We start from the raw sequence: 57,350 nt of genomic DNA, 5'->3' as shown, positions 1-57,350 counted from the left end.
CTACAATGCTGGCATCGCCGGCACCGGCACCTTCCAGAAGACCGGCAGTGGCACCGTGAGACGCACCGTCCCTGCTGACTTCTCCAGACCCGGAAGCACTGTCGGCACCGTGAGTGCTGGAACACTGCTGCTGAACAATGCCAGCGGCCAAGGGCTCGGCGAGGGCTCTGTCTCCGTGAGTGCCAGCGCCACGCTGGGTGGCACCGGTTCGGTGGCTGGCGTGGTATTCCTTGGCACCGGAAGCGTGGCGGCCGCCCGTGCCGTTGTTGCTCCTGGCGACGGAGCACTCACTACCGGCACCTTCACCACCGGCGGTTTGCACATTCCCTCTGCTGCGAGTGGCTCGATTCAATTGGAAGTCGATGGTACCAGCGCCGACAAGCTCGTCGTCAACGGCGACATCGTTCTCAGTCCGGCGAAGATCGCGGAGATCGCAGTCGCCCCTTTTGGTAGTGGCGCGACCCAAAGTTCCTACACGCTGCTCGAATACATCGGCACCTTGTCCGGCACGTTCAACTCGATCACAGGTGTGCCCGCTGGCTATCGGGTGCGGCACGATGTTCCTAACAAGCGCATCGTGCTTGAGCAGAGTGCAGAGTCGACTGCCTTCCCCCAAGTGATGTACTTCGACGGCACCGCCGCCGACATCCTCACCAATGGCGATGGAGCCGCTGCCGTCGCGGCAGGCACGTGGAATACCACCTTGCTCAACTGGGACCAAGGGGCGGTCGCCCATTTGCCATGGGTCAATAATGGTTCCGCGACCGGCATCCTGGCCGTGGGTGCTTACACGGTGACGGTCGATTCCCCCGCCCCCCTCTCGGTGGCAGGCATCAAGCGCATGGGGGCGGCGACGGCCTCTGCGACGCTGGTCACCGGCGGCACGCTCTCCCTGCAGCCCGCCGCGGTCTTGCATGAAGGACACGTTGGCACCTCTGAGCAAGGTCTCCGCATCGCCTCGAAGCTCACCGGTACGGGTGGTTTCACGGTGAGCGGGCGTGCCATCTCCGGGGCCAATATCAGCCGTGTCACCCTGCTCAATCCGGTCTCCGGCGACAACACCATCACCGGCCCGGTCGCCATCAATGGCGGTCACCTCCGGCTCGCGGCGAGTGAACAGCTTGGCAACAGCACCGTGATCACGGCCAACACCATGATCAGCAACGCCACCGCCACGCTCGAAACTGCCTCCAGCACGAACGAAACCATCGCAGGCCTGAATTTCGGAGCGAACGGCGGCGAACTGAAGCTCGGCGGCTCCGGCGTCTCCATCCTCACCCTCGACGGCGGCGGCCTCTCCATCGCGAATGCCGCAACCTTCACCTACGGCAACAGCGCCAGCGGCATCCGCTTCGCCAATGCCGGCGAATTCGTGAAGTCCGGCGACAGCAGCACCACGGTGACCCGCGTGAATGCGCCAACTTCATCGACCTCGGCGGCAGTGCCCGCACGATCCGGGTGAACGGCTTCGGAAGCTTCAATCTGGGCGTCAACCTGACCAATGGCGCGCTGGTGAAGCAAGGCGAGGGCACGCTCATCCTTTCCTCCGATTCGAATGCCTATCAGGGCAACACCACGGTCGCGGAAGGAGCGCTGCGCCTGACCCACCCGACCCTCTACAGCGGGGCAACGCTGGAAGTGGGCGAAGATGCCTTCCTGGACCTCGGCTTCGCCACGGCGGGCACCGTCAATGTCGTGAAGACCTTCATCGTCGGCGGCCTGTCGAAATCGGCCGGTCGTTACGGTCCGGATGGAACCACCGAGCCCGGCGTCATCGGCCTGCCCGAAATCACGGGCTCCGGCATCATCGAGGTCGATCCCGAATGGACCGGCGCCACGCCCTTCGAGCTGTGGGCCGGACAAATCAGCGATCCCGGCAAGCGCGGCTCGACCGATGACGCCGACAGCGACGGTCTCGACAACCTCGCGGAGTTTGCCTTCGACGGCAATCCCTCCTCGGGCACGGCCAGTGGCAAGGTCCAGGTAAAGCCCTTCACCCTCGGTGGTGAAAACGCGCTCGTGATCACCATTCCCATCCGCACCGGAGCCGGCACCTTCACCGCGGATGCCAATGGCCTGGTTTCCGCCGAGATCGACGATGTGATCTACCGGGTGCAAGGCAGCATCAATCTCTCGGCGTGGACGCTCCCCTTGACCGAAGTCACCGGCGCACCGGGCATCACGCTGCCGGCCGCGGGGCTGAGTTCGGCGGCTTGGGAATACCGCTCGTTCCGGATCAATGGCCCCACCTCGGCTCACACGAAGGCCTTCCTGCGTGCCAGCGCGAGCGAGTGACACCGCGACGAAGACGTTCTAAAACTTGAAATCTGAAGGCCCGGCGGAGCGATCCGCCGGGCCTTCCTTTACAAGATGTGGGAGTTTTCCACCTTGCCGCGAGACTCCACAGGGCGATGCTACCCGTGCATCATGTCCCAAGACTCTTCGGGCAGCCCCGTTGGATGGCTGATCGGCCTCTCCGTGTTGGCCGCCGCGTTTTACTTCTGGCGGATCTCGCTGGCACTCGTCGCGCTCGCCGTAGTCATCGGCTTGCTCGCGTGGCTGGGCTATCGCTTCCTTTCGAAATCCGGCCGGGCCCAGACGGCGATCGAAGATCACGACTACGCCGCCGCGCTGAGGCTGCTGCAGGACGGCGGCGATGCGGACCAGTTGATTAGCGCGCTGCGCTTCAAGGTCCCCTTCCCGGGCGAAACGATCAAAGCCCGCGTCATCGCCGCGGTCAGGGAACTGCTCGCCCTGCAGGATGCCGCCACCGATCCCGCCAACCCGCACTTGCCTGCGGAACTGCGCGAGGAAATCGGTCGGCGCACCCAGGAGTCATTGTCGTCGCTGTGGCCGCTTTGCCAGAAACTCGCGCTGGTAACCCGTGCCAAGGTCAAGCCGGAGGCAGTCCGCGAGCGGATCGAAGGCGTGACGCAGCAGCTTGAGGAACTCGCCGCCAATGCCGAGACCACCCGTCACCAACTCGCCCAACTGACGCTCGGTGCCACACCGCTGGAAATCCACGAGGCTACCGAGCAGGTCGGTGCGATGAAGTGGCAGGTAAGCGAAATGCAGAAGCTGGATGCGATGTTAGAGGGCTGAGGCGCGAGGATCAGAGGGGGTCGCTTGGCCCCCGCTCGCTCCGACCACGCTGCAAAGTGCAGTTGTTAGGATGGACCTTGCATGATCCATGGCCGTGAAAGACGGCGGATTCCTCGAAAGATCAAGGCGCGGTCGCTGGCACGCGCGATGCCATAAGGGGAGCAGACCAGAATCTACACCCTGCATTACCAGCACCCGCCATGAAGCCGAATCTTCTCGTGATCAATCCCTCCGGCAGCGAGCCTTCACCGTGGGTGGAAGCCCTCTGCAACCAGTGGATGAGAGACCGCTACGTCTATCTTCTCTGCCCCGGCTGCGGGTTCCGCGAGGATAACGAACGGGGCGTCCGTTTCCTTCCGCATGACGGTGCGCTGTTCCCTGCATTTGGTCATCTGGAAGCCGTCGTTGCGTTTGGCGAAACGGAATTGGTCCGGCGCTTGAGAGAGACTTATCCGGAGGTGCCGATTCGGGTCATTTCCCAGGTGGACGATGCTCTTTTGCCGCACGAGCATCCCCTGGCAGCTTGAAATCGACGTTCGCAAGAAACGGAGTTTTTCCCCGCCCGTCTCGCGCTAGGGTGTCGGCATGAAATCCGCGCCCGCTGCACCCGATCACGATCACGCTGCGCTCGTCGCGCGGGCCTGCCGCCGCATCGAGGAGGCGGATATCACGCCGAACTTGGAGACCTTGGCTGGCGAGGCCGGCTTGAGCCCCTTCCATTTCCAGCGCGTTTTCAAGAAGGTCACCGGCCTGAGCCCTAAGGCCTGGGCAACCGCGCATAGGGCGCGCCGGGTACAAAAAGAACTCCCGAAAGCGCGCAGCGTGACCGAGGCGATCTACGAGGCTGGCTTCGAATCCAACGGTCGCTTCTACGCGGAGTCGAAGCGCCTGCTAGGCATGAACGCGAAGGCCTACCGCAAGGGCGGCAAAGGTGAGACGATCCGCTTTGCGATTGGCCAATCATCACTCGGGGGCCTGCTTGTCGCCTCCACGGATGCCGGGGTGTGCGCGATCCTTCTCGGCGATGACCCGCAGGATCTGTTAGAAGACCTTCAGCGGCGTTTCCCGAAGGCAGAACTGGTCGGCGGGGACCGCGACTTCGAGCGCATGGTGGCGCAAGTGGCCGGGCACATGGAGCGCCCGGGAGAACCATGGAAGCTGCCCTTGGACATTCGTGGTACCAGCTTCCAACTCCGGGTGTGGAAGGCCTTGCAGGAGATTCCGCCGGGCCACAGGGCGACCTATGCCGAGATCGCGGAAAAGCTCGGCGAGCTCAAGGCCGTGCGCGCGGTCGCCGGTGCCTGCGCCGCCAACAAGATCGCCGTGGCTATTCCCTGCCACCGGGTGGTGCGCACCGATGGCGGGCTCTCCGGCTACCGCTGGGGTGTGGAACGGAAACGCGCGCTGCTGGATCGGGAGGCCAAGCGATGAACCTGCTTCCCCGGGACGGCACCGCCATCTATTTCGGCCGGATCTTCAACGAGTCCACCGCGCGGAACTACTATGAACGTCTGAGTTCCACTTTGCCGTGGCGGCATGACGAGGTGGTGATGTTTGGCAAACGCGTCGTGACCGCACGCGAGGTCGCGTGGTTCGCCGATGCCGGTATCCCGTATCGCTATTCGGGCAGTGTGAAGCAGGCCGCCGCATGGACACCGGAACTGGCTGAGTTGAAGGTCCGGGTCGAGGAGATCACCGGCCTCTCCTTCAACTCCTGCCTCGCGAACCTTTACCACCACGGCGGCGAAGGAATGAGCTGGCACAGCGATGACGAGAAAGCGTTGCTCAAGCACGCTGGCATCGCCTCGCTCAGCTTGGGTGCAGAGCGTGCATTTTCGTTTCGTCACAAGCGTGATGGAGAAACCGTATCGCTGCGACTGGAGAACGGCGGCCTGCTGGTCATGAAAGACGAGACGCAGGACCACTGGAAGCACGCCTTGCCGAAGTCGGCCAAGATCAAGGAACCGCGGATCAACCTGACCTTCCGGACGATGCTTGTTTGAGCTTCACGGAACCGGCACCAATACCATCTGGCGAAGATCCATCACCGCCGCCCCGGGCTTGGAAAGCGCACGGACTTCAAGTTTCTGCGGACCAGCCTTCTCAAAGGACAAGGTGCCGACCTGGCGCTCTTTGAAGTTCTGGAAATGTCCGGTGTCCTCCACCGTGAAGCGGACGCCTTGACCCGCGGCGGAGATTTCCACTTCGCTGCCACCGCTGCCCTTGCCGCAGCCTTGCCACACGTGGACCTCGAAGCGGCCGGGACGAGTCACGTCGAACGACCATGAGGCGTGGTCGGCTGCATCGACCCAAAAGCCCAGCGTGTTCTTCTTCTCCTGCGGCTCGTATTGGAGCTTCTTGCCATGGACCTGCGCCTTGCTGGCATGTAGCACGATCCGGCCCCCGCTGAGCTGCGCGGCGGAGGCATAAATTTTCGAGACGTAATCTCCTTGGACGTAACGTTCGTGACAAGAGGCGCATTGGGCGAGTTTGCCCCGCTCGACGAGCTTCGTCGCCGCACCATCCACCGTGAAGAATTCCCAGTCGCCGCATTCCGGGAAGTAGCCCTTCTCGCGCTTCCACATGCCGGTGAAGAGCTGCGTCTTGCCGTCGGCGGCGCCGAGCTTCTCTTTCACGATCAGGCTGCCTTCGGGAAACTTGCCCCACGGATCGAAGATCGGCAGCGCGGCCGGATCGTTGGCAAACACGTGGGATTTCGCGGCGGCGTGAGGGTTGGATGGCAGCAAGACGGCGTCGATGCTGCAGCGGGCGGCGACCGCCTTGGACATGTCAAAGGCCTGCGGCGTCACCCGCTCCAAAGCCGCGCGCTTTTTGACGAAAGCCAACAACTCCTCATCGGTGGGAGCAGCCCCGACCGGCAAGCCAAGGAAGATAAAACAAACGATCGCGCGCATGAAGCATTCGTGGCAGCCAAGTTCGCCCGGCGGAAGCGGGAAATCCCGGGCAATGGTCAATGAATGCCAAGGATCAGGGAGCTAAGATCGTTTCCTTCATTAGCTTCATGAGAACTTCCCTCGCTTTGGCCCTTCTGTCGCTCGCTTCAGGATTACCGGCCTTCGCCGAAGGTGGAGATCTTGGCCGACAAGCCAAAGCTCCTGAAGTGGGAATAGCTCCAGATCCGAGGGTGGCGGAGATTTCCGGGACCCCCGGGTGCGCGGACACCATGCGCTGGACCCGGCGTCGAGGCTATCCCGAGGGCCGCACCTACGGAAGAACCGCGGTGCTTCGATTGCAGCGGGCCTGGCGGGACAGCAGGTCGCCGAAACCACAGCCCCAAAAGCAGCAAAGTCCCCCCAAGGGAGCCGAACCTTCGAGCCCCTAGCTGCCGCTCTACTGGAAATGTCTCGCGGCGAAAGACAAAGCCCCTTGTCTGGCAACGCTTTCGGGATGGACCCATGAAAACGACCCTCGCATTTCTCGCCCTCCCCTTTCTTTCCGTTGCCCCCCTGTCCGCCCAGGTGGATCCATCAGGTCCGGGACAGGACCTTCATGAACTCTTCGACAAGATGCACCGTGAAGGAGCGACCGAAGAGGAACTGCGCAAATTGCTGGCAGACCGCAGCGACAAGGCCCTGCTGATCGAGCCGGAAGCTCCGCAAGAACGCGAACGCGAACACCAGCACCCACAGCCCGACCGACCGGCACCGGAAGCCCCGGCGTGGCGCGTCGGACTGCTCGTCGAGCCGCTCCTTCCGTTCGTCCGCGACCATTTCGGGCTGGACAGGAACGAGGGCGTGCGAGTCGTCGAAGTGGCGAACGGCAGTCCCGCACACCGCTTGGGCATCAAGGTGAACGACATCGTTCTCTCCGCGGGAGACAAGGCGATCTCCACTCTGGAAGATCTGAGGCAAGTGGTAGAGCGCGCCGGCCGCGCAGGCCAGGCGTTCAAGCTCAGTTGGATTCACCGCGGCGAACGGAAGAGCGCGCAGGTGCGTCCCCAAGGACCGCCACCGGCCGAGGCTGAGAAGGGTGACGAAGGTGCTGCCAAGCGCCCGGCGATCATGCACCGGATGGAGGAAATGGCCCGCCGGATGGAACGCCAGCAGCGGGAGATCGAGGAACTCCGCCGCGAGATCGAGAAGTTGAAGCGCGAATCCCGCGACGACGAAGAGTGATCTTTTTCAGCGCTTCGCCAACCACCACGCCGAAGCGATCAGGACGAGATTCGCCGCCACCATCCCTGCCGGCCACAGCAGCAGGTCGCGGGCGAACACGATTTCGAGCACGTTCATGCTGACCAAGGCCAGCGTCTGCGTCGCGGCGCAGGTGCGCGGCCATTTGGCCGTTAAAACCCACGCGCCCAACAGAATCTCGGCGATGCCGATCATCGGCGTCAGCCATCCGGCGGCATCCTCCCCGAGCACCCGCCCGACAATCGCCTCGTGGCGGGGAATCTGGTGGAGGAGTTTGCTGTAGAGGCCGTGGAAGATCCACACGCTGCCGATAAGATAGCGGAGCCAGGATCGCGCGCGGGGCATTGCCGGAGAGACAAGGAGTTCCTCAGGGTCATGGCCAGCCGGATTTTCTCCCAATGAGGCCCCCTCATGAAGGGGATGATTTCTCCGGGCGGGATAGCAGCGGGTGACACGACAAATGCGCACGGCCTGTGCTTTTCAGGATTAGCTTTCCTGTCTCCCGATGCTTTCCAAGCTCCTCAAGCAACACACCGGCCCGCTGACCGCGGATCTGGTTCTCGAACCCGGCCATTTCGGCTTGGGAAAGGTGCCCAAGCGGCTGATCCCGGCATCCACCGTCACTTCGATCTGCGGCTACTGCGCCACCGGCTGCCAGCTCAAGCTCCACCTCGACGAGCATGGCCGGGCAATCAATCTGACCCCCCAGGCCGGCTATCCGGTGAATCTCGGCATGGCTTGCCCGAAGGGTTGGCAGGCGCTTGATCCGCTCGACTCGCCGGATCGTGCGACGACGCCCCTGCTGAGGAATGAAGCGGGCGAAAAGGTGCCCGTCGGCTGGGCGGAGGCGATGGAAGCCTTCGTCACCCGCTTCAAGGACATCAAGGAGAAGCACGGCCGGGAATCGGTCGCCTTCCTGTCCACCGGCCAGATCCCCTTCGAGGAGATGGCCTTTCTCGGCTGCCTGTTCAAGTTTGGCATGGGCTTCATCCACGGCGACGCCAATACCCGCCAATGCATGGCCACCGCCGCCACCGCCTACAAGCAGTCGTTCGGCTTCGATGCCCCGCCCTACTCGTATGCCGACTTCGAGGAAAGCGATGTGATCGTGCTGGTCGGCTCGAACCTCTGCATCGCCCACCCGATCCTCTGGCAGCGGGTGATGCGGAACCAACGCAACCCGAAGATCATCGTCATCGATCCTCGCGCGACGGAGACCGCGCAGGCCGCGACGCAGCATGTGAATCTCAAGCCGAAGGGCGATCTCGCGCTGCTCTACGCGCTCGCGCACTGCATCGTTCGCGACGGTCGCACCGACGCGGAATCGATCAGGCGGACCGAGGGCTACGATGACTTCGTTGCCTTCCTCCTCGACTATTCGCCCGCCGCGGTCAGCGACCGTACCGGCCTTTCCGTCGAGGAAATCGAGGCCCTTGCCCGCACCGTTTCCGAGCCCGGCAAGCGCGTCTCCTGGTGGTGGACCATGGGCGTGAACCAGTCCTACGAGGGCGTCCGCGCCGCCCAGGCGATGATCAACCTCGCCCTGATCACCGGCAACATCGGCAAGCCCGGCACCGGCGCGAACTCGATCACCGGCCAGTGCAATGCGATGGGCTCGCGGCTATTCTCGAACACCACCTCGATGGTGGGCGGACACGAATTCGCCTACGAGGACCACCGCGAGAAGGTCGCGACCGGGCTTGGGATTCCGCTGGAAAACATCCCGTCCGACAGCTCGCTCGCCTACGACCAAATCCTTGCCGCCGCCGAGGAAGGCAAGATCAAGGGGCTGTGGATCGTTGCCACCAATCCCTTTCACTCGTGGATCGACAGCGGCCGGCTTGCCGCAATGCGAGAGAAGCTCGAGTTCATCGTGGTGCAGGACATGTTCCACACCACCGAGAGTGCGCTCGCGGCCGATCTGGTCCTGCCCTCGGCCGCGTGGGGCGAGAAGGACGGCTGCTTCATCAATTCGGAGCGCCGCATCGGCACGCTCAAAAAAGTACGCGAGGCCCCGGGCGTCGCGCTTTCCGACTTCCGCATCTTCCGCCTGATCGCCCGCGCCTGGGGCTGCGACGAGTTGTTTGGCCAGTGGACCGATCCCGAGGCCGCGTTCCGATTGCTGCGGGATCTGACGAAAGATCGTCCGTGCGACATCACCGGCCTGGAAGGCTATGAGATGATCGATCGCCTCGGCGGTGCCCAGTGGCCCTACCCTGCCGCCAATCCTCCGGTCGATCAGGAGCGCCGCCTGTTCGAGGACGGCAACTACTACACGCCCAGTGGCAAGGCGAAGCTGCTCTTTTCACCGCCGGCCGAGCTTCCGGAAAACACCGACTCCGCCTATCCCTTCATGCTCCTCACCGGCCGCGGCACCAGCAGCCAGTGGCACACCCAGAGCCGCACGGCCAAGTCCGACATCCTGAGGAAGCTCTATCCCCAGGATGCCTACATCGAGATCCACCCTGCCGATGCCGCCCGGCTCCGGCTGAAGGAGAACGATATGGTGACCGTTCGCTCCCGCCGCGGCGAAATGCAGGCGTCGGTCTATATCGCGCCCACCGTCCAGCCCGGCCAGTTGTTCCTGCCCATGCATTACCCGGAGGTGAACCGCCTCACCCACTCCTCGTTCGACCCCCACTCGCGCCAGCCGAATTACAAGGCCTGTGCGGTGGCACTGGCGAAGTCGTGAGCTCCTTGGCACTTGGAACTTTTCACTTGGAACTTACCTTCCCCTCGTGACCCGCGTCGTCATTCACGGCCTCTACACCTCGCCCGGCCACAACTACTTCGGCCACCACGACCGGGCCCCGGGCGAGCATGGAGTGCTGGAGCACGAAGAAGTCGAGTTGGTGGCCGGTCGCGGGATCCCGGGCGACCGCTTTTTCGATTGGAAGGACGACTACAAGGGTCAAGTCACGCTGATCGACCGCTCGGTCATCGATGAAATCCGCCAGCACGCGGAGAATCCGGACCTGCCGCCGTCTGCCTTCCGCCGGAATGTGGTGGTTTCGGGCATCGACCTGAACCGGTTGGTCGGCCGCGTCTTCCGGCTCGGCGATGCCTTGCTGGAGGGTACCCAGAAGTGCGCCCCGTGCTACTGGATGGATGAGGCCTGCGGGAAGGCCGGCACGGAGAAGCTGATGCACAACCGCGGCGGCCTGCGTTGCCGGATTCTGGAAAGCGGCCACATTCACCTCGGCGAGGCGGAATTCGCCACCTGAGCGATGGACATCCGGGACGCGGCTTTTTTCCGCTTTCCCTGCTCAACTGTGAAAAAGAATTGGCCTGTCCCGGCGTAGTCCGTGCTCGGCCAACTCTTTTCCACGCATGAAACCGACCTGCCCCGGCAATCCGCTCGACCGCTACGCGTCCCGCCGCGAATTCCTCCACGTCGGCCTCGTCGGCGGGCTCGGGCTCACGCTTCCGCAATTCCTTCGCCAGCAGGCGAAAGCGGACCAGAAGTTCTATGAGACCCGCGAGGGTGTGGCAAAGGGCATCATCCACATTTTCCTGCCCGGCGGTCTCGCCCATCAGGAGTCCTTCGATCCCAAGCCCTACGCCCCGGCCGAATACCGCGGGCCCTTCGGCGCGATCGATACCAAGATCCCGGGCGTCCAGTTCGGCGAGAAGCTCAAGGAACTCGCCACGCTCGCCGACAAGATGACGGTCATCCGCTCGATGTCGCACGGCGAGGCTGCCCACGAGCGCGGCACGCACAACATGTTCACCGGCTACCGCCCGTCACCGGCGCTGGAGTATCCCTCCTACGGCTCGGTGATTTCCCACGAGATGGGGCCGAAGAACAACCTGCCGCCCTACGTCTGCGTGCCCAGCGTGCCGAACGAGTTCGCGGGCAGCGGCTACCTTTCCTCGGCCTTCGGCCCCTTCGCCCTTGGGTCGGACCCGGCGCAAGGGAACTTCCAGGTCCGTGACCTGAACCTGCCCGGCGGCTGCGATGAATTCCGCTTCAACCGCCGCCGCTCGCTGCTGGAGACCGTCGATTCCCATTTCCGCAGCTTGGAGAAATCCGACGCGATCGACGCGATGGATTCCTTCTATCAGCACGCCTACAAGCTGATCTCCTCCGAGACCGCCCGCGAGGCCTTCAACCTGAAGGCCGAGCCGGATGCGATGAAGGATGAATACGGCCGCAATGATGCGGGTCAGCGGATGCTGCTCGCCCGCCGCTTGATCGAGGCCGGCACGCGCTTCGTTTCTCTCACCGTCGGTGGCTGGGATCACCACGACAACATCAAGGGCAACATCGAAGGCCAGCTCCCGAAGGTGGACAAGGCGATCGCCGCGCTGATCCGCGATCTCGAACGCCGCGGCATGCTGGAATCGACGTTGGTCATGGTCACCACCGAATTCGGCCGCACGCCGAAGATCAACCCAACCGGTGGTCGCGACCACTGGCCGAACGTCTTCTCGGTGATGATGGCCGGCGGTGGCTTCAAGCAGGGCTATGTCCACGGTTCGTCCGATGCCCTCGGCGGCGGCGTGGACACGGACGGCATTACCGTGGAAGACCTTTCCACCACGATCTACAACCAGATCGGCATCACCGCGGACAAGGAACTCATGGCCCCCGGCGGCCGGCCGATTGAGATCGTTGCCGACGGCCACGTGCTGGATGTCCTGCTTGCGAAGAAGGCATGATCGCACGCGCCACGCTTTCGTTGCTGCTCGGCGGGACGGCCTTTGCCGGCTTCACCCCCGTGCTGAATCTCATCGAGCCCCGGGGTGGCCAACGCGGCACGGAGCTGGAGATGCACTTCTACGGCGAGCGCCTCGATGGCCTTCAGGAGTTGCTCGCCTACGACCCCGGCATCGAGGTCCGCTCGATCGCGGTGGAAAACGACAAGCACGCCTCGGCCAAGATCTTCATCAAGCCCGATGCGCCTCTCGGAGAGCACGGGCTGCGCGTCCGCACCGCGGGCGGAGTCAGTTACCTGAGGTCGTTCTTTGTCGGGCAATTCCCCACCGTCAGCGAAGTCGACCCCAACGACAAGCCGGACCAGGCCCAGCGGATCGAGCTGAACACGACCGTCCAAGGCGTGGCGAAGCAGGAGGACGTGGACTACTATGTTTGTAGTTTGAAAAAGGGCCAGCGCTTCACCGCCGAGGTGGAGGCCATGCGGCTGGGCCGCACGATGTTTGACGCCTATGTCGCCATCGTCGATCCCAAGGGCTTCGAGATCGCCTCCTGCGACGATGCACCGTTGTTGCGCACCGACGCTTTTGTTTCCACGATCATCCCGGAAGACGGCGACTATCGGGTGCTGGTGCGGGAAGCAGCATATGAGGGAAACGACAACTGCCAGTATCGCGTCAGCATTGGCACCTTCCCTCGCCCCACCGGCGTGTTCCCGGCAGGAGCGAAGCCCGGTGAAACGATCGAGTTCAAGTTCATCGGCGACCCTGCGGGCGAGTTCGCCGAAAGCATCGCCATCCCCGCCGATGCGCAAGGGCGCTTCCCTCTCTTTCCCAAGCGCGATGGTCTGACCGCCCCCTCGCCCGTTTGGATACGAGTTTCCCCCCTGAACCACGTCGCCGAAGCCGAGCCGAATGGCAGCACGAAGCAGGCAACCAAGCTTCCCGATCCCCCCTGTGCAGCCCACGGCGTCATCGGCGAAAACGGCGACGTGGACTTCCTTTCGTTCAAGGCCAAGAAGGGCGAGAACCTCACGCTGAAGGTGCTCGGCCGCGAACTCCGCTCGCCGCTCGATGCCGTGCTCGCGATCCGCGATGCCAAGGGCAAGAGCCTCGCCAACAACGACGATCAAGGCGGCCCCGATTCGATCCTCCAGTGGGCAGCGCCGGAAGATGGCGACTACACCGCCACGATCCGCGACCAACTCAAGCGCGGCGGCGCCGACTTCACCTACCGGCTCGAGATCACCCGCCGCGAGCCGGTGGTCGCCGCCACGCTACCCGTGGTCGAGCGTGACAATTCGCAGAAGTGGAAGGTGATCAACGTCCCGCGTGGCAACCGCTACGCCGCCGTGATCAATGTCACTCGTGAGAATGTCGGCTGCGATCTCGCTTTCTCCGCCGACAGCTTGCCCGCCGGCGTCTCGCTGAAAGCTCCCGTCTTCCATCGCTCGGTCAATGCCACGCCGGTCGTCTTTGAGGCGGCCGGAGACGCGCCGGTTGCCGGCAGCTTGTATCGCTTCAAGGTGAAATCCACCGGTGATGCCCCACCGGTGGAAGGCCCGCTCCGCGACACGGTACATCACGTGGAGATCAACAACCAGGGTGCCTACCATTCCGCCGAGAGCGATCGCATCGCAGTGGCAGTGATCGAGGAAGCGCCTTTCCGTCTGGAACTGGATCCGCCGGCCGTACCGATCGTGAAGAACGGCTCGATGCAACTCAAGGTCCGCGCGCAGCGCACCGAGGGTTACAAGGAAGCGATCAACCTGCGCTTCCTGTGGAATCCGCCGGGCATCGGCACTCCTGTGAACATCACCATGGCCGGCGACCAGAGCGAGGCGCTCTACGAGGTGAATGCCAATGGCGATGCCGCGCCGGGCGAGTGGCAGATCTGTGTGCTGGGCGAGGCCAATACTCCGAAAGGTCCGGTGCTCGTTTCCACGTCCCTGGTCACCCTGAAGATTGCTGAGCCTTACCTCGGCATGGCCATCGACATGGCCGCCACCGAGCAGGGCAAGCCGACGACCGTCCTGTGCAAGGTCGAGTATCCCGGCAAGTTCACCGTCAATGCCACTGCCGAGCTGTTAGGTCTGCCTCACGGGGCGACGACCCAGCCCGTGAGTTTCCCGCACGGTCAGGCCGAGGTGCATTTCCCCGTGGAGATCGCCGCAGATGCCGCGGTCGGAAAACACACGGCCATGTTCTGCCGTGTCACGGTCCCGGAGAACGGTACCACCATTCTTCATCAGGTCGGCCAAGGTGGCACCCTGCGCATCGACAAGCCGGCCGCGAACACGCCGCCGCCGCAACCGGTCGCCAAGACAGAAGACAAGCCAGCCCCCACGGCCCCAGCGGCGAAGCCCTTGTCCCGGCTCGAGCAGCTCCGGCAGCAGGGTAAATAGGCGGCACGAAAAAAACGTGCCCCTTTATTGCTCTGTCGCTGGCGGAAGAACCCGCAGGCGGGGTGGACGCGGATTGTCCATCGTATGGGCCAAGCCTCGCTCCAAGACGCTGACGCGCTGTTTCCAAGGCTCCGGAACCAGTGACACTCCTTGGACGTCCTTGACCGGTCCCTCGAAAATGACCGTGCCGTCGCTGGAGACGATCTTCACCTCAGCCCGCCCGTTGACCAGAGTCAGGATGACTTTCCCGTCAGCAGCTTCGATTTTCGCGCTGCTTGCGGAAGGTTGAAGAATCTTCATCGGCATGTCGGGCTGGGCCGTCGGCTTCCCGGGAGTTTCTGCGAGCAACCGGTCACCCGGTTGGCGACCGAGCATTACCGCCACCGTGAGCGGCTGCCCGGACCGATAGAGCGCGAGATTCACCTCCTCACCCTCCTTCTTGAGGTTCAGCAAGGTCTTGAGCTGTGCCTTGTTGGCGATCAACTGGTCGCCCAGCTTCCAAAAGATATCGTGAGGTTTCACTCCGGCTTTCTCCGCCGGGCTACCCGGTGCGACCTGGGTCACCACGAACCCGATCCCCGGCGGAAGAGCCGGGATCTGTGCGTGGACCGCCTCGCTCATCGGGTCGAAATCCAAACCCAGCCACGGCGTATTGCTCACGCCACGCAGGACCTGCCCGTTGGCCGGCGCTTCGGGGCGCGCGTCCTCCGCCACGGCGAGGCCGACGAGAGCGATTCCCAGGATAACGGCGAGCTTCACGGATTTCAGAACGAGGTGATGGGCATCAGGCGGACTTCTTCCCGCGGACGGGAGACGAGAACTTCATAGCCGGTTTCGACGTCGCGCAGGCGCTCTTGGTCGATGACCCGGACGCGCCAGGCGCGGTGCGGCACGCCATCGGTTTCAGCCATCCAGTCTTCCGGTACGGCTTCCTCGATGACTTCCGACTGGCCGATCCAAACCAGACCGCTCGATGCTTCTGGCGTTTCCGGCGCGACGGGCTTCTCGACGACCACCGGTGAGCCGCCTTGTGGCAGGCTGAGCGCCACGACCACGGCGGCAGCAGCAGCGCCGATCCCGCCAAACCACGGCAAGCGGTTCGGCTTCTTCACAGGCGGCAGTTCCACCCCCACCGTTTCTCCGGCGGCGAGGCTGTCGATCAGGTCTTCCATCGACCGCTGGCCCTTCTCGCTGATCGCGGAAGGCATTAGCCGGGCGAGTGCCTTCTCGATGTCTTCAGGCGATTCCATGGCGTTCTTCCTTCAGGCGGCGCATGTCCTGCGCCAGTTGTTCGAGCGCGTAGCGGTAGCGCGACGCGGCGGTGTTTTGGGAAATGGCGAGGGCTTCGGAGATCTCAGCAAAGGTCAGGCCACCCCAGATTTTCATGGTGACCACTTCGCGCAGCTTCGGGCTGAGCTTCTGGACGGCGTCACGCAGACGGACGGCGTCCTCATCGTCCTCCACGGACGGGTCCAGCCAGACGTCGGTGAAGTCGTTCAGGTAAATGATCGACTCCTCCCGCTTGCGGCGACGGCTCTCCGAACGGTGGTGGTTGAGTCCGCAGAAGCGGATTGTGGAAAATGCGAGCGGCAGGTCTGGAACGCCGCAGCCCTTGTCCTGCTGGTAGTTCCACAAGCGGACGATAGCTTCCTGGACCAAATCCTGGGCATCTTCCCGGCTCGGGGCCCAGCCGCGTGCAAAAAGCAGGAGCCGGGGGCCGAATTCGGCCACCCAAGCTTTCCACTCCGCGGAGACACACGACTTCATTCGCAGGGAAAATGCCTCTTGCCGGCCGGTTTGTCTCTAAAATCTTGCGGCTCCTGCCACCCCCGCCCGGGGCGATTCCTCCACGCGGAATTCCTTGCACGCCGGGCCGCTTTCGCCCACCCCTTCCCCCACCATCCCCATGAACAAGGTCCTTCTCATCGGAGCCGGCGGAGTCGGCAGCGTCGTCGCCCACAAATGCGCCATGGTTCCCGAGGTTTTCGGCGAAATCACCTTGGCCTCCCGCACGAAGTCGAAGTGCGATGCGATCGCCGCCTCCGTAAAAACACGAACCGGCCGCGACATCGCGACCGCCCAGGTCGACGCCGACGATCCGGCCCAGACCGCCGCCCTGATCCGTGAGACGGGCGCGACCTTGGTCGTCAATGTCGCCCTGCCCTACCAGGACCTCGCGATCATGGACGCCTGCCTCGAGGCCGGCGTGGATTATTTGGACACCGCGAACTACGAGCCGAAGGACGTCGCGAAATTCGAATACTCCTGGCAGTGGGCCTATCAGGAGAAATTTGAAAAGGCTGGCCTGTCCGCCCTGCTCGGCTCGGGCTTCGACCCCGGTGTGACCAATGTTTTCACCGCGTGGGCTCTGAAGCACCACTTCGACGAAATCCACACGCTGGACATCATCGACGTGAATGGCGGCAACCACGGCCACGCCTTCGCCACCAATTTCAATCCCGAGATCAATATCCGCGAGGTCACCGCCGAATGCCGCCACTGGGAAAACGGCACCTTTGTCGAGACCGCTCCGATGTCGAAGCACCAGTCCTTCACCTGCCCTGAGGAAGTCGGCACCTACGAGATCTACCGGATGTATCACGAGGAGCTGGAGTCGCTGGTGAAGCACATCCCGACGATCAAGCGCGCCCAGTTCTGGATGAGCTTCTCGCCGAACTACCTGAAGCACCTCGAAGTGCTTCAGAACGTCGGCATGACCCGCATCGACCCGGTCGTCTACAACGGCGTGGATATCATCCCGCTGCAATTCCTCAAGGCCGTGCTGCCAAACCCCGGCGACCTCGGCGTCACCACCAAGGGCCGGACCTGCATCGGCAACGTCATCACCGGCCTCAAGGACGGCAAGCCGAAGGCGATCTACATCTACAACATCTGCGACCACGAAGAGTGCTTCCGCGAGGTCGGCAGCCAGGCGATCAGCTACACCACCGGCGTGCCCGCCATGATCGGCGCGAAGCAGATGCTGGAAGGCAAGTGGCGCAAGCCCGGCGTCTGGAACATGGAGCAGCACGATCCTGATGCCTTCATGGCGGATCTGAATGTTCACGGCCTGCCGTGGCAGTTCATCGAACTCACGCCCGAACAAGCCGCGGCGTTCCAAGTGGCCTAAACACTTCTGCTTTCCTCGGACCTCATGAAGCTGCCCGGCATCGTTGCGCTTGTCCTGTGCTCCGCTTCGCTCGCGGTGGCGGAGGAGATCAAGGTCGAAGCGGTGGTCATCGAGCTGCCGAACCGGATGGCGGACGCCTTGGCGAGCCAAGGACGCAAGGGCGATGTCGAAGCGTGGAAAAAGGTGGTCTCTCCCGATGGCGAGAGCCTCGACAAACAGAACATCAAGGTCATCGCCCGCTTCGAAGTGGAGCAGTTCAACGATGGCCGGGGCCTTCAGACGGTCACCCATGAGGAAGACGGAGGCATTTCGGTCAATTACTCTTACCGGGTCGAAGTGAAGAACCCGGAGGAGTCCACCCGCTGGATCGGCATCAACACGGTCAAGGGCAAGGCCTACCTGGAGACCTGGTCATTCGACCTGTCCGCGCCGCTTTCCGCGGATTGGAACTTCTCCGCTAGGCACCGCACGAAGGAGAAATCCCGCATCGTGCTGGAGAAGTCTCCCGGGCTGGCGGAGTTGGAAGAAAAAGGCGACGCCAAGTGGACTGCCGCCCGCTTGCTACTGCGCGACAGTGCCGTCAACAAGCGCGAGACCAAGATCGATGCGGCGGCATTCTTGGATGACCCGAGTGAGTTCTACCGAGTCGAGTGGCGTCACCGGCCCGGCGATGGCCGCTTGGCTCATCAGGACAATCGGGACATGAGCACCGGTGGTTCGGTGCTCGAGATCAAGGAAAAGCGCGACTATCCGATGCACGGCGAGAGGACCCATTTCTTCCGCAAGGCCGGCGCACTGTCGGGCATGGTCCGCAGCGAGAAGGACGGCGGTGGCAAGGGTAGCAAGCTCAAGGTTATCTCCATCGATTACGATCGCGCCCCCACCACGGAGGCCGATCCTCTCCCGCTGGCGGTCCAGCGCCCGACGGAACAGACCGAGACGACCTGGAAGGGCAACCTTGGCGAAGGCAAGAAGCAGAGCAGCAAGACCCACGTCCAGATCATCGCGGAGTGAACCAGCGACCACTCAAGTCCCTTCCCCAAGTACCTCCACCAAGAGCTTCACCGGCCGTCCCATGACATTGTCGAAAGCTCCATCACTGCCCTCGACGGTTATCTGCCGCGATCCAAGTTCTCCGCCGACTTACACCAGGACTGATGCCATGTCCGCTGGCTTGCCTTTCCCTACGGTGGCGGTTAATGTTCCCCGGATGATGAATCAAGGCTATCGCCCGAGCATCCGCCGCCTGCAGGAGGACTTTGCCGCCCGCCTTGCACGCAAGCGCCTGCGGGAGCGTATCGCTGCCGGTCGCAAAGGACCGTTGGTGAAGCCTGCCGTCGACCTTTCCAATAGCGAGCCTTGGCTGGCCAATCCCGACTCGTTGGCCGACGACTGGCAAATCGCCCAGCAAGTCGCTAAAGATATCGAACGATGGGGACCCCAAGCGACCGCTTCATCCGCCAGTTGACCGCCAAATTCAGGGTCATTGAGATCGGCGGCTTGGCCGTTGTGGCTCACGGTCTGGACCGGAAAACCAAGGATGCTGATATCTGGCTGGAACCGATGATAAACGCCGGCTCGTGGAGTCGGGCCATCGAGGAAGAATGCGATCGGTTCGGCGACCTTCTTCTCCAGCGTTTGCCGGGCTGGGTTCCTGTGCGAGGCACGGCTCTCGCCGAGGGTGTCGAGGAGACCGGCATGATCCGAATTTCAGGGCTCGATTGTCCGCTCGATGTCTTTCGCAAGCCGAACGAGGTGGAGCTGGAAGCTTTCGATGGCTTTTTCGAGCGTGGTCGGAAGCGTTCTGACGGGTTGATCCTTCCCCATCCGCTCGACCTGATCGAGACCAAGCTCAACACCGGTCGCGATCAGGACCTCCGGGATATTCAGTTTCTCGAGGACAAAGTCCGCGCAGAATATCGGGCTATCCTCCCATCAGCCACCATCACCGAAGCCCGCTATCTGCTCGACCGGTATTCCGAATGGCAGGTGCTTCAAGCCGCCTTGCAAAACCCCTCACCCGAGGTTCGCGAGCTTGCCACAACCCACCTCCGGGAATTCGCCGAGGCCGGAGATCCCTTTTCTCTCGCCATTCTTGAAGGCCGCGAGATCCCCTGATCGGTCAGGCATTCTGAAGCACCTCCAACAGCCGTGCTACCGGCAGGCCCATGACATTGTCGAAAGCTCCCTCGATGCCCTCCACGATCATCTCTCCGCTGTCCTGAATTCCATAAGCGCCTGCTTTGTCGAGCGGGTTGGTCTTTTCGAAGTAGGCGGTGATCGTTTCCTCATCCAGCGGACGGAATCGCACGGTGGTCAGTTCGTGAAAGCGCTTCACCGTCTTTCCGGGGAAGACCACGCAAACACCGGTGCAAACCGTATGCGACCGGCCGCTGAGTTTCCTCAGCATCATGCGCGCTTCGTCCAGATCGCGCGGCTTGCCGAGCGGCTCGCCCTCGATCCACACCAACGTGTCGGCGCCGATCACCGCGGAGTCAGGGTAATCCTCCGCCACCGCCAGCGCCTTCAGTTCGGCATTCTTTTCACAAAGCTCATCGAGCGGGACCGACGCATCGTGGATCTCCTCTGCGGGCGAAGCCACGACTTCGAAGTTCACTCCAGCGGCGGAAAGCAGTTCCCGCCGTCGCGGTGAGGCCGATGCCAAAATCACGTTCACGCGCCGGGTCTAGCCACCGTGCCGCGCTTTGCAACTCCCCTTCTCACCAGCTCTCGTTCTCCTCGGGGAACGTCACCACCGGCTCCAAGCTGAAGGTAAGTTCCAAATTGCCGAGATCCCTGCCGGAGTATTCGACCAGCGAGGGCATGCCACTCGTCCACTCCATCACCGTGAACGTTTCAGCGGGTGGCTCGGCAGGCTGGGAAATAGCCACCACCGCCGGGGAGCCAGCGGCAGATGGAGGTGCATGTTGAAGCGCAAGCCATCCCGCGCCAATCCCGACCAGCACCAAAGGCAGCACCGCCAGCTTCCGTGTGGTGCGACGGCGGCGCGTCCGCCGCACCTCTTGCAGCGTGCGTTCAAGTATCTCCTGTTCCCGTGGATCGGCGGCATTCATTCTCTAACAGACATCGGGGTTCTCCAGCAGGACTCTCAAACGCCTCCGCAGACGGGCCAGTTTCGATTCCACCGCCTTCGGCGTGGTTGCTTGTTCGCGGGCGAGTTCCTCCTGGGACCAGCCTTCGACATAGTGTCTTACCAGCAGCTCGCGCTCGCATTGCTCGAGTTGGTTCATAGCCGATTCGAGGTCGAGACCCTCCGCCACCGAGCCCGGGCGGCGAAGCTCCTGCCATTGCTGGAATCGCTCGCCCATCCAAGTGCGCCGGTTGGCACGGCGGCCCGCATCGATCGACTCACAACGCACCAGGCAGGACAGCCAGGCATCGAAGTCCGTATCGGCTTGGAAGACTTTCACATGACGCAGGATCCGCAGGTAAACACGCTGCACCACCTCGGCAGCATCACTTTCTGCCACACCGCGCGCCATCGCCTGTGCCTTCAGCCGCGAGAAATAGCCGCCGTGGAAGTCTCGCCAGGCGGCTTCCTCGCAGCGGACCAGCCCGCTGGTCAGTTGGGGCACATCGATCATTCAGTATCCGGCTTCACGGCCTCCTTCTTAGCGGCACCGTCATTCAGTTTCGTGAGAAGACGATCCGTGAGGTTGTCGGGCGAGCCGGATGAAATGACAAAGGACGATCCCGAATTGCTGACCGCTGAAGTATCGAACACATAGTCGTAATCTCCCGCCTTCGCTTCTTCCTCCACCAACTTGCGCACCTCCGCGAGCAGCCCCTGCCTCTGCTGCGTCACTCGCTCCTGAAGCATCTGGCCCCGGCGCGTCATGAAGTCCTTTCGCTCTCGCTCCAGCTCGATGCCCTCCTGCCGCAGCTCGCTCCCCTGCTTCTGGAGTTGCTGCTTCTTCGACTCCGCGAGGGTTGGATCCTCGAGCTGCTTAATCAGCTTCTCCAGCGAGTCCTTGATCTCGCGGATCCGCACGAGCCGGTCGTTGCTCTGCTTCAGGATGCGGGCCTGCTCGATGTTGATCTCCTTGATTGCCGTCTCCGTGCGATGGTAACCGTCGAACAGCCGGTTCATGTCCACGGACGCGATCCTCAGCCTGGCCTCCTGCGCCGTCGCGAAAGAGCTGAACAGAAGGACGGCGAGGAAGGCGATCTTGAGCATTTCACCCGGACAACGCCGGGGACCGTCGCAACCCCTCGCGGAAACGAAACTTTTTTCCCCTCTACGCGAGAATCCCCTTCACCACCTTCGCCGGTTTCACGCCGGTGAGCTTCTGGTCCAGCCCTTGGAATGGGAAGGCCAGCCGCTGGTGTTCGAAGCCGAAGAGGTGAAGCATCGTCGCGTGGAAATCCCGCAGGTGCACCGGGTCAGAAGCGACGTGGTAGCCCATTTCATCCGTCTCGCCGAAGGTGAAGCCCGGCTTCACGCCCGCGCCCGCCATCCAGATGGTGAAGGCATTCGGATTGTGGTCACGGCCGGTGAATTGGTTGCCCTCGCCGCCGCCGCGGTTCTCCTGCATCGGCGTGCGGCCAAACTCGCCACCCCACACCACCAAGGTGTCCTCTAACATTCCCCGCTGCTCCAGGTCGGTCAGCAGTGCGCCGATCGCCTTGTCGATGTCGCGGCACTTCTTCACGAAGCCGTCGTTGAGCGACTCGCCGGCATTCGACCCGTGCGAGTCCCAGCCCCAGTCGAATAGCTGGATGAAGCGCACGCCGGACTCTGCGAGACGGCGGGCAAGCAGGCAGTTGTTGGCGAAGGAATCCTTACCCGGCGAGGTGCCATACATCTCGTGGATGTGGGCGGGCTCGTCCGCGATGCTCATCACCTCAGGCACCGAGACCTGCATGCGATAGGCCATTTCATACTGGGCAATGCGGGTGATCGTCTCGGGATCACCGAAGTCCTGGTGTGCCTTGGTATTGAGCTTGGCCAGCGTATCCAGCGCCGCCCGACGGACATCGCGGCTGATGCCCGCGGGATTGGTCGTATTGAGAATGGGATCTCCGGCGGACCGGCACTGCACGCCTTGATAGACAGAAGGCAGGAAACCGCTGCCCCACAGCGAGGCACCGGCTCGTGGGAAGCGACCGCCCGAAATAAGCACCATGAAGCCGGGCAGGTTCTGGTTCTCCGTGCCGAGACCCCAGGTGAGCCACGAACCCATCGCGGGATAGCCGAGGTTCTGGTTGCCGGTGTGAAGGAGGAGCTGCGCCGGACCGTGGTTGAACTGGTCCGTCTGCATCGTTTTGATGAAGCACAGCTTGTCCACGTGCTTCGCCAGCTCCGGCAGCCGGTCGGACACCCACGCGCCGCACTGGCCGTGCTGCTTGAAGGCGAACTGCGGGCCGAGCATCTTCGGCACGCCTTGGATGAAGGCGAAGCGTTGGCCCTCCAGGTATTCCTTCGGGCACTCCTTGCCGTTGTATTTCGCCAGCACCGGCTTGTAGTCGAAGAGTTCGAGCTGGCTGGGCGCGCCATCCATGTGGAGGTAGATGATCCGCTTCGCCTTCGGCGCGAACGACGGCAGCAACGGCGCGAGCGGCGCGGTCGGGTCGTGGGAAATCTTGAGTTTCCCCGCGGCCCCGGCGAGTCCCTGGGCCGCAAGCCACAGCCCGCCAACTCCTCCCGGGCAGTCACGCAGGAATCGACGGCGGGTGATGTGCCGGAGCTTTTCGGTTTGAACGTCGGGAAACATGGTTTCAGCGGATCAAGGCTTCATCGAGATTGAGCAGCACCGACCCGATCACGGTGTAGGCCGCGCCATCGGGTGTGCCCGCCATCCCCTTCATGAGATCGGGATTCGCGGCATAGTCCTTCTCCAGCTTCTGGAAAAGCGCCCGCAGTTCGCCGAGTCGATCCGGCGTAATGGTTCGCGAAGTCGTAGTGCGGTAGCCGAGCGATAGCCGGGCATCCCCATCGCCGCCCACCTGGTATTTCATCTGCCGGGCAAGACCCTGCGCGCACTCGTGGAATGCCGGGTCGTTCAAGACGGCCAGCGCTTGCAGGGGCGTGTTGGAAAGGATCCGCCGCTTCGAGCACAGCTCGCGCGATGGAGCATCGAAAGTGGCCAGCGTCGGATACGGAATACTACGTTTCCAGTAGACATACACCGAGCGCGTGTAGCGGCCCGCATCGCCCTCGGGCGGTGTCATCCACTTGTCGCCGGCATCGAAGGGCCTCCACACGCCCGCTGGCAGCGGCGGATAGGCTGGAGCGCCGCCGTCGCGCTGGGTGATTAGTCCGCTTGCCGCCAGCGCGTGATCGCGGGCCATCTCACCGGTCAGGCGTTGGCGAGGGCCGCGGGCGAGCAGGCGGTTGCCGGCATCGCGCTCCGCCATTTCCGGGGAGGTGGTTCCATCCTGGCGGTAGGCAGCACTGGTCACCAGTTCGCGCAGCAGCGACTTGATGCTCCACTTCATGTCGCTCTGGAAGCGCACCGCCAGCGTGTCCAGTAGCTCGGGATGCGTCGGCTTCTCACCGGCCGAGCCGAAGTCCTCGGGCGTGGGCACGATGCCCGTGCCGAAGAGTTCCAGCCAGAAGCGGTTCACAGCGACGCGCGCGGTCAGAGGATTCCTCGGAGAGGCAATCCACTGGGCCATCGTCAGGCGATCCGCTGGCTTGCCCGCCGGCATCGGTGGAAACACCACGGGCGTGCCGGGCTTGTCGATCAACGCGCCCTTGTCGATCCAGTTGCCGCGGATGAATTGGCGGGTCTCACGCGCCAACTCCGGCGGCAAATCGCGCATCACGGGTGTGGTCGTGGCGGGAATCCCCGCCAGTGCCTTGCGGGCGTCTGCCAGTTCCTTCTTCATCGCTTCGACCTCGGCATCGGGCGTGGTCCACGCGTTATTGTCGGTCAGCGCGATGCGTCCGCGCTTCGCGATCAGCGGATAGGCTCCCCCAGCCGAATCCGTGGCGTGGGCAAGGATCACCCGCATCGTGGCACCGGCCGGAATGTCGAGCGGCTGCTGCAGCGTCACGATGGCGTGCCGTGGCTTGAAGATCTTCGTGTATTGCCCCCAGCCGCGGTTGGAGCCCTTGAGCGAGAGGTTCGGATCAAAGATCGGATGTGCCTCATCCGCGATGACCTCCGCCAGCGGGACCGGCGTCGTCTTGCCGTCCGGGCTCACCAGTTCCAGTTGGATCTTGTTGATCATCGCACCCCACTCAGGCGTGTGGCTCGCCTTGGCTTCTTCGACCGGTCGGATCTCCACGCCGAACGCCGTGAGCTGCCGGAAGCCGGTGGGCTTCGGAATGTCCAGCGTATGCACCGCCCCGGCGGAGACGTTCCCGATCGTGCGGAACTCTTCCACGCCATCATGCTTCACCACCTCCAGCTTCGCCCTTTTGCTGCTGCCGGTCATACCGGAGGATTTCGTCCACGAAGAACGCGAAGCCATCGAGCGACGCCGCTCGTACAACTGCTCTTCGAGCCGGCTGATCTTGTCCTGCAAGCTCCCGGCCTCCGCATGACGGGCTTTATCCAGCGGCACGCGCAGCGTCGGATGGCCCTCCGGCACGTCATTGTCCGTGGCCTGATTGAAGAAGGCCATGAAGCGGTAGTACTCGTCGTGGCGGATCGGGTCGTAGGGATGGCTGTGGCACTGCACGCACCCCATGGTCACACCCTGCCAAACCTCCCAGGTCGTCGAGACCCGGTCCATGGTTGCCACCACGCGGAATTCCTCATCATCGGTTCCGCCCTCGTTGTTCGCCTGCGTGAGCCGGTGAAAGGTGGTGGCGATCCGCTGGTCCAGTGTCGCATTCGGCACGAGGTCTCCAGCGAGTTGGTCGACGGTGAATTGGTCGTAAGGCTGGTCGCGGTTGAAGGCGGAGATCAGCCAGTCGCGGTATTTCCACACGTTGCGCCGCCCGTCGATCCCTAGGCCTTCGGAGTCCGCGTAGCGGGCAAGGTCCATCCACACGCTCGCCCAACGTTCGCCGAAACGCGGCGATCCTAACAGACGCGTCACTTGCTTGTCATAGGCGTCCGCCGACGTGTCAGCGAGAAAGGCGTCGAGTTCAGCGATCGACGGCGGCAGACCTGTTAGGTCCAGCGAAACCCGTCGCAACAGCGCTGCCTTGTCCGCCTCCTTCGACGGCTTCAGGCCCTCGCTCTCCATCCTCGAGAGCAGGAAGCGATCGATGTCATTGCGCGGCCACGCCGTGTCTTTCACCGTTGGCGGCTGATGCTTTTCCGGAGCGACAAAGGACCAGTGCTCACCCCACTTCGCGCCTTCCTGGATCCATTGGCGCAGCGTGGCGATCTCGGCGTCCGCCAGTCGCGGCCCGTGCTCGGGCTTTGGCATCACCTCGTCGGGATCGGTGGAAAGAATGCGCGCCATTACCTCCGATGCCGCCGGATCTCCCGGCACGATGATGGTCTTGCCGGACTCCCCTTTGCCGAGCGCCTTGTCGCGGTAGATGAACGAGACCTCGCCGGCCTCCTTCACCCCGCCGTGGCAGGCCGTGCAATGGGAGTTCAGGATTGGACGCACGTCGCGGGCGAAATCGACCGCTGCGTGAACCGGCAGTGCGAGCGCGATCAGCGCTCCGATGTGGGTTCTCGAAATCATTCGGCAAAAATCCGGATCTCATTCAGTCCGCCTCCATGGTGAGGATCGCTGGCAGGTCGCTTGAGATGGCGATAGTGCCGGCTGACCACCATCTTCATATATCGAGCTTCCACGGGGCTGAAGCTGAAGTCGTGGAACGGAAACTCGCTGCCACGAGGCGAGTTGATACGCGGGAGTTCACCATCGGTCAGCGGGAAGAAGTGCTTGTTGTCCAACGAACCAAACACCTCGAAGGCAGCCGTCCCGCGATCATCGATGCCGCGGTTGTTGGTGTTTTGCAGGGAAACACGCCCGACTTTCTGAGGCTGCAGCAAGTCCACGGTGAACTCCCCGTCATCGCCGTCCGGCGCGAGCCAGAACGACCAATCGCCGGGGACCCCGCTGTCATTCAGGCGTCCGTCGGTTAGATTCTCCGGCGGAAACACCGAGCCGTGCGGACGGGTGCAGTAGCCGGGACTAAAGACCGGCTTTCCGGAGGCGAGATTGTCCGCGGAAGAGATCGCCGCTGGCAGCGCACGGGCATGGTTGACCAGCGTCACCGGCGACTCGTCGAGGGCGGCAAGTAGCTTCGGCTTGCCCTCCTCACGCACGAGAGCCCGGCTTTCTCCCACGGTCAGGCGGGTGCTCGTCGCCTCGATCTCCAATTCGCCCTTGAAGACCTCCGTGAGCACGACGGGTGTCGTGCCATCGCTGCCGACTGCCAGCCCGAACTCGGTGCCGAGATCGACAAAGCGACCGCCGGGCGTGTCGATGCGGAAGCCCTCCGCACCATCCGGGGTGTGGACGGAGGCCCGTCCATGGAGCACGGAAAGCGCTTCCTTTTCGTCCAGACGGAAGCGGCACGGTGCTTCAAGAGTCACGTTCGCCCCGCTGGGAAAGCCAAGTCTCACGAAGCCGCGCGTGAACTCAAGGGGCACCGCCACCGGCAAACGGCCCGCCGAGGGCGTGGCCGATCCCTCGGCCCAGGCGACCCCTTGTGTTTCGAGGACGTTTGCCACCGGCCCACGCGGACGCAATGCGACGAACGAAAGTCCTCCCGCCAGCAGCGCAACTGCCGCCACGGCCGTGAGCCAACGCCTTGGAAAAGCGGTCACTTTCTCAGTGACCGGAGCTTCGAAGAACGACGGCGATGCCGCCTTGCGCACCAAGACCGAGTGAATCGCCACGACCCGGCGGTAGCGAGCCCGCGCCTGTGGATCGGCGGCCAGCATGGCATTCAACTCCGCGCGATCAGCCTCCCCGAGGCTCTCCTCGAAGAGCGCGTGCAACAGGAGATCGAGCCGGTCTTCCTTCATGAGGTGGCGAGTTTGCGTTCGATGCAGACTTCCAGCGCCTTGCGGAGCCGCATCAGCACCAGCGAAAGCGCGGTCGGCGTCTGCTTGCGCTCCGCCGCCAGGTCCTGCACGGAGGCGCCCGGCGTGTAGCGCGCGAGGATCAGGCGGCGGTTGCTTTCGGAAAGCTCGCCGAGACACTTCTCCAACGCGGCTTCCAGATCCGTCTCGCGGGCATCGTGTTCTCGATTCTCCACGGCCAGGAGTTCCACCAGCGAGTCGTCGAAGACATGGCGGTCGCGCCCGGAATCGCGGCGGGCGGCTTTCACCTGATACCACGCGATGGTGAGTGCCCACGGCAGGAAAGGCTGGGCGGCGTCATACTCCGCCGCCTTGCGCCAGAGGACGAGATTGGTCTCCTGCACCACATCGTCCGCCAGCATGCGATCCGGCAGCAGGGAAAGCACATAGCGATGGATCTCCGGCTGATGCCGGGCAATCAGGCCCACGATTCTTTCCTCTGCGCTGTGCGGTTCGGCGGACATCTCCGCAGGAAATTACCCGAACGCCGGGAAATCTTTCGCGCAAAATTTGCGAGCAAAGCACCACTGAAATCGCCTGAAGCACTACCACAGCCCAAGGCCCTGTTTTTCTGCCATCGGCGGCCTTGGCCTCGGCCACGGAGAAGGGTGCCACGTCCTATTGCGCTTCGCAGATCGACTTTTTGCAGGCTGATGCAAATTGCAATTTCGCGGGGTTCCTTACAACCCAGAACACGCCTCAAAATACCTACGGGGACGTAGCATGGGACGTGGGGAAGCGGTTTGGCCTGAGAGTTGCGATCGGGGTCAAGTCAGCAACTCCACCTTCGAAAACCATGCCTCGCAAAGCCTCCTCCTCCTCTTCAGACGATCACCCCGCCATTCCCAAGGCGCCGACAGGCATCAAAGGCCTTGATGAAATCACTGGTGGTGGATTGCCCGCTGGCCGGCCCACCTTGCTTTCCGGAAGTGCGGGTGCCGGAAAGACCCTGTTCGCCACGGAGTTCATTGTCCGTGGTGCCTTAGAGTTTGGCGAACCGGGCGTGTTCATGATGTTCGAGGAGAATGCCGGCGAGTTGACCGCCAACGTGCGCTCCCTCGGCTTCGACCTGAAGAAACTGGCCGCTAGCAAGAAGATCATTCTCGATCACGTCCACATTGAGCGGAGCGAGATCGAAGAAACCGGTGAATACGACCTCGAGGGCCTCTTCATCCGCTTGGGACACGCCATCGATACCATCGGCGCGAAGCGGGTCGTTCTCGACACGATCGAGGCACTCTTCGCGGGTCTGCCGGACCATGCGATTTTACGGGCCGAACTCAGGCGCCTGTTCCGCTGGCTGAAGGACCGCGGGGTCACAGCCCTGATCACCGGCGAAAAGGGCGAAGGGAGCATCACCCGTTTCGGCCTGGAAGAATATGTGGCCGACTGCGTGATCACCTTGGATCACCGCGTCAGTGACCAGATTTCCACGCGACGCCTGCGGGTAGTCAAGTATCGAGGCTCATCCCATGGCACCAATGAATATCCGTTCCTGATCGGCGAACGCGGCATTTCGGTCCTGCCCATCACCTCGCTGAAGCTCGACCATCATGCTCCCACCGAGCAGGTCGCCACCGGGATTGCCGCGCTCGACGAGATGTTCGGAGGCAAAGGAATCTTCCGCGGTTCCAGCATGCTGGTGTCCGGTTCCCCTGGCACCGGCAAGAGCAGCATCGGGGCAAGCTTCGTGGATGCGGCCTGCAAGCGGGGGGAAAAAGCGCTGCTCTTCGCCTACGAGGAATCCGCCCAACAGATCATTCGCAACATGCTTTCGATCGGCATCGATCTGGAGAAATGGATCAAGAAGGGCCTTCTTCAGATTCATTCCTCGCGCCCTACCCTTCAGGGACTGGAGCAGCATCTGGTCATGATGCACGACACGGTGGTCGCCTTTCAACCGTCCGTCGTGGCGGTGGATCCGATCAGCAATCTCACCCTGGAGCGCGACGAGCTGGAAGTGAAGCCCACCTTGATGCGTCTGATCGACTTTCTCAAGCAACAGGATATCACCGCGGTCTTCACCAGCCTGACTCACGGGACGATGGCCATCACTCCAAGTGAGGATTCCCAAGTCGGCGTTTCCTCGCTGATGGACGTCTGGTTGCTCCTGCGAAATCACGAAATGAATGGCGAGCGCAACCGCACGCTCTACGTGCTCAAAGCGCGCGGCATGTCCCACTCCAACCAAGTCCGGGAATTCGTGATGGGAGATTCAGGCATCGATCTCGTCGACGTTTATCTCGGCGCGAATGGCGTATTTACCGGCACTTCGCGGATCACCCAAGAAGCGCGCGAACGCGCAACACGACAGATCGACCGCCAGGACCACGAGCGGAAAATGCGGCGGTTCCTCTCCAACCAGAAGGCCATCGAAGTCCAGATTTCACTACTCAAGTCGCAAGCGGAATCGGAGGCCGCGGAAATGGACTTCGCACTGGCACAGGAAGTGGCCCGGGAGGATACGGAGAAGACGGATTTCGACACCCTTTCCACGCGCCGCGGCGGAAGCCAGGCCGGCAACGGCCGCAACAAACCAAAAGCATGAAGGACTGCAAGAAAACCAAACCCGGCAAACCTGCCACTTCCACGGTTCCGGCGTTCCAACTGCGGCTCTACGTCGCGGGGAAGACGGAGAAATCCCTCACGGCACTGTCGAACCTCAAGCGCATCTGTGAGACCCACATGGCCGGGCAGTATCGGATCGAGCTGATCGACCTGCTGCAAACTCCCCAACTTGCCGCTGGCGACCAGATCCTGGCTGTGCCGACGCTGGTGCGGCGTCTTCCCGAGCCCATCAAGAAAATCATCGGAGACCTCTCCAACGAGGATCGGGTGCTGGTGGGTCTCGATGTCCAACCCGTGCGGGATTGAGTCCCATGAACGATGCTCCAACGCCGGCAGAAGTCCTCGAAGCCTTCGAGGAGGCAGCGCGGGCGCAGGCCGGGGTTCGCTATCTCTTTCGCCTCTACGTGACGGGCCCCACCGTGCAATCGAACCGGGCGATCGTGAACACCCGCCGGATTTGCGAAGAGCATCTCAAGGACCGCTATGATCTCGAGGTGGTCGACATTTGTCAGCATCCCGAATTGGCGCGGAGCGAACAGATCATCGCAGCGCCCACGCTGGTGAAACAACAGCCGCTACCGGTGCGGAGATTCGTCGGCGACATGTCGCGAACCGACCGGCTTCTCGCCGCCATAGGCTTGCCGGGCATCACCCCGGTCCAAACAGCGGTGCCCTAACAAGATTCACTCCGATTGCCCCATGTCGTCCATCCAGCCCGACATCGCCGCCCTGATGACCGAGATTTCGGAGCTGACGGCGCGCCTCGATGAAACCGAGGAAACCCTTCGAGCGATTCGCGCTGGAGAAGTGGACGCCCTAGTCGTGGACGGCTCAGCCGGGCCGAAGGTGTTCATCCTCCAAACCTCCGATTCCGAGTCCAACCGGTTCCGCAGCGATATCCTGTCCAAGGTGACCGACGCGGTGATCGCGATCGACCAGGACGATCAGGTAATCTACCTCAATGCGGCTGCCGAGGAGCAATACGGGGTCAGCGCCTCGGAATCACTGGGCCGGCACCTGCGGGAACTTTTTCACCACGAATGGGTCTCGCCCGACGATGAGCAGGCCGCGAGAGAAGCGCTGCGCCGGACAGGTCATTGGCGCGGCGAGCACATCCACGTCCTCCACAGCGGGGAGACCATCCGCGTCGAGTCGGCGGTGAGCCGGTTATACGATGACGAGGGCAATCCTTCCGGACTCCTGAGCGTCATCCGCAATATCACCGACCGCAAGCTGGCCGAGGTGGCTCTGAGGGATTCCGAGGAACGTTATCGCACCTTGTTCGAAAGCATCGACGAAGGGTTTTGCGTGATCGAAGTGATTTTCGACGAGCGCGGCAAAGCCGTGGACTACCGCTTTCTCCAGGTCAGCCCGTCTTTCGAAAAGCACACCGGCCTCTCCCGCGCCGAGGGCAAGCGGGTCAAGGAACTCGTCCCGAATCACGAGGACTATTGGTTTGAGATCTACGGGCGGGTGGCTCGGACCGGAGAGCCCGCCCGCTTCGAAAGCCAAGCCGCCGGACTCCTGCGTTGGTACGACGTCCATGCCTCTCGTTTCGGTAATCCCGAGCTCAATCGTGTGGCGGTGATCTTCAATGACATCACCGAGAGGAAATTGGCCGATGACGCCCTGCGCGCGAACGAGCGGGCATTGGCCGAGCAAGCGGCCGCGCTCCGTCAGGCGGACCGCAACAAGGACGAGTTCCTCGCCATGCTTGCGCATGAGCTCCGCAATCCCCTGGCCCCCCTCCGCAACGCCTCACAAATTCTCCAAACGCCGGGCATCAACGGGCACGAGCGCACGACGGCCCAAGCCCTGATCAGCCGCCAGATCGACAACATGAGCAGGATGATCGACGACCTGCTCGACGTCTCGCGAATCACCGAAGGGAAGATCGAGCTGAAGAAGGAACCCGTCTTGCTCGATTCGATTCTGATCGCCGCCGGGGAGGGGGCTAAATTCCTTTGCGAGGCCCGCTCTCAGACGCTGGCCGTCTCCTTGCCAACGGAGCCCGTGTATCTCAATGCGGATGCCACGCGCCTCGAACAGGTGCTTGGAAATCTGTTAGGCAATGCCTGCAAATACAGTGGCGAGCACAGCCGTATTTCCCTGAGTGCGGAGCGCGATCTGACCACACCGGAGCCACAGGTCGTCATCCGGGTGAGCGACAACGGCATCGGCATCGACCCGAAGCTGCTGCCGCGCGTCTTCGAGTTGTTCGTCCAAGCGAGCCGGACTTTGGATCGCGCCCACGGAGGTCTCGGTATCGGCCTGACGATTGTTCACCGTCTGGTGAGGCTCCATGGCGGCAGCATTGAAGCCCACAGCGAGGGTCCGGGACGAGGCGCGGAGTTTGTCGTGCGGCTGCCAATCATGAAAGGATCCCCAGCAACCGCGGCGCGCTTCTCGGCCGCACCCGCACCCGAACAGCCCATGAAGCTCTTGATCGTGGACGATAACCACGATGGAGCGGAGAGCATGGCGATGCTACAGGAGCTTCTGGGCCACCAAACGCGACTCGCCCACACCGGCCCTGATGCCGTCACGATCGCTCAGGAGTTTTTGCCGGACGTGATCCTGCTGGATATCGGCCTGCCTGGCATGGATGGCTACGAGGTGGCGCGGAAACTACGGGCGATGCCTTTGCTGGCTCACACCTTGTTGATCGCCCTCACGGGCTACGGCAGTGACGAAGACCGGCAGCTCGCCCGCGAAGCCGGCTTTGACGAGCACTTGGCCAAGCCCGCCGACCAAGAGCGCCTGCGGCGGCTCATGCGCGAGCACGGTCAGCGGGCACCGGCGGTTTGAGCGGGCGCTCCGATGCCTTCCTCTCCGCAGCGCTTCGTGAAACTCGCAGGCATCAAAGACGGTGATGACCAAGATTACCCCTGCATTCGCAAATCAAGCGTGACGGGGAACTCCATGCCCGGATCTTCCGGCGGGGCTTCCACGTAGCTGACCGCCGGTCCACCGGCACGTTCTTCCACGCGGTGATACCCGAAGCCACCGGTCGAGGCCGGCTCGATGACGCCGGGAGTATGCCCGTGTTGCCAAAAGCGGCTGACCCGCCGCGACTCGGCTTCGTAGGCGTTCACCGGAAGTGTTTCGTAGCTCCGTCCGCCGGGATGCACCACGTGATACACACAGCCGCCGAGCGACCGCTTGTTCCAGGTGTCCACCACGTCGAAGGTGAGCGGGGTGTGCACCCCGATCGTCGGGTGCATGGCCGACCACGGGTCCCACGCCTTGTAGCGCACGCCCGCGACATACTCCCCTTTCCTGCCGGTCGCGACCAGCGGGATGCGGCGGCCATTGCAGACCAGCACATGCCGGCCTTCCACTGCCCCGCGGACTTTCACCTGGATGCGCTCCACCGATGAATCGACGTAGCGCGCCGTGCCTTGTGAAGACGTCTCCTCTCCGAGCACGTGCCACGGCTCCAAGGCCGCGCGGATCTCGATTTCAACTCCGCTGTGCACCACCCGGCCATAGACCGGAAAGCGGAACTCGTGGAATGCCTCCAACCACGATGCTTGGAACGCGATGCCCGCGCCCTTCAGTCCCAGCGCCACGTCTTTCATGTCCTCGCGGATGAAATGCGGCAGCATGAAGCGGTCGTGCAGGTCGGTCCCCCAACGGACCAGCTTCTTGTGATAGGGCTCATTCCAGAACCACGCCACCAGCGAGCGCACCAAGAGCATTTGCACCAGGCTCATCCGCGCATGCGGGGGCATTTCGAATGCGCGCAGCTCCAGAATGCCCAGGCGTGCGCTGGCGGCACCGGGTGCGTAGAGCTTGTCGATGCAGAACTCCGCGCGGTGCGTGTTGCCTGTTAGATCGGTCAGCATGTTCCGCAGGACGCGGTCCACCAGCCACGGCGGATCGCCCGTCTCGGGGAGTTGCTCGAAGGCGATGTCCAACTCGAACAAGCGATCGTCGCGCCCTTCATCGACACGCGGCGCCTGGCTGGTAGGGCCGAGGAAAAGGCCGGAGAACAGATACGACAGCGCCGGGTGATGCTGCCAGAAGGTGATCAGGCTACGCAGCACGCCGGGCTTGCGGAGGAAGGGACTGCGGTCCGGAGTCGCTCCGCCGAGCGTCACGTGATTGCCGCCCCCGGTCCCGGTGTGGCGGCCATCGAGCATGAACTTCTCCGTGCCTAGACGGGACACGCGTGCCGCTTCGTAGAGCGTCGTTGTGTTCTCCACCAGATCCCGCCAATTCGCTACCGGGTGCACGTTCACTTCGATTACGCCGGGATCCGGCGTTACCTTGATCCGCTCGACGCGGCGGTCCCATGGCATCTCGTAGCCCTCGATGATCACCGGCAGCTTCAATCGCGTCGCAGCATTCTCCACCGCCTCTAACAACGACAAGTAGTGCTCCAGATGGGTCACCGGGGGGAAAAAGACATGCAGCTTGCCGTTCCGCGGCTCCACGCAAATGGCAGTCGTGGACATTAGCTCACCACCACCCTCCGCCACCGGTGGCGGAGGCGAAGGCCTGAAGCCCACGCTGGACTGCAGCGTGCGTCCAGCCGGCAGGATCTCTCCATGGGCCGGGAGGGTGCCCGCTTCTTCCATCGGCGATGATTCCAGCGCCGCTTGCTGAGAGCGCAGTTCCTCGCTCGCCATCGGCAGCGAATCCAGCGGCAGGCGGAAACCCATCGGCGAACCACCCGGAATCAGTGACATCCGCCCGCGGCGGAAGGTCCACAAATTGCTCTTCCAAGCCTTCGTTTCCGGATCCCACTCCACCGGCAGCACAAAGCCGGTGGGCTTTGAGAGCCCGCGGTCGAGCAAGTTCGCCAGATAACGTCTCTCCAGCGGATCATCCAAATCCGTCGAATACGGGTCAACATTCGCCGGCAGCGTGCTTTCCTTCCACGCATAGTAAAGGGCATCCTCGAAGCCCGCGATCATGTGCGCCTGCTGACACCCGAGTTCGTCGGTGATCGTCGAGACGAAGCGTCGCGCATCCTCGACCCCGTGACCAAGGTCAGCGTTGGGGTCGGCCAAAAGCTTTTCGTCCTTCCACAGAGGCTGGCCGTCCTTGCGCCACACCACCGTGTAGGCCCAGCGCGGCAAGGGTTCGCCGGGATACCATTTCCCCTCGCCATAGTGAAGCAGCCCTCCCGTGCCAAAGGCATCCTTCAACCGCTTCAAAAGCCCCAGCGCCAGCTTCCGCTTCGCCGGGCTGTCGGCGGTGAAATTCCACTCCGCCCCTTCCATGTCATCGACCGAAACGAAGGTCGGCTCGCCACCCATCGTCAGCGCAACATCACCGTCCGCCAGGATCTGATCCACCTGCTCTCCCAGGATATCGATCGCCGCCCATTCGGTGTCCGAATACGGCTTCGTGACCCGCGGGTCCTCGTGGACACGCTTTACCTCGTTCACCCAGGAAAACTCCGTCTCGCAGGGATCCACGCCGCCCACCACGGGTGCCGCACTCGCCGGCTCAGGCGTGCACGAAAGCGGGATGTGACCCTCGCCCGCAAACAGCCCGGACGTCGGGTCAAGCCCGACCCAACCCGCCCCCGGGATGTAGACCTCCGCCCACGCGTGCAGATCCGTGAAATCTTCCTTCGGCCCGCTTGGGCCATCCAGCGACTCTTGGTCGGGCTTGAGCTGCACCAGATAGCCCGACACGAAACGCGCCGCCAACCCCAGATGCCGCAGCGCCTGCACCAAAAGGTAGGCGGAGTCCCGGCACGATCCCGTGCCGCGCTCGAAAGTCTGCTCGCAAGTCTGCACCCCCGGCTCCAGCCGGATCACATAGCCCACCACCTGGTGAACCCGGAAATTCACATCCACCAGGAAATCCACCGTCCGCTTCTTCTCACGCGGGATCGTTTCCAGCCACGTGGAGAACAACGGCCCGTCATCGCCCAGCTTCAAATAGGGCGCCAATTCGTGCTTCAACGCCGCCGAATATTCGAAAGGAGACTCCTCCGCCGACTCCTCCAAGAAGAAGTCGAAGGGATTGATCACCGTCATGTCGGCGACAAGATCGACCTCAATGCGGAAATTCCGGGTCTTTTCCGGGAATACTACCCGCGCCGCCCAGTTCCCGAAAGGATCCTGCTGCCAATTGATGAAGTGATTCGCCGGCTGGATGTTCAGCGAATAGGCCAAAACCGGCGTTCGCGAGTGGACACACGGCCGTAACCGGATGACGTGCGGCGACAATTGGACCTCGCGGTCGTAGCGGTATTCGGTGACGTGATGAAGTCCGACTCGGATGGCCATGGGGTGACACCCATGAAGCGCCCGCCGTGCCAAGCGTTGCAAGGATGAACAGGAGGCGGGGTTGGCACCAACAGCCAATTACCTCCCCAACCCCTATCGGCTATGGAGAATTTGGGCGAACGGCCCGTCCGATTCCCCGCTCTGGCGCTTACTTTCGCTCAGGGCGGAGCGTCTTCCCCGTCTTTCTGCACCTTGTAGCGCAGCTCGGCCATGCCGGCACCCACCTGGTGGACAGAGACCAAGCTCAGCCGGGGGCTTAACACCCGCCTCGGAAAAAGTGGCTTGCCATTGCCAAGGGTGACCGAGCCGATCTGGACGATTAGCTCGTCGAGCAGGCCGGCATCGTGAAATTGACCGGCGAGATCCCCTCCTCCAACGATCCATAAATTCTTCCCGTCGGCTGCTGCACACATTTCAGCGTGAACCAAACGCACGTCGCCACGGGCGAACCGGATGTCAGCGCCGTCGATCCTTGGCAGCTCACGGTTGGAGAAGATCCATGCCGGCTGTTGGTAAGGCCACGCGGAACCCGTCTCGGCTGTGACCCTGTCGGCGTTGCGCACCATCCATTCGTAGGTCGCCGATCCCATGGCCAGTGCCCCCACTTCCGAAATAAAGGCCGGATAACTGGACTCGCCCAGATCACCGAGAGGAAAAAGCCAATCCAGCGAGTCATCTTCGGTCGCGATGAATCCATCAAGGCTCGTGGCGGTGTAATACGGCGTTTTCACAGTCAGAACTTTTGGTTGTCATGCCTCGTCCCCGCGCGTGAAAACGCCCGACGCTTCGATAGGCCCGCACGACCGCGAAAAGGCAAAGCTACCACGGGGCAATGCTGACCGAGAAGGCGAGTCACTCCATGAAAGCGAAGTCGAAGAACACCAGCTCTTCGATCGGATCGGACCAGCTTTCGAACCCGGGAACGCTGGTCTTCAAGGGCAGGATGGTGATCACGTTGTAGGTGGTCTCCCCCTTGTTCCTTGATAGGCAGCGGACCTTCAGGGTCTTCGGGGAGGTTGTCGTGATCGCGGCGATCAAGGGGTCGCCGTCCTTGAACTCCACCTTGAGGTAGGGCCGATCCTCCGGTGCCTCCTTGACCACCCTCGGGCGCGCCAAGCCGTCCGGGGCCTCCGCAAACCGCGCAATCACCGTCTCGCCCTTCTTCACGACCACCTTCTCGGTGATTTCTTCCGGCGACTTCGGATCCTCGGGCACCTTGGCGCGCACGCCCGGCTTCTTGTCTTCTTCCTCCTCCGCCTTCAGGCGCGCGATCTCCGCCTCTTTCTCTGCGAGCACCTTGCGGACCGCAGCAGTTCCCGCGTCGCTGAGCCGGGCGAAGGGCAGATCGAATTCCTTGCCGTCCGCCCGCCGGATCTTCACCGAGTCTTCATCGGCAGACAGCACCTCCGCCTCAATCGACTTTCCGTCCTTGCCTTCGATCGCAATGGGCTTGGCCCCGTCCGCGGCGGGTGCTTTTCCCTCCTGAGCGGCCGCCGTCGCCGACAGCACCGCTGTGAACATCATCGCAAGCATGCTCCTTGCCTTCATGACGACACCCTTGCCACCGGATTTCGCGCCCGACAAGCGGCGACTCTGACCGTCGCGTCAGCAAGATGCTCTAAAGCACTGCTTCCACGCCCTTCAATCCTGGCGCCGCACCGGCACCGTGATGCGGAACACGGCGCTTTCGCCCGGCCGGCTGAGCAGCACGATGGTCCCGCCTTCGCTTTCCAGCAGGGTCTTTACGATCGAAAGACCCAGACCTGAGGAGGCTTCGCCGCCGGTGGGCTTTGCACTCAGGGGCGCATACCGCTGGAAAATCCGGGGGTAGTCCTCGGCTTGAAATCCGGGGCCGTCGTCCTCCACGTCGATGATGGCCGCCTCGCCGATCCGTTTGATCCGGACCCGCACCTCGCCGATGTTGCTGAAGCGGAGTGAGTTCGCGATCAGGTGATCGAGCACCTGCGCCATCACCCGGTCCGGAAGTTCCAGGGGAATCCGGGCTGCGGTCTCATCGACGCGGATCTGGATGCCCTTTTCCTCCGCCCGAGGGCGAAGCAGCTTCGCGGCAGTTTGGGCCGTGCCGTGGAGATCGTCGCATCGCCCCACCTGCCGGTTCTTGCTCAGCAGCGTGCCGACCATTGCGTTCGCTTGGTCCGCGCTTCCCTTCAGGGACCGGGCCAAGGCATCCAGCCCATGCGGCAGTTCGCCGGCCCTAGCCGCGAAAACGTCCGCTGCTGCCTGGATTCGTCCCAAGGGCATCTTCAGATCGTGCAAGATCACGTCTGTCAGGAGCTTCTGATAGACGCGTCCCAGATGTTGTTCGATCAGTGCGGACACGATCGACGTGAACCCACGCATGACCTCGATCTCCTCTTCGCGCCATTGCCGCGGCACGGTGTCGACCGCGCACACCGCACCATAGAAGTGCTGCCCCGCTCCGAGGACCGGGAAGCCCAGGTAAGCGACCACCCCGAATTCCTCGATCGCCGGATTCTTCGCCACCAGCGGATTCTTGCGTGCGTCGGGAATGACCAGCGGCTGGCGCAAGTTCACCGCGTGCTGGCAAAAGGAGTAGTGGATCGGCGTCTGTCTCGAAGTCTTGAGCGGTTCCGAAAGGCCGCAGGCACCCGCGAAAACCTGCCGGTCCTCATCCACCAGGGAAACCAGGGACACCGGGACATTCACGGCGCGCGCGGCAAGCTCGGTTACCCGGTCGAAGTCGATGCCGTGTGCATCGCCCAACAAGCCCGAGGACTTCAAGCTTTCCAATCGCTCGCGGCTGGCATCGACGGACCCGAAACGCATGTCAGCGACCTATATCCTCCCGACTCACCAGACAAGCGTTATCAAGGTCCCTCCTTTCGGTGGGAAGTCGGCAGAATGCAATTGCTGATGCCCGGCCTGCCGTTTCCTCTAGTCCGCCGGGGCGGTAAACACGACCGGCCTTTGCCAAAAAATGCCAGGGGGGATTTTCGGCGGCAACTCTTTCTACGTGAATCCCGTAGTAGGCTGGAAGTCGATTCAGGCGATAAGGTCGGCTTCTCTTCCTTGCTCCGCTCGATTGGCCAGCCCGCCCCATCTCCGTGCGCATGGTTTAATCTAACACGCCTTCCGAATAACTCCGACTTCGTGGGTCGATCCATAACTTTCTGCTGGTAGATCAGACCTCGCAAAAGCGCGATGAAAGATCTCTCTTGGTTCAAGAAACCTGGAGGAAGCCCGTCGCATAGGTCACGGCCCGACCGCCAATTCCGACCCGATCGCCGCGATGCTCGCACCATAGCTCGCCGCCCCGCTGGGAGAGCTGCCGAGCTTGGAGCCTCGTTCGTTCCAGCCGCTCCGCCCAGTATGGGATCAGTGTACAATGGGCGGAGCCCGTCACCGGATCTTCAGGCACCCCGGCGCCGGGAGCGAAGAAACGTGAGACGAAATCGCAGTCCTTCCCGGGAGCGGTCGCAATGATGCCCAGGCAATCGAGGAGGGAAAGCATTGCCATATCCGGCTGGAGGTTCCTCACCTCTTCTTCCGTCTCAAAGACGGCGAGGTAGTCACGCGCCCTGGCTGTCGTGACGGGTTGCGCCCCCAGCCCCGCGATCAATTCCGGCGGCGTCTCGCAGGCAGTGGCGGGCCGGGCCGGAAAGTCGAGCGTCAGGAGATCGCCCTTGTCACGGCTGACCGTCAGCATCCCCGACCGCGTCTGGAAGCGGACGTCTTCTCCGGCATGTCCGAGATGCCTGAACAGCACATGCGCGGCGGCGAGCGTCGCGTGGCCACACAGATCCATCTCGATCGTCGGGGTGAACCAGCGCAGGTCGAAGCCCCCATCGCTGTAGGGCAAGATAAACGCTGTCTCGGCGAGGTTGTTCTCCGCCGCGATGGATTGAAGCAGTTCGTCCGGCAGCCAACCGGCGAGCGGGCACACACCGGCAGGATTACCGGCAAAGAGACGGTCGGTGAAGGCATCGACCTGATAGTAGGGCAGGCTCATGGATGAGATTCACGCCCCGGAGATCGGTTTGATCCGAGACTGTAACAACTTCACATCGGCAAACGGGCTCTGCCAAGCCTAGTGGCTTGAGGCGGGGGCTCTCCCGATGCATGATGGCCGCCGGGCAATGAAGCGTGGGCAAGGCAATCGCGGTGGGCAACAGATCCTCTTCCGTCTTGAGGATCCGCTCACGGCTCGTTTCGGCTCCACCTTCTTCACCGGCCTGCCGACGAATCCCGGCGTCTATTTCTTCACCGGTGAAGCGGACCGGTTGCTCTACATCGGCCAATCAGCAAACCTGCGGGCGCGGATCGGCAGCTACCGGCACGTGGCCCAGGGCCGACATCCGCGGCGGTCGCTGCGGCTCGTAGCAGGCATTCGCCGGATTGAATGGGAACTTTGCGAATCCCCCGTCCATGCCATCGCGCGGGAGCGGGAGCTCTTGTTGGAACGCCGGCCTCCTTTCAATCGGGCAGGCGTGTGGATTGGCCCACCGTGGTGGTTGGCGGGCGAGACCGTCACCGGGGTGCTTCGGCTGCAGTTGACCCGGGAGCCGCAGGGGATCGGGCCGCTGCCCCCGTCCTTCCGCTACCTGCTCGGCCCCCTGCTTCGCGGAGTTCAGCGAGTCTTGGTGCCCGAGTTGCCATTGCACGCCTATCCACACGGGCTGACGCGATCCACGGTGCCGCTTTCCCTGAGTATCCCCTCGCCCGATCCGGAATCGGCGTGGCAGCTCATCACCGGATTTGCCACCGGGGAGACTGAACCCTTACTGGCGCTGTTGGAACAGGTGCCCGCAACCGAGTCTCCGGCGTTGGCTGAGTTCTGGCAGGAGGAACGCGAGCGCCTTGAGGCTTACACGCCCAAGTTCACCCCGCCGAATCGCATGGCAGAGAGGATTGCCGACGCTCCATTGGGAAGGACTACCGCAATTGAGCGCCTGATCTAGGTCGCGGCGGGTTATCCTCACTGGCAATACTCAGCCCGCCCTTGCATCGCCGTCTTGCCGCGGCGACAAGAAAGCCCGACGCTACGCTACCGCTCCGATGATCTCTGCCCGCCTCCTGATTGCCGCTTGTTTGTCCGCGATGCCTGCCATGCAGGCGGCGGAGTTTTCCTTCGACCTGCTCCGTGCCAAGGCCCGCGACTTGGCGGCCAAACCCTACCAATCCAAGGGCACCGATCTGGCGGCCTTCTGGGCGAATCTGAGCTACGACCAGCACCGCGACATCCGTTTCAAGATGGAGTCGGGGCTATGGTGGGACCAAGGGCCATTCTCGATCGACTTCTTCCACCCCGGCTGGACCGCGAAGAAGACGGTCTCGCTCTTCGAGGTTACCGGCGACCAGTCACGCCACCTCGACTTCGACACCAGTCTCTTCGACTACGGGAAGAACAAGATCCCGGCCGGCACACCGCCGCCGCCGGGCTATGCCGGTTGGCGGGCGCGGACCCACCTGAACTCGCCGGACTACATGGACGAGTTCCTCGTCTTCCTGGGAGCGAGTTACTTCCGCTCGATCCCGAAGGAGGCCCCCTATGGCCTCTCGGCGCGCGGACTTTCGATCAACAGCGGCCTGCCGGGCGTGGCGGAGGAATTCCCTGACTTCCGCGAGTTCTATCTGGAGAAGCCGGCGAAGGACGCGAAGACGCTGGTCGCCCATGCCTTGCTGGAAGGCGAAAGCGTGGCTGGTGCCTACAAGTTCACCCTGACCCCCGGCGTCGAGACCGTCATGGACGTCGAGGCGGAGCTCACTCTGCGCCGGCCGGTCCAACAACTCGGCCTGGCACCGTTCTCCAGCATGTTCTGGTTCGGTGAGAACACCCACCCCCGCCCTTACGATTTCCGCCCGGAGGTTCACGACAGCGACGGCTTTCTAATGGAACTCGGCAGCGGCAATCTCCACTACCGGCCGCTGGAGCACACCGAGAATCAGTTCCGCCATTGCGTCTTCACGATGGAAAGCCCGCGCTCGTGGTCGCTGGTTCAGCGCGACCGGTCATTCGCATCCTACCAGGATGTGGAAGCCGCCTATCACAACCGGCCGAGCGTGAGGGTCGAGCCGGTGTCCGGCTTTTCGAACGGCAAGCTCCACCTGATCGAAATGCCGACGATCGATGAGACCAATGACAACGTCATCCTCGTGTGGGAGCCGACGCCGGGGCCGGAAGTCGGCAAGCCCTTCCACTTTCACTATCGTCTGAAATGGCTGCGCGACCCCGCGCCATCGGGGCTCTTCACCGTGCGCGACACCCGGCTCGGCAATCCCGTGCAGAAGCCGGATGAAGTGCTGGTGGCGATCGATTTCGCCAAGCCCTTGGCTCCGGAGAAGAAGGTCGGCGATCCCAAGTGGGAAGACATCTCCAAGCTGAAGCCAGTGGTGACCGTGAACCAGCCAGGCGTGAAAATCATCCACGTGGGCCTGAGCGACATGAGCATGGCCAATGTGGACGCGCTGCCTGCCGGGCTGGGCCGCAGCAAGGACGTCCACATGCCGCAGGTGCTGCGAGCGTTCTTCGTGCTCGATCCGGGCAAGGACGCCCGTGACCTCGACATGACCTGCGAGCTGCAGGATGAGGATGGCAAGGTGGTGTCCGAGCGGTGGCTCTATTACTGGAAGAAGACGCACTGATCGAAGAATGAGCCCGCAGAACTCCGAGCAACGGTTCTCCAACCGGGTGGAAAACTACATCCGCTATCGGCCCAGCTATCCGGCGGAGCTGATCGCGTTGTTAGAGCAGGAGGCGCGACTCTCGCCGCAGAGCATGCTCGCCGATATCGGATCGGGCACCGGCATTTCCGCCGAGCTATTCTTGAAAGCCGGCTATCGTGTCAACGGCGTGGAGCCGAACCAAGCGATGCGGGAAGCGTCGGAACGTTTGCTCGCCGGCTATACCGGGTTTCGCAGCGTGAATGGCAGTGCTCAGGCCACGACGTTGGAAAGTGGAAGCATGGACTTGGTCTTCGCTGCCCAGGCCTTTCACTGGTTCGACACGCCGGAGGCTCGGGCGGAATTCCGCCGCATCCTCAAGCAGAGCGGCAAGATCGCGCTGATCTGGAATGAGCGGCATCTGGATAGCACCCCGTTCCTGCGGGACTACGAGTCGCTGCTCCGGCGCTTCGGTACCGACTACGCCGCGATCCGCCACGAGAACATCGGAGTGGATTCGCTGAAACGTCTTTTTCCTGACGGCTACACCACCCACGCCTTTCCCAACTCACAGTCATTCGACTTCGAAGGGCTCAGAGGTCGGCTGCTGTCATCCTCATACGCTCCTGCGCCGGGGCATCCTGATCACGAGCCGATGCTGGATGAACTACGCCGCCTCTTCGATGAGCACGCGCAAGGCGGCAAGGTCTCGATTGACTACGATGCGCGGGTGCATCTCGGCAGCTGAACTACTAGGCTGGCCGTAGATCGTGCTACAGCGCCGGAAAGCAGCGGAGGAAATCCGCATCGGCCGGTGCCGAAATCTCCATCGGCTCGCCACTGCGATGATGTGGGAGACGCAGCGACTTGGCTTGGAGAAGCATCCTTGTCCCGGTGCCAAGCGACTCCCCGATCTCCATGCTGCGGTCCGCACCGGCATAGCGGAAGTCGCCAACGATGGGATGCCCCGCCTCTAACAAATGCCGCCGGATCTGATGATAGCGCCCGGTATGCGGCAGCACCCTGAGCAGGGAAAGCGATAGCTCCGGAAGTCGTGCGAAGCTACCGGCCGGGACGACGGCAAGACGTTCAAAGGTCGTGCGAGCTGACTGGGTCGGCTCTCCGGGGATGCGCTGCAGCGGCGTTTCACACGTCCATCGCTCTGGCGTAATTCCCTCAACTACGGCCAGGTAGGTCTTCTCCACCTGGCGCTTTTCGAAGAACTGCTGGACCCGGGCGCAGGTCACCAGATCGAGCGCGAACAGCAGCACGCCGGAAGTGGGACGATCAAGCCGGTGAACCGTATGAACCTGACACCCCAGCAAGTCTCGCACGCGCTTCATCGCCACCCACTCCGGCCCTTCGACATCGCGGCCGGGATGGACGATCATCCCGGCAGGCTTGTCGATGGCGACGAGCGCGTCGTCTTGATAGAGAATGGAAAGCGGTAGCACCGCGGCGATTGACCGCTCACGGGGCGGTCGCATCAAGGAGAATGAATCGTTTTCCCCCACCTCCGATGGCCACCGTATCGCGATAGGTCCGGGTGCGCAGCCCACCGGAAACGGTATTCGACGTTTCCATCACGCTGGTGGACGACCATGACTCCAGGTTGGCTCCGGATTTCACCGTATACGTGACGCCTGACGGTGCCGGCTCTGGAGTGATGAAGGTGAGAGTGAGATATCGCTGATTGGAAACAACGGCGATGCCGTTGGACAGACGGCCGCCGTAGCCGCGGGTCGAGACCGGGAGGCCGAAAGCGAACTTCAATTCGTTGACCACGCCATCCTTGTTAGGATCGGCGGTTTTCGCCCCCAAACCGGAGCCATCCGTCGGCAGGCTGTTCTCCGTCAGCCAATCCGTGTAGGTGGGGCCAGTCGTGCCACCGCCGGAAGCAATGAGCTCATAGGCCCCGAGATCATAGGGGGCGACGCGGGTGGCACCGGTGATGTCGATCGATGGAGCACTGGCGGTGCTGCCCGCATCCTTGGCCGGCGATGTGGATTTCAGCGAGAAATCGAACCCGGCGAAATTGGTGAAGAAGGTCGAATAGGAGGTGGTGGTGACGTGATGGTCGACGATGGAACTGCCGCTGACCGCATCGACCGGCTTGGCTGTGATGTTGTTGCGGATCAAGTTGCCTGTGGAGGCCGTCGTGCGGTCCTTGTGAGGAGCGATCTTGATCCACGGGCGATCGGAACTTGGGGCATCGAAGGGATTCTCGACCACAGTGTTATTCACCACCTTGCAGTCGATGGCACCATAGATAGCAATCCCGTGGCCGACATTGGTGGCGATGACGTTATTCTCGATGATCCAGTCTTCGTAGTATCCATCGAACAGGCCGATGCCTTGCGGCTTCGCGGCGTGAGGCTGGTCGCGATTCGTGCGGCTGATGAACCGGTTTCCCCGCACCGTGACACGAGAGATCGTGCCTTCACCCGAGGCGTAGCCGTCCGCGCCGACTGACCAGCTCTGGAAGAAATCGTCGTGGTTGTGGGCGTTGTCGGCCACGTAGGCGTCGGTGATCGTATTGCCTTCGAAGAGGCTGTCGTCTGCCAGAGCTTGGATGCCGTCACAGGTGAAGCCCTTGATGATGTTATTTCTGAAGATGGTGAATGATGCACCCCGCCGTACATTCAGCGCATGGCTGGTGGACTCGATGCGGTTGTTCTCCATCAGGGTGTATCGCGCTTCCGTGCGGACACCCCGGTCAACCCTGCTTTTCCAATTCTCGACCGTCCACCCGGAGGTGCTCAGCGCTCCGCGAACCAAGCAATTGCGCATCGTGATGTAGCTCGCCGACTTGACGATCTCGACCACCGGGTCGTCATCGGCGTAGCTGCCAGCCCCTGCGTGCTCCGGGCAGACGTCCAAGCCGGAGATCTCCCAGCGGGCGGCGGAACTGACGTTCAAATAACTGAGTCGCGGCGTGGCTCCCGATGCCGCGCTGATCTTCACAAAACCCGTGTTGCTCCCTTTTACATTCGGCGCGCCATGGTAGCCGGTGTACAGCAAGATCTCATCGCCAGCGGCGAACTTCTTGCTGGCCGCAAAGACCGCTTCAAGCGTGCTCCATGGTTGGCTCGCGCTTCCGGGATTGGACATGCTGCCGGTCGCGGGATTCACGTGGTACGTCGCTGCACCGGCGGCCGGAGCAGCCAGGCAGCCAGCGGCGGCGACCCGCAGGCTTCGACGGAGCTTGGTGAGGAAAGAGAAAGTATCGTGCAAAACGAACCGGAGTTTATGAATGGGGAAGGTTAAGTTTCATTCGGTCTCACGTCCAAACCCGTTAGATTCGTGGGATTACGGAGATGAAAGAAAGCAGCACTCAGGCCCGTTTTTATCCGATTGGCCCCGACCCTCCGTTTTGCCCGTGAATCGTCGTAACCACCTGAAAAAACTGGCACTTGCACTTCCAGCTTGGGCGCTTGGCAGCGGCCCCGCATCGGCGACCGAGCCGTCCGCGAACCAGTCGGCTGCGATTGAAACAATCGTGCGAAAGTTCATGGCCCAGTTCAAGGTGCCGGGGTTTTCAGTCGCATTTTCCCAGCGGGGACAGGTCGTCTTCCGCTCCGCCTACGGCCTGGCCGAGGAGGCGGGGCAGCGAAAACTGACGGTCGATCACACCTTCCGGATCGCCAGCGTTTCGAAACCGCTCACTGCCGTCGCGATCTTCGGACTGATCGAGCAGGGCAAATTGAAGCCTAGCGACAAGGTCTTCGGCCCGGTCGGACTGCTGGCCTTGGATGGCGTCAAGGACCTGCCGCCCAAAGTGGCCGGGGTCACGGTCCACCACCTGCTCACCCACACCGCCGGCGGCTGGGGCAACGACGGCTCCGATCCCATGTTCCAGCATCCGGAGCTCGGTCATGCCGAGTTGATCGCCCGGACCCTGCGCGATCATCCTTTGCGGAACGACCCCGGCACTTCCTACGCCTACTCGAATTTCGGCTACTGCGTGCTAGGACGCATCGTCGAGAAGCTCACCGGCAAGCGTTATGATGAGCACGTGCAGGAAGCGGTGCTCGACCGCTGCGACGTCCACACGATGAAAATCGCCGGCAACACCTTGGCCGAGCGGGCCAAGGGCGAAGTCGCCTATCATGGTAGCAACGGGGAGGATCCCTACAACATGAACGTCCGCCGCATGGACGCCCACGGCGGCTGGATCGCCCGGCCGGAGGACCTCGTGAAGTTCCTCATCCATGCAGACGGCCTTGCGGAAACGCCTGACCTGCTGCGGGAGTCGACGCTCAAGGAAATGTTCAGCGCGACCAAGGCGAACGCTGGCTACGCCAGCGGCTGGGCGGTGAATGCCGCGCCGAACCGTTGGCACAGTGGCAGCCTCCCCGGCACCGCAACCATTGCCGTCACCACCGCCAGCGGCATGTGCTGGGCGGGCTTCACTAATGCCCGCAGCCCGGGCATCTCCCCTGCCCTCGACCGCGTGATGTGGGACATCGCCAAGGCGGTGCCGGATTGGCGGGCGTGATCTGTCCCTGAGGAATGGAGTCTTGCCGGGCCTACTTTTCTAACAGCGGGGCGCGCACCTTTTGCTTCGTATCGGGAGGGAGCGATGTCATCCACCGTTCCGCCGCCTCAGGATCATACATCGACCACGTGGCGGCGAGGGCCTGCTGAGCCGCCAGCTTCGGACTTCCCGATGGCAGGTTCTGCACCCAGTGACTGGCTGCGACAGGATCCTGCTCCACCCACCGGGCTGCGTGGAAGGCAGCCGCGCGCGATCGCTCTTCCTCGGGGCGTGAACGGTACATTTCGACGGCGGTCGAAAGGTCGTCGATCAGGTAGTGGATCGCCTGTCCTCCCAACTCCGGATCAAGTTTGGCGAATGAAGATCCACTTTGGCGGGCTAGGGCAACGGCCGCGACGCGACGCTTTTCCACCGGCAGGCTCGCGAACTCCCGTGAGACTTCGGCAAGGGTGGCGTCATCCCACGTCATGGCGGCTTCGGTCAACCGGACGTCAAGCGACAGGCCGTATCCCGGACTACCCGCTACCGCCTCCATCCACCCGGAGGGCGTGCTGACCTCGGCGAGTGGCTCCGCGGAGAGTTGCTGATAGCCTTCGAGAAGAGCCTCCGCGTGGTTTCGATCGGCTTCCGACGTTAGCAGGGAAAGGCAAACCGCAGCCCTCTGGGGGTCTATTCGACGGTGAAAGATACTGTCGAGGATGGAGTTCCTTTCCTGTCCCTCGAGTGCCATGTCATTCAGCATGCCAAGGACTTGCTTGGGCTTCCACCTTGCGTGCAGATCCATGGCGGTCGCCCGAATGGTTTTTGCTTGTTCGGGAGTAAAGCCCGCCGCTTCCAGATCGACCTCGAGCCACTTGGGATCGGTGACCAAGTTCCGGCAATTGTCCGCTGCCATCATCTGCTTCCATGCCGGAGGCATTCCGGCCAATTCGGCCAACAGTTTCCCGGACCCATCCTCGACGCTCCCGAACGCGCTTTTGAATCGATCCCAACCTTCAGGATTCTCCTGAAGCCGCCGCAACTCGTCCTCGAAATTCCGCTTGAGTCGCTCGCAGCCGAGCGCCCTATCGGCGAAATGGCGCAGGATCATCGGCAAGTCCGGCATCGAACGTTCCAGAAGCGCGGGATCGGCTTCCGCGACTGCGGCAAGGCATGCATGGAATTGGGAAACATTCCCTTGGCCCCCGGCTGCGCCATGCGTGAGCAACTCGATCGAGCGATCGAGCGCGAGTTTCGGATAAAACTTCGCCATGGTTCTCAAGAACTCGACTTCCACGGCGGGACTCGGGTTTGCCCGGAAGAAGGCCAACATCCTTTCAGGCTCGGACCTTGCCCACTCGACGAGAACCTCCCGTCCCCTGCCGCCGTTGTTGAGGCCCCATCTCACGTAGCCCTCCGGATCTGCCGCCTGCCAGCGGCGAATGGCGAGCAGCGTGAACAGTTCGCGCTCGAAGCCATCGCCGGACTCGAACCAGCGCTGGTCCAGCCACTTCGCGAGATCCTCCAGCGGAAGTGCGGTCACCAAGTCAATGATCGCCCGCATCCGCTCCTGCGAGGAGCTGTAACCGCGGATCAACTCCATCCGCTGCCGCACGGATGCGGGCGTGCCACCATGGATCCGCTCGGGTCGCACGGAAACCTTGGTGGCGGCGAGCGGTGGCCCGTCCTGCCTTGCAGGAATCTCCGTGCGAGCCGCCAGCATCCATCCGAGTGCGGCCATGGCGGAGAAGCCGCCCGCGGCAGCCAAGCGTGCGATGACGACCTGCGAGTTCATGGCGGAGCGAGCTTTTTTCTTAGTTGATCGGCTTCCTCCGGCGGCAGTCCGCTCTGATCGAGCCAACGGGCTGCCGCATCCCCGTCCGCGGCATTCCAGTGAAGAAGGACCGAGCCGAGGTAACTCACCCGTTGCGGGCCTTGAATGCCTGCTGCCCAGCGGATGGCGTCGCTGAAGCGGCCTGCATCCTGATGTCGATGCAGAATACGCACGGAAGCCGCATCACGGATCGAGACATCGCTTTGAAGGGCTACCCAGTCCGAGAAGCCCTCAATATCGGCTGACGACCACTGGTTAGAAAGCTGACTGAAGGTCTGTGAACCAGGGCCATTGCCATTGCCAGCAAGTGCGAGTTCCATGACTCGTGCGGGATCCTTGGCAACGAGTGCCATGGAAAACTCGTTCACTCCATTCGGCTCACCGGCAGTCGTGATGGAGTGGTCGCCGTGCCGCAACTCGATGCCCTGCGTGAAGGAGTCCGGACAGATCGCGAATAGTTTCCCCGCGAGTTCAAAGGCCCGCTCGGGATCCGTCTCTACCAGGGTCTGCCCAGCCCAAGCCAACTGCCGGGCCGCGCTCTTCGGCGCCTTGGCCGCGGTTGCCTCTTGAATGGCGGCCTCCGGATCGCTGCGGAGGAGTTGCTTGAAGAGTTCATCCTCCAGCTTGCGCTTCAACGCACCGGGCGGAGCCGTGGCGGCCAGCCGCCCGATCACCGCGGGATGCTGCTCGCTCGCGGTCCGGATGAAGTGGTCGAGCACATCAAGGCTCTCCCCCGGCAGATCTCCCCGAATGCTGCGGCCATGCTTCTCGATCCATTCATACGCTGCCAGAGGATCCTTCCGGACGAGTGTATCGAAGACCTCCCTGTTGAACTTCCCCTGGTGCTTGCGCAGGAACTCCAGGGTCGCCAGCGGATCAGCGCCGCCTGCGCCCTCCTCGATCCCCGCCAAGGCGGAGCGCCGTGCCGACTCGGGGAGTTCGTCGAAGTGCTTCCTCAACCACTCGCTCTGGAAGCGGCCCAGCCCCGCGACGACTTCGTCCACGGCATACTCTCCCGCGACGAGAGCGGCCGCGAAAGCCTGGTCGGGATCGCACACCGCCCAAGCACGCCAGACACCGGACTCATGCGGCGAGCCCTTGGCAGACTCAAGCGCGCCGTGCGGATTCAGGCGCGTCCAGTGGATGAGAATGAGTTCTCTGATCTCGCTCGCTTGGAGCAACTCGGGTTGGAGCCGCCGGACCCATGAATTGGACAAGCCAATCTCCGGGGTTTTCTTGCGATGGTGATTCCAGAACGCGGCGAGGTCCGTTTCGCTGGCATCGATCAACCACAGTGCAAGCCGTCCATACAGCTCGCCGGGAGGCGCCGCGATGAGGGATTCCACGGTGTCGCAGGACCGCGGAGGAACCGCCGATGACGGGGGTATCGCCATTTCGGATTCCACTCGCGGCACTGGTTGCGTTTTCACGGGCAACCCCTGCTCGCTTGCCTCGTCCACAACGCATCCGGATGCGAACCGTCCGCCGGTGGCCTTTCGGGCGATATAACCCGACGCCAGGCCAATCCCGCAGACTCCGAGGAAGATATAGGCGGATGAGGGCTTCACGCGTCGGTCTCCCGCACACATCAAGGGAGCGATACCAAACTGTGCGCCTCGCAACCGGAGTCAAGCGAGTCGTGTTCCGGCAGGCGCGAGGACTAACCGTCTGAAAGCAGCTTTCCGAACTCCTCCGCCGGCACAACCGGACCACCGGCACCGAGTTCGATGCCTTGGACGCCGGAGTACGAGATCCATCGTAGATCGATGAACATCCGGTCCGGCGTTTCGAGAGGAGCAAAGACCGGCGCATGACCGCTGGCCCCCATCCGCTCGGTCCATGCAGCGGCCGTGTCCGGAGGAACCACCACGCGCAACACGGCGGTCCCCTGCCCGTCGGCGCGGAGTTGGCCGTTGCCGAGAAAGGAGGCGCGCTCGCCCGTGAGCCGGAAATCGGGGCAGTTCATCACGCCTCCTTGCAAGGTGATGGCGGCACGGCCTTCGTCGAATGCGGCCGCTTGCCCGCCAAGTTGCATCGTCACGTTCCGTGCGCCAGCGGCCGCGACGCCTTGCCAGGTGGACGGATGACGCAGCAGGCCGATGGCTTGCAAACGGACCTCAAGCTGGGCGGCCGCCGGTTTCATGTTCTGAAGCCAAGCATCACCGCGGGCCGCTTGCCGCGGGACCGAGATATCGACCGCGAAGGGCGAACCGGGTATCACACCCAAGGCGGCAGAGAGTTTCACCTCTAGATCTGCCAGCCGAAGCTCTGCGGCATTGCACCGCAGTTCAGGAGCCCGCCACGACAATGGGGCCGTGAGGTCGCGCCCGAAGACTTGGCCGAAGATTTCCAGTTCACGAAGCTGGAGCCTTGAAAACGCGGGAGCGCCGGCGAACGGGATCTTCCCTTCACCTCCCTGGAGCGAGGCCAGCTTGGACCCGGCGAGCCACAACTCACAGCCGGCATCAGTGATCTCCATCCATGCAGTGCCGATGGTGGAGGAATCCGAAACCGGCGGCGTGGAGGGGGGCGCTGGCGGGGCGGGCGTTTGCGACGACGGCTTGCGAGCCTCTACTGCCGGTGTCTCCGCGGTCGCGACCACTGGAGGAGGCGTCACGACGGGCGCGGGTGCCGCGGCACTCGCGGAGACCATGGTGGCCGCCATTTCAAGGGAGAGCGTCAGACGTGGCCGGTCAATCCGAACGGACGAAATGGCGAGTTCGCCGCGCAGCAACCGGCTCCATTGCGGATGAGCCTGGATCTCGCGGACCTCAAGCAGCGGAGCCTTGATCGACTCGCGCAAAGGCGGAGGCTGGAGGCAGCGCAGCTCGCCGATGGTGAAGCCACCCCACGGCGTGCATGTCACGTTGCCGACAGCGGTCTCCACCCCTAGCCGTGCAGAGAGCTTGCGGCCGAGATAGCCACGCGCCCAAGGCGTTGCAAGCAGGCCATTGGCGAGAGCCAGCAGCAGGAAGGGACTCAGAAGCAGCACCACCAGGATCCGCCGGATCCGGCGCTTCCACCGGGAGGGCGGGGCTGCGGGCATGTCACTTCTTCTTCGGCGTGACTGGTTTAGGCGCCGGCTTCGATGGTGGGGCTGCCGGAGTCGGCTTCGGCTTCACGACGCCTGCTTCACCCAGCGGGAATCGGACCACCATGCCATCGTCGGCAATCTTGCTGCCTTGCTCGGAAACTTCCTGAAGCCGGTAAACCAGCAGGCCATACTTCTTGTCGCCGGTTTTCCCGATCGCGAAGTTCTCCTTGAGGGTGCCAAGGGTCGACTTCTCCTCGAATTTCCACTCGTGGCCGGTCCATGCACCGAGGGTGCTGTTGGCGTCGGCAGCCACATCCTCGATGCGCTTCAGCTCGCCATTGGGCGATTTGAAAAGATCGGCCTTGGGATCGAACTTGAGAGTGGAAAGTGCGGAGGCACGCCCCCCGACAATGATGCTCCAGCGGCCATCGCTACCTTCGCTGAGGCGGATCGGCACGGCCTCGATGCCCTTGAACTCGCGCTTGCCCCAGAACTTGATGTAGTCGTCGTATTCTTCCTTGGTCAGGCCGAGACGTTCATCAAACGGCAGAGGCACGCCGGGCTTGCCGTTTTTGGCATGCTCGCGGAACCAGTCCGGATTCTTGCGGGCGGCCTCCTCGACCTTGGCGATGTACTTGTCCAGTTCCTTGGGTGGCACCACGACCACTACCTCGCCCTTGATCATCGTGTTCGGGATCAAGAAATCGGCGAGCGCCTTCGGGGCCTCCGCAGCGATGACGGCGGGGGCTACGAGGGCGAAGATGGCTGCGAGGGTGACTTTCATGGCGGCCGGGCGAGCATTCCCGGCCGGGCCGGAAACTCAAGCGGCAATCCGGCGATCTCCGGTGTTACGCCGGAAGATCACCGCCAGCGGGAGCAGAAACCAACTCAGGGCGCGCCGTTCTGGATGATGTCCAGGAAGCTCTGTGGCTCCAGCGAGGCACCGCCGATGAGCGCGCCATCGATGTCCGGGCAGGCCATCAGTTCAGCCGCATTGTTCGGCTTCACCGAGCCACCGTATTGGATCCGGATCTTGGCCGCGGAGTCGTTGCCAAATTGCTCGGCGACCAAGGAGCGGACGAAAGCGTGTGCTTCCTGGGCCTGCTCGGCGGTGGCGGTCACGCCGGTGCCGATCGCCCAGACCGGTTCGTAGGCGATGACGGTGTCGAGCAGATCGCGTTCGCTCAGCCCCTTGAGGCCGATGCTCACCTGGGTGCGCAAGACTTTCTCAAGCTGGCCGCTCTTCCGCTCTTCAAGCGTCTCGCCGATGCAGAAGATCGGGCGGAGGTTCAGCTCGCGGGCCTTGCGGACCTTGGCGTTGATGACCTCGTCGGTCTCGCCATAGATCGCACGGCGCTCACTGTGGCCGAGGATCACGTAGTGGACGAAGAATTCCTTCAGCATCATCCCGCTGATCTCCCCGGTGTAGGCACCGGAGTCATACTGCGAGCAGTTCTGGGCAGCGAGCGCGATGCTGGAGACATTGCCGAGAATCTCGGCCGCCTTGGAAAGGGACACGAAGGGCGGGGCGATGACGATGTCGCAGGGGAAGGTGCGGTTCTGCACCTTCGAAAGGAAGCTCTTGGCGAAGTCCTCGGTCTCGGAGGGACCAAGGTTCATCTTCCAGTTCGCGGCAAAGATGGGCTTGCGGATCATGAAATAGCGGATGGGTGCGGAGTGGACAGCGGGTTTCGGGCCAACTCAAGCTTCGGTTAGTGCAGCTACGCCGGGAAGGACCTTGCCTTCAAGCAATTCCAGCGAGGCACCGCCGCCGGTCGAGATAAAGGTCATCTTCTCGTCGAGGCCATATTTGTTCACGGCGGTCACGGAATCGCCGCCGCCGACGATGGTGACGGCATCGCTCGCGGCCATGGCTTCCGCGACGGCCTTGGTGCCGTGGCCGAAGCTGTCGATCTCGAACACGCCCATCGGGCCGTTCCAGATCATGGTCTTGGCTTTCGCCACTTCAGCGACGAACTCGCCGATGGCGACGTCGCCGATGTCGATGCCTTCCCAGCCATCCGGCGTCTCGCCACCCTGCTCATAAGGCGCGGTGCACTTGGTCTCGGCACCTTCCTTGAACTCCTGGGTGATGCGGGTGTCGGAAGGCAGCAGGAACTTCACGCCCTTTTCCTTGGCCTTGGCCAGGATCTCGAGGGCGAGGTCGAGCTTGTCGGCTTCGACGCGGCTGTTGCCGGTCTTGTAGCCCTGCGCCTTGCGGAAGGTGTTGGCCATGGCACCGCCGATCAGGAAGGCGTCGGCCTTTTCCATCAGGCGGGTGATGACTTGGATCTTATCGGAAACCTTCGCGCCACCCATGATGACGAGGAACGGCTTCTCCGGGTTCTCAAGCTTGCCATCGAGATACTCGAGTTCGCGCTCCATCAGGAAGCCCATGGCGCTCTGGGAAACGAAATGCGTGACCCCTTCGGTCGAAGCGTGGGCGCGGTGGGCGGTGCCGAAGGCATCGTTCACGTAGATCTCGGCGCTGCCGGCGAGTGCCTTGGCGAAGTCAGCTTCGTTGGCTTCCTCGGCGGGATAGAAGCGGGTGTTTTCCAGCAGAAGCACTTGGCCGGGTTGAAGGGCAGCACGCAGGGCAGCGACTTCGTCACCGATGCAGTCCGGCGCGAGCTTCACTTCCTGGCCGAGGATCTCGCCGAGGCGGGCGGCGGCAGGAGCGAGCGAATACTTCGGCTCGGGGCCGCCCTTGGGACGACCGAGGTGGGAGCAGAGGACCAGCTTCGCGCCGCCTTTGAGGAGATGTTGAATGGATGGAACCGCTCCCTGGATGCGGGTGTCGTCGGTGATGACGTCGCCTTCCAGCGGGACATTGAAGTCCACACGCATGAGGACTTCCTTGCCGTTGACGTCGAGGTCGCGGATCGAGAGCTTGGCCATGGCGCGGGACTGCCCGAAGACGCCCGGCAAGTCAAGCACCGCTCGGGACTGATCCTGTCAGGGGTGCCGGCTTGCTCACGATATCGGGAATCACGCCCGGCAGCACTTCCACCGCGACCACGCACACGTCGTCATCGTGGTGGCGGCGCTTTTGGTAGGCGGCAACCTCGCAGACGATCTTCGCCGGCATCGCGGCCAGCGGGCCATCCAGGGACTCGTCGAAGGTCGAAATGAGCCGCTGCATGCCGAATTCCTTCCCGGCCGGATTCTCGGCTTCCACCACGCCATCGGTGAAAAGGAGGAACACGTCGCCCGCCCGGATCGGCGAGGCCGAGGTGTGGTAAACCATGTCCCCCATCAAGCCGAGCGCCGGCTGCTTCTGGGCGCCATTCCAGAGCATTTGCGGCGGATTCCCCGTGCTGCGTCGGGCCCGCAGAGGCGCGGGATGCCCGGCCACCGCCCAGGTTGCCTTGCCCTCGCGGGTATCCAGCACCATGAAGAACGCGGTGACGAAGAGTGTTTGCTGGCTGCGCTCGATCACGTCATGCAGCTCGCGGTTCAGGATACCCAAAAAGTCCCCCGGATTTCCCGCAGAGATCACGTGATTGCGAACCACAGCCCGCAAGATGGCAGTGACCAGCGCCGAGCGCGCACCATGGCCCATCACATCGGCGATCAGCACGCCGGTGCGATGCTCGTCGAGCTCCATCAGGTCGAAGAAATCGCCACCCACGGTCGAGGCGGGCTGGTAGAAATGCGCGAATCCGAGCCGCAACGGGTCGTTGCGGGTGCTGGTGTCGGGATAGCCGGAAGGCAGCAGCGCGTTTTGGAACTCGCGCGCCATTTCCAGCTCCTCGCGAAGCAAGGCCGTCTTGGAATCCACCTCCGACTCTAGCTCGCGATGATAGCGCATCACCCGCGAAGTCATGATGCCGAAGTCGGCCGCGAGGTCCTCGACCTCATCGCCGGTCTTGATGGATTCGATGCGCTCCAGATCCTCCTTCGCGGCCCGCCGTTTCGAATCCGCCTCGCTTTCCGTAAGAGTCGGATCGCGCCGCAACCTCACCGTCTCCGCCAAGGCCCGCGTGGCCTGGCTGAGCATCGCGATCGGCTGCAGGATCTTGCGATCCACGAAGGCATAACCGGCCAGCACGCAGAGACCCGTGGCAAGGCCCGCGACCGCACCGATCAGCAGCACCTGACGCCGCAACGGGGCGACCACCGCATCCTTTGGAGAAGAATAGAGGACGTAGCCGCCCGGCTCAAAAAGCTTGCGATCGATTTCCGGCGACTGGATCGCGGCGAAGCCGGTCATCCGCTCGTCATCGGTGCCCTTCCCGGTCACGGTCCAGCCCGTCCGGCCAACCCGGACGCACAGCAACGAATCCGGCTCCAGCTTCTCCTTGAGCGGCTGGAACCCCCGGTCGCCGGTGCGAGCCAGGATGTGGCCGTCGGACAGAAGGATCTCCAGGCGCGCCCGGTCGTCCCCTTCTGTCGGACGCAGCGAAAGGAAGAGAGGCGAGACGTCCAGCACCAGCTTGGCCACGCCGAGGAGCTCCCCATCGCGGTACAGCGGCATCACCAGATCGAGCGAGAAGATCCCGGCACTCCCATCGAAATGCAGTACCTCCGTCCACATCCCGCCCTCCTTGAGATCGCGACCGATGGTCCACCATTCCTCGTCGGACTGGTCATAGTCGGTGGTCTTGCGAGTGGCTGCCACGACTTGGCCCGTGGCGTTGGTCACCAGGATCTCCGCCGCCTGAGGATGGGAGGAAACGTAACGAGAGAGACTTGCCGCAGCCGGATTTCCGAGGATTTCCCTCATCAAGGGATCGTCCACCGGCAGCTTCGCCCAACGTTTCTCGATCGCGGCCACCTCGTCTTTCCCGGCCGGCGGCTTCGGCGTCGCCAGGAAATCCGGCAGGGCGGAATCGGCGGACATCCAGCTCCAGAAATGCCCGGCCTGGGACTCGACGGCGATTTCCAGCGAGCGCGACAATGTCCTCGCCTCGGACTCATAGAGGCGTCCCTGGGTCCCGAGCAGATGGCCGAATCCGAAGGTCTCCAGCACGATCAAGCCAACCAGGAGCGGAAGCAGTGCGGCGATGGCCAATGCCAGCGCGATCTTCGCACGAAGTCCGAGGGGCGGAAGTCTCACAGTAGAAATCTAACTCCCGCCTCGCGCCATTGGCCAGCAGCTTTTCAATAAGGCAGGCGGGTTGAGCCCG

Annotated in this window: 50 protein-coding genes (1 of these 50 only partly in view); 23 read left to right on the top strand and 27 right to left on the bottom strand. The window is 62.9% G+C overall.

Annotated elements, in window-relative coordinates; all coding sequences use genetic code 11:
• From OKA05_RS02835 to OKA05_RS02810, 6 genes are all read left to right on the top strand, one after another.
• Positions 1-1,462, top strand: the 3' portion of a protein-coding gene (locus OKA05_RS02835) for a beta strand repeat-containing protein (RefSeq protein ID WP_264485580.1). Its footprint begins 1,325 nt before the window's first position; 1,462 of the gene's 2,787 nt are visible here — the last part of the coding sequence; its start codon lies beyond the left edge, outside the window; it ends in the stop codon at positions 1,460-1,462.
• Positions 1,459-2,295 (top strand): autotransporter-associated beta strand repeat-containing protein, encoded by an 837-nt coding sequence (locus OKA05_RS02830; RefSeq protein WP_264485579.1) that lies wholly within the window; start codon positions 1,459-1,461, stop codon positions 2,293-2,295. Before OKA05_RS02835 ends, OKA05_RS02830 begins: the two co-directional genes overlap by 4 nt.
• 132 nt (positions 2,296-2,427) lie before the next feature.
• Positions 2,428-3,102, top strand: a complete 675-nt coding sequence (locus tag OKA05_RS02825; RefSeq protein WP_264485578.1) for a hypothetical protein — start codon at positions 2,428-2,430, stop codon at positions 3,100-3,102.
• A gap of 200 nt (positions 3,103-3,302) precedes the next feature.
• Positions 3,303-3,629, top strand: coding sequence for a hypothetical protein (locus tag OKA05_RS02820; RefSeq protein WP_264485577.1), 327 nt, complete (start codon positions 3,303-3,305; stop codon positions 3,627-3,629).
• Positions 3,630-3,687: 58 nt separating this feature from the next.
• Entirely contained in the window at positions 3,688-4,533 is an 846-nt protein-coding gene (locus OKA05_RS02815) for a methylated-DNA--[protein]-cysteine S-methyltransferase (RefSeq protein ID WP_264485576.1), read from the top strand.
• Entirely contained in the window at positions 4,530-5,105 is a 576-nt protein-coding gene (locus OKA05_RS02810) for an alpha-ketoglutarate-dependent dioxygenase AlkB family protein (protein WP_264485575.1), read from the top strand. The genes OKA05_RS02815 and OKA05_RS02810 overlap by 4 nt, the downstream gene beginning before the upstream one ends.
• A gap of 3 nt (positions 5,106-5,108) precedes the next feature.
• Here the strand turns inward: OKA05_RS02810 and OKA05_RS02805 are convergent, their stop codons facing one another.
• Positions 5,109-6,017: a cytochrome P460 family protein gene (locus OKA05_RS02805; protein WP_264485574.1), complete on the bottom strand. Its 909-nt coding sequence runs from the start codon at positions 6,015-6,017 to the stop codon at positions 5,109-5,111.
• A 501-nt stretch (positions 6,018-6,518) separates the two neighbouring features.
• On the opposite strand from OKA05_RS02805, the gene OKA05_RS02800 reads away from it, so the two are divergent.
• Entirely contained in the window at positions 6,519-7,238 is a 720-nt protein-coding gene (locus tag OKA05_RS02800) for a PDZ domain-containing protein (RefSeq protein ID WP_264485573.1), read from the top strand.
• Between the two features lie 6 nt (positions 7,239-7,244).
• Here the strand turns inward: OKA05_RS02800 and OKA05_RS02795 are convergent, their stop codons facing one another.
• Positions 7,245-7,601: a DoxX-like family protein gene (locus tag OKA05_RS02795; RefSeq protein ID WP_264485572.1), complete on the bottom strand. Its 357-nt coding sequence runs from the start codon at positions 7,599-7,601 to the stop codon at positions 7,245-7,247.
• Between the two features lie 160 nt (positions 7,602-7,761).
• Between OKA05_RS02795 and OKA05_RS02790 the strand changes: the two genes are divergently transcribed.
• From OKA05_RS02790 to OKA05_RS02775, 4 genes are all read left to right on the top strand, one after another.
• On the top strand, positions 7,762-9,948 hold the full coding sequence (locus OKA05_RS02790) for a molybdopterin oxidoreductase family protein (protein ID WP_264485571.1): 2,187 nt from the start codon (positions 7,762-7,764) through the stop codon (positions 9,946-9,948).
• Between the two features lie 46 nt (positions 9,949-9,994).
• Complete coding sequence (locus OKA05_RS02785) at positions 9,995-10,480, top strand: MOSC domain-containing protein (RefSeq protein ID WP_264485570.1); 486 nt, start codon at positions 9,995-9,997, stop codon at positions 10,478-10,480.
• A gap of 106 nt (positions 10,481-10,586) precedes the next feature.
• A complete protein-coding gene (locus OKA05_RS02780) occupies positions 10,587-11,918 on the top strand; it encodes a DUF1501 domain-containing protein (protein ID WP_264485569.1) in 1,332 nt (443 codons plus the stop codon).
• Positions 11,915-14,317: a PPC domain-containing protein gene (locus tag OKA05_RS02775; protein ID WP_264485568.1), complete on the top strand. Its 2,403-nt coding sequence runs from the start codon at positions 11,915-11,917 to the stop codon at positions 14,315-14,317. Before OKA05_RS02780 ends, OKA05_RS02775 begins: the two co-directional genes overlap by 4 nt.
• A gap of 24 nt (positions 14,318-14,341) precedes the next feature.
• Here the strand turns inward: OKA05_RS02775 and OKA05_RS02770 are convergent, their stop codons facing one another.
• From OKA05_RS02770 to OKA05_RS02760, 3 genes are read right to left on the bottom strand one after another with little or no spacing between them, the layout of a single operon-like run.
• Positions 14,342-15,076: a PDZ domain-containing protein gene (locus tag OKA05_RS02770; RefSeq protein ID WP_264485567.1), complete on the bottom strand. Its 735-nt coding sequence runs from the start codon at positions 15,074-15,076 to the stop codon at positions 14,342-14,344.
• A 5-nt stretch (positions 15,077-15,081) separates the two neighbouring features.
• A complete protein-coding gene (locus OKA05_RS02765) occupies positions 15,082-15,567 on the bottom strand; it encodes a hypothetical protein (RefSeq protein WP_264485566.1) in 486 nt (161 codons plus the stop codon).
• Entirely contained in the window at positions 15,554-16,084 is a 531-nt protein-coding gene (locus OKA05_RS02760) for an RNA polymerase sigma factor (RefSeq protein WP_264485565.1), read from the bottom strand. Before OKA05_RS02760 ends, OKA05_RS02765 begins: the two co-directional genes overlap by 14 nt.
• A 139-nt stretch (positions 16,085-16,223) precedes the next feature.
• Here OKA05_RS02760 and OKA05_RS02755 point away from each other — a divergent pair, with 139 nt between their 5' ends.
• The 4 genes from OKA05_RS02755 to OKA05_RS02740 all read left to right on the top strand — a co-directional run bounded on the left by OKA05_RS02755 (position 16,224) and on the right by OKA05_RS02740 (position 19,565).
• Entirely contained in the window at positions 16,224-17,447 is a 1,224-nt protein-coding gene (locus OKA05_RS02755) for a saccharopine dehydrogenase family protein (RefSeq protein ID WP_264485564.1), read from the top strand.
• A gap of 24 nt (positions 17,448-17,471) precedes the next feature.
• A complete protein-coding gene (locus tag OKA05_RS02750) occupies positions 17,472-18,461 on the top strand; it encodes a hypothetical protein (protein ID WP_264485563.1) in 990 nt (329 codons plus the stop codon).
• Between the two features lie 148 nt (positions 18,462-18,609).
• Entirely contained in the window at positions 18,610-18,915 is a 306-nt protein-coding gene (locus OKA05_RS02745; protein ID WP_264485562.1) for a hypothetical protein, read from the top strand.
• Positions 18,879-19,565, top strand: coding sequence for a hypothetical protein (locus OKA05_RS02740; RefSeq protein ID WP_264485561.1), 687 nt, complete (start codon positions 18,879-18,881; stop codon positions 19,563-19,565). The genes OKA05_RS02745 and OKA05_RS02740 overlap by 37 nt, the downstream gene beginning before the upstream one ends.
• A 4-nt stretch (positions 19,566-19,569) precedes the next feature.
• Here the strand turns inward: OKA05_RS02740 and OKA05_RS02735 are convergent, their stop codons facing one another.
• The 8 genes from OKA05_RS02735 to OKA05_RS02700 form a co-directional block, all read right to left on the bottom strand.
• Positions 19,570-20,124 carry a Maf family protein gene (locus tag OKA05_RS02735; RefSeq protein ID WP_264485560.1) on the bottom strand — a complete coding sequence of 185 codons (555 nt, stop codon included), beginning with the start codon at positions 20,122-20,124 and terminating at the stop codon, positions 19,570-19,572.
• 43 nt (positions 20,125-20,167) lie between these two features.
• Complete coding sequence (locus OKA05_RS02730) at positions 20,168-20,521, bottom strand: flagellar basal body-associated FliL family protein (protein ID WP_264485559.1); 354 nt, start codon at positions 20,519-20,521, stop codon at positions 20,168-20,170.
• Positions 20,522-20,524: 3 nt separating this feature from the next.
• Positions 20,525-21,052 carry an RNA polymerase sigma factor gene (locus OKA05_RS02725; protein ID WP_264485558.1) on the bottom strand — a complete coding sequence of 176 codons (528 nt, stop codon included), beginning with the start codon at positions 21,050-21,052 and terminating at the stop codon, positions 20,525-20,527.
• Positions 21,049-21,645: an OmpH/Skp family outer membrane protein gene (locus OKA05_RS02720; protein ID WP_264485557.1), complete on the bottom strand. Its 597-nt coding sequence runs from the start codon at positions 21,643-21,645 to the stop codon at positions 21,049-21,051. The genes OKA05_RS02725 and OKA05_RS02720 overlap by 4 nt, the downstream gene beginning before the upstream one ends.
• Before the next feature lie 61 nt (positions 21,646-21,706).
• Positions 21,707-23,182, bottom strand: a complete 1,476-nt coding sequence (locus OKA05_RS02715) for a DUF1501 domain-containing protein (RefSeq protein WP_264485556.1) — start codon at positions 23,180-23,182, stop codon at positions 21,707-21,709.
• Between the two features lie 4 nt (positions 23,183-23,186).
• Positions 23,187-26,063, bottom strand: coding sequence for a PSD1 and planctomycete cytochrome C domain-containing protein (locus OKA05_RS02710; RefSeq protein WP_264485555.1), 2,877 nt, complete (start codon positions 26,061-26,063; stop codon positions 23,187-23,189).
• The gene (locus OKA05_RS02705) at positions 26,060-27,358 is read right to left on the bottom strand and encodes a discoidin domain-containing protein (RefSeq protein ID WP_264485554.1); all 1,299 of its coding nucleotides are present in this window, start codon (positions 27,356-27,358) and stop codon (positions 26,060-26,062) included. Before OKA05_RS02705 ends, OKA05_RS02710 begins: the two co-directional genes overlap by 4 nt.
• Positions 27,355-27,879: a sigma-70 family RNA polymerase sigma factor gene (locus OKA05_RS02700; protein ID WP_264485553.1), complete on the bottom strand. Its 525-nt coding sequence runs from the start codon at positions 27,877-27,879 to the stop codon at positions 27,355-27,357. The genes OKA05_RS02705 and OKA05_RS02700 overlap by 4 nt, the downstream gene beginning before the upstream one ends.
• Positions 27,880-28,211: 332 nt before the next feature.
• Between OKA05_RS02700 and kaiC the strand changes: the two genes are divergently transcribed.
• From kaiC to OKA05_RS02680, 4 genes are read left to right on the top strand one after another with little or no spacing between them, the layout of a single operon-like run.
• Positions 28,212-29,963, top strand: coding sequence for a circadian clock protein KaiC (gene kaiC, locus OKA05_RS02695; RefSeq protein WP_264485552.1), 1,752 nt, complete (start codon positions 28,212-28,214; stop codon positions 29,961-29,963).
• Complete coding sequence (locus tag OKA05_RS02690; protein ID WP_264485551.1) at positions 29,960-30,289, top strand: circadian clock KaiB family protein; 330 nt, start codon at positions 29,960-29,962, stop codon at positions 30,287-30,289. Before kaiC ends, OKA05_RS02690 begins: the two co-directional genes overlap by 4 nt.
• 5 nt (positions 30,290-30,294) lie before the next feature.
• Positions 30,295-30,660, top strand: a complete 366-nt coding sequence (locus OKA05_RS02685; protein ID WP_264485550.1) for a circadian clock KaiB family protein — start codon at positions 30,295-30,297, stop codon at positions 30,658-30,660.
• Between the two features lie 22 nt (positions 30,661-30,682).
• On the top strand, positions 30,683-32,791 hold the full coding sequence (locus OKA05_RS02680; RefSeq protein WP_264485549.1) for a PAS domain-containing hybrid sensor histidine kinase/response regulator: 2,109 nt from the start codon (positions 30,683-30,685) through the stop codon (positions 32,789-32,791).
• 74 nt (positions 32,792-32,865) lie between these two features.
• Here OKA05_RS02680 and OKA05_RS02675 read toward each other — a convergent pair whose 3' ends face one another.
• From OKA05_RS02675 to OKA05_RS02655, 5 genes are all read right to left on the bottom strand, one after another.
• Complete coding sequence (locus OKA05_RS02675) at positions 32,866-36,234, bottom strand: transglutaminase family protein (RefSeq protein WP_264485548.1); 3,369 nt, start codon at positions 36,232-36,234, stop codon at positions 32,866-32,868.
• A gap of 158 nt (positions 36,235-36,392) precedes the next feature.
• On the bottom strand, positions 36,393-36,965 hold the full coding sequence (locus OKA05_RS02670) for a dihydrofolate reductase family protein (protein ID WP_264485547.1): 573 nt from the start codon (positions 36,963-36,965) through the stop codon (positions 36,393-36,395).
• Between the two features lie 121 nt (positions 36,966-37,086).
• Complete coding sequence (locus OKA05_RS02665) at positions 37,087-37,782, bottom strand: hypothetical protein (protein ID WP_264485546.1); 696 nt, start codon at positions 37,780-37,782, stop codon at positions 37,087-37,089.
• Positions 37,783-37,875: 93 nt separating this feature from the next.
• On the bottom strand, positions 37,876-39,042 hold the full coding sequence (locus tag OKA05_RS02660) for a GAF domain-containing sensor histidine kinase (RefSeq protein WP_264485545.1): 1,167 nt from the start codon (positions 39,040-39,042) through the stop codon (positions 37,876-37,878).
• A gap of 394 nt (positions 39,043-39,436) precedes the next feature.
• Positions 39,437-40,225, bottom strand: a complete 789-nt coding sequence (locus OKA05_RS02655; protein ID WP_264485544.1) for a PhzF family phenazine biosynthesis protein — start codon at positions 40,223-40,225, stop codon at positions 39,437-39,439.
• A gap of 127 nt (positions 40,226-40,352) precedes the next feature.
• On the opposite strand from OKA05_RS02655, the gene OKA05_RS02650 reads away from it, so the two are divergent.
• The 3 genes from OKA05_RS02650 (at position 40,353) to OKA05_RS02640 (ending at position 43,624) form a co-directional block, all read left to right on the top strand.
• Positions 40,353-41,174, top strand: coding sequence for a nucleotide excision repair endonuclease (locus tag OKA05_RS02650; RefSeq protein WP_264485543.1), 822 nt, complete (start codon positions 40,353-40,355; stop codon positions 41,172-41,174).
• A 97-nt stretch (positions 41,175-41,271) separates the two neighbouring features.
• Positions 41,272-42,858 (top strand): OpgD/OpgG family glucan biosynthesis protein, encoded by a 1,587-nt coding sequence (locus OKA05_RS02645; protein ID WP_264485542.1) that lies wholly within the window; start codon positions 41,272-41,274, stop codon positions 42,856-42,858.
• A gap of 7 nt (positions 42,859-42,865) precedes the next feature.
• Positions 42,866-43,624, top strand: a complete 759-nt coding sequence (locus OKA05_RS02640) for a class I SAM-dependent methyltransferase (protein ID WP_264485541.1) — start codon at positions 42,866-42,868, stop codon at positions 43,622-43,624.
• Positions 43,625-43,649: 25 nt separating this feature from the next.
• On the opposite strand, the gene OKA05_RS02635 is transcribed toward OKA05_RS02640, so the two are convergent.
• Both OKA05_RS02635 and OKA05_RS02630 read right to left on the bottom strand, forming a co-directional pair.
• Positions 43,650-44,363, bottom strand: coding sequence for an RluA family pseudouridine synthase (locus tag OKA05_RS02635; protein WP_264485540.1), 714 nt, complete (start codon positions 44,361-44,363; stop codon positions 43,650-43,652).
• Positions 44,347-46,110, bottom strand: a complete 1,764-nt coding sequence (locus OKA05_RS02630) for a right-handed parallel beta-helix repeat-containing protein (RefSeq protein ID WP_264485539.1) — start codon at positions 46,108-46,110, stop codon at positions 44,347-44,349. The genes OKA05_RS02635 and OKA05_RS02630 overlap by 17 nt, the downstream gene beginning before the upstream one ends.
• A 145-nt stretch (positions 46,111-46,255) precedes the next feature.
• Here OKA05_RS02630 and OKA05_RS02625 point away from each other — a divergent pair, with 145 nt between their 5' ends.
• Positions 46,256-47,374: a serine hydrolase domain-containing protein gene (locus OKA05_RS02625; RefSeq protein WP_264485538.1), complete on the top strand. Its 1,119-nt coding sequence runs from the start codon at positions 46,256-46,258 to the stop codon at positions 47,372-47,374.
• Between the two features lie 31 nt (positions 47,375-47,405).
• Here the strand turns inward: OKA05_RS02625 and OKA05_RS02620 are convergent, their stop codons facing one another.
• The 7 genes from OKA05_RS02620 to OKA05_RS02590 all read right to left on the bottom strand — a co-directional run bounded on the left by OKA05_RS02620 (position 47,406) and on the right by OKA05_RS02590 (position 57,280).
• Positions 47,406-49,148 carry a hypothetical protein gene (locus OKA05_RS02620; RefSeq protein WP_264485537.1) on the bottom strand — a complete coding sequence of 581 codons (1,743 nt, stop codon included), beginning with the start codon at positions 49,146-49,148 and terminating at the stop codon, positions 47,406-47,408.
• On the bottom strand, positions 49,145-50,533 hold the full coding sequence (locus OKA05_RS02615) for a hypothetical protein (protein WP_264485536.1): 1,389 nt from the start codon (positions 50,531-50,533) through the stop codon (positions 49,145-49,147). The genes OKA05_RS02620 and OKA05_RS02615 overlap by 4 nt, the downstream gene beginning before the upstream one ends.
• A 314-nt stretch (positions 50,534-50,847) precedes the next feature.
• Positions 50,848-52,233: an AsmA-like C-terminal region-containing protein gene (locus tag OKA05_RS02610; protein ID WP_264485535.1), complete on the bottom strand. Its 1,386-nt coding sequence runs from the start codon at positions 52,231-52,233 to the stop codon at positions 50,848-50,850.
• Between the two features lies 1 nt (position 52,234).
• The gene (locus tag OKA05_RS02605; RefSeq protein WP_264485534.1) at positions 52,235-53,005 is read right to left on the bottom strand and encodes a hypothetical protein; all 771 of its coding nucleotides are present in this window, start codon (positions 53,003-53,005) and stop codon (positions 52,235-52,237) included.
• A gap of 104 nt (positions 53,006-53,109) precedes the next feature.
• Positions 53,110-53,877 (bottom strand): triose-phosphate isomerase, encoded by a 768-nt coding sequence (gene tpiA, locus OKA05_RS02600; protein ID WP_264485533.1) that lies wholly within the window; start codon positions 53,875-53,877, stop codon positions 53,110-53,112.
• Positions 53,878-53,922: 45 nt separating this feature from the next.
• On the bottom strand, positions 53,923-55,119 hold the full coding sequence (locus OKA05_RS02595; protein WP_319800639.1) for a phosphoglycerate kinase: 1,197 nt from the start codon (positions 55,117-55,119) through the stop codon (positions 53,923-53,925).
• A gap of 31 nt (positions 55,120-55,150) precedes the next feature.
• A complete protein-coding gene (locus tag OKA05_RS02590; RefSeq protein WP_264485531.1) occupies positions 55,151-57,280 on the bottom strand; it encodes a SpoIIE family protein phosphatase in 2,130 nt (709 codons plus the stop codon).
• Positions 57,281-57,350: the final 70 nt, after the last annotated feature.

Source organism: Luteolibacter arcticus (assembly GCF_025950235.1).
GTDB lineage: Bacteria > Verrucomicrobiota > Verrucomicrobiia > Verrucomicrobiales > Akkermansiaceae > Haloferula > Haloferula arctica.
The sequence above is the reverse complement of the archived record's forward strand: the minus strand, read 5'-3'. Positions and strand labels throughout refer to the sequence as shown.

Bases quoted from the DNA above. Each gene is read 5' to 3' on its own strand.
- OKA05_RS02825 (WP_264485578.1), top strand. From the start codon at position 2,428: ATGTCCCAAGACTCTTCGGGCAGCCCCGTTGGATGGCTGATCGGCCTC.
- OKA05_RS02820 (WP_264485577.1), top strand. From the start codon at position 3,303: ATGAAGCCGAATCTTCTCGTGATCAATCCCTCCGGCAGCGAGCCTTCA.
- OKA05_RS02815 (WP_264485576.1), top strand. From the start codon at position 3,688: ATGAAATCCGCGCCCGCTGCACCCGATCACGATCACGCTGCGCTCGTC.
- OKA05_RS02810 (WP_264485575.1), top strand. From the start codon at position 4,530: ATGAACCTGCTTCCCCGGGACGGCACCGCCATCTATTTCGGCCGGATC.
- OKA05_RS02805 (WP_264485574.1), bottom strand. From the start codon at position 6,017: ATGCGCGCGATCGTTTGTTTTATCTTCCTTGGCTTGCCGGTCGGGGCT.
- OKA05_RS02800 (WP_264485573.1), top strand. From the start codon at position 6,519: ATGAAAACGACCCTCGCATTTCTCGCCCTCCCCTTTCTTTCCGTTGCC.
- OKA05_RS02795 (WP_264485572.1), bottom strand. From the start codon at position 7,601: ATGCCCCGCGCGCGATCCTGGCTCCGCTATCTTATCGGCAGCGTGTGG.
- OKA05_RS02790 (WP_264485571.1), top strand. From the start codon at position 7,762: ATGCTTTCCAAGCTCCTCAAGCAACACACCGGCCCGCTGACCGCGGAT.
- OKA05_RS02780 (WP_264485569.1), top strand. From the start codon at position 10,587: ATGAAACCGACCTGCCCCGGCAATCCGCTCGACCGCTACGCGTCCCGC.
- OKA05_RS02775 (WP_264485568.1), top strand. From the start codon at position 11,915: ATGATCGCACGCGCCACGCTTTCGTTGCTGCTCGGCGGGACGGCCTTT.
- OKA05_RS02765 (WP_264485566.1), bottom strand. From the start codon at position 15,567: ATGGAATCGCCTGAAGACATCGAGAAGGCACTCGCCCGGCTAATGCCT.
- OKA05_RS02760 (WP_264485565.1), bottom strand. From the start codon at position 16,084: ATGAAGTCGTGTGTCTCCGCGGAGTGGAAAGCTTGGGTGGCCGAATTC.
- OKA05_RS02755 (WP_264485564.1), top strand. From the start codon at position 16,224: ATGAACAAGGTCCTTCTCATCGGAGCCGGCGGAGTCGGCAGCGTCGTC.
- OKA05_RS02750 (WP_264485563.1), top strand. From the start codon at position 17,472: ATGAAGCTGCCCGGCATCGTTGCGCTTGTCCTGTGCTCCGCTTCGCTC.
- OKA05_RS02745 (WP_264485562.1), top strand. From the start codon at position 18,610: ATGTCCGCTGGCTTGCCTTTCCCTACGGTGGCGGTTAATGTTCCCCGG.
- OKA05_RS02740 (WP_264485561.1), top strand. From the start codon at position 18,879: ATGGGGACCCCAAGCGACCGCTTCATCCGCCAGTTGACCGCCAAATTC.
- OKA05_RS02730 (WP_264485559.1), bottom strand. From the start codon at position 20,521: ATGAATGCCGCCGATCCACGGGAACAGGAGATACTTGAACGCACGCTG.
- OKA05_RS02725 (WP_264485558.1), bottom strand. From the start codon at position 21,052: ATGATCGATGTGCCCCAACTGACCAGCGGGCTGGTCCGCTGCGAGGAA.
- OKA05_RS02720 (WP_264485557.1), bottom strand. From the start codon at position 21,645: ATGCTCAAGATCGCCTTCCTCGCCGTCCTTCTGTTCAGCTCTTTCGCG.
- OKA05_RS02715 (WP_264485556.1), bottom strand. From the start codon at position 23,182: ATGTTTCCCGACGTTCAAACCGAAAAGCTCCGGCACATCACCCGCCGT.
- OKA05_RS02710 (WP_264485555.1), bottom strand. From the start codon at position 26,063: ATGATTTCGAGAACCCACATCGGAGCGCTGATCGCGCTCGCACTGCCG.
- OKA05_RS02705 (WP_264485554.1), bottom strand. From the start codon at position 27,358: ATGAAGGAAGACCGGCTCGATCTCCTGTTGCACGCGCTCTTCGAGGAG.
- OKA05_RS02700 (WP_264485553.1), bottom strand. From the start codon at position 27,879: ATGTCCGCCGAACCGCACAGCGCAGAGGAAAGAATCGTGGGCCTGATT.
- kaiC (WP_264485552.1), top strand. From the start codon at position 28,212: ATGCCTCGCAAAGCCTCCTCCTCCTCTTCAGACGATCACCCCGCCATT.
- OKA05_RS02690 (WP_264485551.1), top strand. From the start codon at position 29,960: ATGAAGGACTGCAAGAAAACCAAACCCGGCAAACCTGCCACTTCCACG.
- OKA05_RS02685 (WP_264485550.1), top strand. From the start codon at position 30,295: ATGAACGATGCTCCAACGCCGGCAGAAGTCCTCGAAGCCTTCGAGGAG.
- OKA05_RS02680 (WP_264485549.1), top strand. From the start codon at position 30,683: ATGTCGTCCATCCAGCCCGACATCGCCGCCCTGATGACCGAGATTTCG.
- OKA05_RS02675 (WP_264485548.1), bottom strand. From the start codon at position 36,234: ATGGCCATCCGAGTCGGACTTCATCACGTCACCGAATACCGCTACGAC.
- OKA05_RS02665 (WP_264485546.1), bottom strand. From the start codon at position 37,782: ATGAAGGCAAGGAGCATGCTTGCGATGATGTTCACAGCGGTGCTGTCG.
- OKA05_RS02660 (WP_264485545.1), bottom strand. From the start codon at position 39,042: ATGCGTTTCGGGTCCGTCGATGCCAGCCGCGAGCGATTGGAAAGCTTG.
- OKA05_RS02655 (WP_264485544.1), bottom strand. From the start codon at position 40,225: ATGAGCCTGCCCTACTATCAGGTCGATGCCTTCACCGACCGTCTCTTT.
- OKA05_RS02650 (WP_264485543.1), top strand. From the start codon at position 40,353: ATGAAGCGTGGGCAAGGCAATCGCGGTGGGCAACAGATCCTCTTCCGT.
- OKA05_RS02645 (WP_264485542.1), top strand. From the start codon at position 41,272: ATGATCTCTGCCCGCCTCCTGATTGCCGCTTGTTTGTCCGCGATGCCT.
- OKA05_RS02640 (WP_264485541.1), top strand. From the start codon at position 42,866: ATGAGCCCGCAGAACTCCGAGCAACGGTTCTCCAACCGGGTGGAAAAC.
- OKA05_RS02635 (WP_264485540.1), bottom strand. From the start codon at position 44,363: ATGCGACCGCCCCGTGAGCGGTCAATCGCCGCGGTGCTACCGCTTTCC.
- OKA05_RS02620 (WP_264485537.1), bottom strand. From the start codon at position 49,148: ATGAACTCGCAGGTCGTCATCGCACGCTTGGCTGCCGCGGGCGGCTTC.
- OKA05_RS02610 (WP_264485535.1), bottom strand. From the start codon at position 52,233: ATGCCCGCAGCCCCGCCCTCCCGGTGGAAGCGCCGGATCCGGCGGATC.
- OKA05_RS02605 (WP_264485534.1), bottom strand. From the start codon at position 53,005: ATGAAAGTCACCCTCGCAGCCATCTTCGCCCTCGTAGCCCCCGCCGTC.
- tpiA (WP_264485533.1), bottom strand. From the start codon at position 53,877: ATGATCCGCAAGCCCATCTTTGCCGCGAACTGGAAGATGAACCTTGGT.
- OKA05_RS02595 (WP_319800639.1), bottom strand. From the start codon at position 55,119: ATGGCCAAGCTCTCGATCCGCGACCTCGACGTCAACGGCAAGGAAGTC.